A 57,435-nucleotide genomic window follows, 5' to 3' on the forward strand; every position below is an offset into this window, starting at 1 on the left:
CAATGTGATCTCAAAGGAACCTCTAGACGAGGTTACAAGATACAAGCTCTACTGGCTTACATCGGCACACTGTTGAGTTCTCAAAGAACACACGCGCACCGCGCAATCTATCAGCTCTTCGCTGACAGCTTGCTCCGGGGCTTGTTTGCTCTGGAAGCTTTCGGGCGCCCACTCTACCACCTACTGGTGGGAGCTTGGTTCGCGGCCCTTCCGGCGGTCCGCTCCCGGTTATTTCCGGGGCCGTTCCGCGCTGGCAGAGAGAAAGTTACTCAGGGGCGAATGAGAAGTCAAATCGGCTGGTCAAGGGTGGTTTGGTGGATTTGGCGGGGTGGCTGACCAGGGGGTTCTGGGAGCAAAGTCAGGCAGGACGGCCGGCACTGGTTCTTTGTGCGCGGCGAACCGCGGTTGGGGACGGGGTACCGCGTTGTCGCGGTCGGCCCGGGCCCCGGCCGTTAGCATCCGGGGCAGGTTCGGCGAGGGGAAAGCTTCGATGAGCGAGAAGGCGGCGCGGCCGATCGCGTGCACCATCACCACCGTCGCCGGGATGCCCGCAGCGCGGGTGCTCGCCGCTTCCTATCTGGAGTGGAACCCGGGGCACGAGTTCGTCATCGCGGTACTGGACGGTGACCGGGGCGCACGCCAGGTCAACGGGGTGCGGGTGGTCGGCTGGGACGGGTTCGGGCTGACCGAGGAGAGCTACCTGCGGCTGGCGACCGCGTTCCCGGCCGCTGAGCTGCGCACCGCGCTGGTTCCTTTCCTGCTGCGCGCGCTGCTTACTAGGACCGACCTGGTGACCAGCCTGAGCAGGGACAGCAAGGTGTTCGCGCCCTTTGTCCAGCTCGCGGACCTGACCAGGGCGCACGGGGCGGTGCTGCTGCCCAGGCTGCTGGCGCCGCTGCCGGATGACGGGCTGGCCCCGAGCGAGGCCGAGGTGCTGGCCGGCGGGGTGTTCGACCCGGCGTTCCTGAGCGTGACCGGTCGGGCCGGGGCGATGCTGGACTTCCTGTGCGAACGGGTGGCACGCAACGCGCTGAGCGGGGACGACCGGTGGCCGAGGTGGACCGATGAGGTCACCGCGCTGTTCCCGCACGTGGTGCTGCGCGATCCCGGGGTCGGGGTCGGGCACTGGAACGCGGGTCAGCGGCCGGTGACCGCGGATGCCAGTGGCACGCTGCGGGCCGGTGGCGAGCTGCTGCGCACGTTCGTCTTCAGCGGGTACCGGCCGGAGACGCCGTGGCTGCCCGCCGAGCTGCCGGGGCGGCCGAGGGTGCTGTTCTCCGCGCAGCCGGCGCTGCGCGCGGTGTGCGATGACTATCGGGATGAGCTGCTGGCGGCGGGCTACCAGCTGGACACCCCCGAGGTGTGCAAGTTCGACGAGCTGCCGGACGGTACGCCGCTGACGCCGCTGGTCCGGGAGCTGTTCCGGGCCGAGTGTGGCAAGGCGGTGGCGAAGCAGCGGGCGGGCAAGGCCGCGGAGGTCCCGCCGCACGCGTTCGGTCCGGACAAGGGTGGCGCGTTCCGGGACTGGCTGGCCGGGCCGGGCAACCCGACGCAGGCGCACTCCGGGCTGAACCGCTGGGTGACCGCGATCTGGGACAGCCGGGTGGACCTGCGGGTGGTGTTCCCCCGGCCGACCGAGGGCGACAACGAGGCCTACCGGCAGTGGTGCCGGAGTGTGGCCACGACCGAACACGACCTGGCGGAGTGGGCGGTGCCCGAGCCCGCGCTGGCCCGGCCCGCGCCGGTGGCCGAGTTCGGGGTGAACCTGCTCGGGCACCTGACCGCCGAGCTCGGCGTCGGCGAGCTCGGGCGGGCGCTGCACAAGGCGGTGCACGCGGCAGGTGTGCCGACCGCGACCGTGGTCGAGGACTTCCTGGTCAACAACCGGACCGCGATCGAGCGGCCGACCTCGCTCGGCGCGCCGAAGTACCCGCTCAGCGTGCTGTGCATCAACGCCGACACCACCACGCTCGCGGTGGACCTGTACCCGCACCTGTTCCACCAGCGGTACCGGATCGGCGTGTGGTCCTGGGAGCTGGACGAGTTCCCGGCGAGCATGCACAAGGCGTACGAGCTGGTCGACGAGATCTGGACGATCAGCGAGTTCTGCCGGGCGGCGATCGCGGCGCACACCGACAAGCCGGTGAAGGTGTTCCCGATCCCGATCAGCGACCCCGGTCCGCCGAACCGCGCCCGCAGGCTGCCCGGCGCGGCGCCGCGGTTCCTGTTCGCCTTCGACTTCAACAGTGTCGGCGAGCGGAAGAACCCGTGGGGGCTGGTGGAGGCGTTCCGGCTGGCGTTCCCGGACGATCCGGACGTGCGGCTGGTGGTCAAGGCGATCAACGCCGACCTGCACCCCGGTGCGGCGGAGCGGCTGCGCGCGGTGATCGGCACGGATCCGCGGATCGAGCTGCTGGAGCGGTACCTGTCGGTGGCCGAGCTGGCCGCGCTCTACGACGAGAGCGACTGCTACGTCTCCCTGCACCGCTCGGAGGGCTTCGGCTTCACCGTGGCCGAGGCGATGATCCGCGAGCTGCCGGTGATCTCCACCGACTACTCCGGCACCGCCGAGTTCCTGGACGTGGTGACCGGCTTCCCGGTGCCGTTCAAGTTCACCCGGGTGGGCGAGGGCTGGGACCCGTATCCGCCGGATGCTCGCTGGGCCGACCCCGATCTGGCCGCCGCGGCGCGGGCCATGCGGCGGGTCGCGGATGATCCTGAGCACGCCGCTGCGGTGGGCCGGGCGGGTCGCGAGTACATTCTGCGTACCCGCACCGTGTCTGCCGCTGCGAACTGGGTGCGCGAGCAGCTCGAGCAGGCGTACCGGGCTGCCCAGCGACGAGGCGCCTGAACGCGCCGGCAGGCGCAATGGTCACGACTCGGCAGCGGCAGACACCACTGACGATGGCATCGGCACAATATGCCGCGTCTTCTTTACCCAGTGGAAGGGGGTGCCAGGGTGACCTGGCATGACGAGCTACGCAAGCTCGACGAGGGTCTGGCCGCCGGCCTGATCTCCGCCGAGGAGTACCGCGCTCGCCGCGATGAGCTGCTGTCGGCGGCGGCGGGGGCGGGTGGCTCACCCTCCTTCACACCCCCGGGTGGTCAGCAGCAGGGGATCGACAGCACCCAGGTGATGCAGCCGATCCGGGACAACACCCCCAATCCGGCCGGCGCCGAGGCCACCCAGGTGGTGCCCAATGGTGGCGCGGAGGCGACCCAGGTGGTGCGCGGCTGGCAGCCGCAGCCGCCCGCCGGTGACGCCGACCGCACCCAGGTGGTGCCGAACGCGGGCGGGCAGCCGGGTTTCCCGCCGCCGCCCCAGCCGCAGCACCAGCAGCAGCCGTTCCCCGCCTCGCCGCCGAGCGGGTTCCCGCCGCCCCCGTTCCCGCCGCAGCACCACCAGCAGCCGCCCCAGCAGCAGCCGCAGACCCCGTGGGGCGATGAGTCCAACGCCGCCCCGCCGTGGGGCAACGCCGGCGACCTGCCGCCGCTGCCGCCCGCCGGCAACGAGGCGTGGATCCGGCAGGGCCCCGAGGTCTTCGGCGCGTCCTCCGGCAAGTCCTCCAAGGTGCTGCCGATCATCGGCATCGTCGTGGTGGTCGCGCTGATCGGCGCCGCGGTGTGGTTCTTCGGCTTCCGGGACACCGGCGCGGGCCCGGCCGACACCGGCTCGAACACCGCGTCGGCCGCGCCGACCACGACCACCTCGCAGAAGCCGCTGGAGCTGCTCCCGCCCGGCCCCGGCACCCCCGACCCCAAGAGCGGGGTCAAGGACCTCGGCCAGCTGCGCTCCGACGAGCTGCTGCAGAACGGCGAGGTCGCGGTCATCGGCAGCGCCAACCCCGGTGAGATCTCCTACAAGGGCAGCACCGAGGGCAAGTTCCAGTACTCCTCGATCGTGATCGAGACCAAGGACGAGGCCGCGGCCAAGGACCTGCAGAAGAAGATGGTCGAGTTCGCCCGCACCGACGGCATGGTCGACGGCGTGGTCGGCGAGCTGCCCAAGAACGGGACCATCCTGCAGTTCATCGACGACGCGCGGGCGCTGTTCCGCATCGTGTGGGTCTCGGGCAACAAGGTCGTGCGCACCAACGTGAGCCAGAACCCGGTGCCGCCGCAGGGTCCGAACCGGGACTCTGAGCTGGTCCGGGAGTTCCACCGGCTGACGGTGGGTGTGGCCGCCAAGTTCCCCGGCCAGTGAGTGACCAGGTGACGCGGGAGCGCGGTGGGTTCACCCCGATCTCGCAGGTGGAGATGGCGGCGCCGGAATGGTTGCGCCGCATCTCCTGGCCCTCGGTGCTGATCGGTGTCTTCGGGCTGCTGCCGGTGCTCGGCACGGTGCTGGAGATCGCGGGCGCGCCGAGGCTGCACTTCCTGGACTACTGGCACCTGCTCGCCCGGATCACCAACGACGACGGGACGCTGATCCCGAGGGCGATCGTGCAGTACCACAACGAGCACCCGATGTTCGTGCCCGCGCTGCTGTTCTGGCTGGACGCCAAGTTCCTCGGCGGCAGCAACCACGCGCTGGGCGCGCTCACCGCGGTGTTCGCCGCCGGGATCGTGCTGGTGCTCAACCTGATGCTGCCCCGGTCGCTGGACGTGGTGAAGCGGACCGCGCTGACCGCGGCCTTCGCCTTCCTGGTGTTCTCCACCAACGCCACCGAGATGTTCGGCCAGGGCATGAGTGGGATCAGCTGGATGCCGCAGTTCTTCTTCGCGGTGCTGGCGCTGCTGCTGGCCCAGCGCGGGCGTCCGGTGTGGTCGATGGCAGCCGCACTGGCCGCCTGCGTCAGCCACGGCACCGCGTTCGCGGTGTTCCCGGCGCTGGCGCTGGTGTTCTTCCTGCGCGGTGACCGGGCCCGCCGGGTGCTGTGGCCGCTGGTGATCGGGCTGGTCGTGGTGGTGGGCTGGCTGCTCACGGTGAACCAGGCGCCCAAGACCGGTGGCGACCTGCGCGCCGATGACTACCTGGCGATGACCGCGGGCACCATCGGGCAGCTGTGGTCGGCCAAGGCGCCGGACATCGCGGTGGTGCTCGGCGGGCTCACCGCGGCCGGGCTCGTGGCCGCGGTGGTGTTGTTGCTGCGCAAGCGGAGCGGTGGCGGGATCGACGCGCCGCTGGCCGGTTGGGCAGGCGTGGGGCTCTACATCCTGGCCGCGGCGGCGATGATCGGCCTGTCCCGCGCGGCGCTGGGCATCGGGGTGTCGCTGGCCGGGCGGTACGCGGAGATCGCGGCGCTGGCCGCGGCCGCGCTGCTGGCCCTTGCCGTGCTGTGGTTCCCCTCGGTCTCGGTGGCCAGGGTGACCGCGGTGGTGCTCGCGGTGGCCGCGGTCGGCTATGTCGCGGGCAACGGGCAGGCCAACATCCAGCGGCAGATCTACCAGGAGCAGGCGATCACCGCGGTGGCGATGCGGGTGAACGCGCCTGCCGAGATGTCCCGGCTGCGGGTGCCGAAAGAGGTGCTGCCCGCGGCCAAGGCGCTCGGCGTCTACCCGTTCAGCGCCGACTTCACCCTGGGCTGTGGCCGGCCGGGGCTGGAGCTGGGCGAGGCGGTGGACCCGAAGCAGATTCAGGAGCTGGCCGCGCCGGAGCCGGGCCTGCCCAACGTCGGCAACGTGGACAGCGGGCCGGTGCGCGGGGACGCGCCGATCGTGGGCTGGGCGCTGGTGAACCAGCGCGCGGTGGACTGCGTGCTGGTGCTGGACTCGGCGAACCGGATCGTCGGTGGCGGCGGGGTCGCAGTGCGCAGGGCCGACATCGGGCTGGCGCTGCACGTGGACGAGCAGAACAGCGGGTTCACCGCGGTGGCCGCGCCGGGGGCGACCAGCCCCAGGATCGTGGTGGGCGCGCGGGGTTCGCTGTTCCACGTTGGTGCCGTGACCGCGAAGGGCTGAGTTGGTGAGCGGGGACAACGACGAGCTGTGGCGCGGGCTGCTGGCCCCGCTGCGGCCGGCCGCCGGGGCCCGGATGGTGCGGGTCGGTCCGGAGGGACTGGCCGGTGGCGGGCCGTTCGACCTCGCGTTGCTGGACGGCACGGTGGAGCACACCGCGGATCCGGCCGCGCTGCTCGCGCAGGTGACCGGGCAGCTGGCCGAGGACGGCGTGCTGGTGCTCGCGGTGCACAACCAGCTGGGGCTGGGGCAGCTGCTGGGCAAGGCCGATCCGGTGCGGCAGCGGCTGTGGCTGGGCGCGGCGGACTACCCGGGCGTGCGGGGGCCGCGGACCTGGACCCGGTCGGTGCTGGCCGAGCTGCTCGACGGGGCCGGTCTGACCGCGCAGCGCTGGCTGGCCTGCTACCCGGACCAGGCACGGCCCAGGGTGCTGGTGGACAGCTCGGTGTTCGAGCGGGACGACCAGGCCGAGCTGGTGGACAAGCTGGTGCGGGACCCGCTGCTGGGCGCGGCCGACGAGCAGCTGGCCGCGGCGCCGGGCAGGCGGCTGCACCAGCTGGCGCTGGCCGAGGGTTTCGCCGGTGCGGTGGCGCCCGCGTTCCTGGTGGTGGCCGGGCGGACGCCGGAGGCAGTGGCGAACCTGGTCCAGCCTGGGCTGGCCTGGCTGGTCAACAGCAGCAGGCACGCGCGCTGGCAGCGGACCCGGCGGCTGACCGAGGACCTGGTGCTGGAGACGGTCGAGGGCACCGAGGACGCCGAGGGCTGGCTGCGGCAGCGGGTGGCGGCGACCGAGCCGTGGCTGCCGGGGCGGTGCCTGGACGCGGAGCTGCTGGACGCGCTGGCCGAAGGCGATGTGAACCGGGCCGGGGTGGTGCTCGGGCTGTGGTGCCGGGTGTGCCTGACGCCCGCGCGGACGCTGACCGCGGAGGACCAGCGGCATCCGTTCCTGCCGGGGCGGGCCGGGGTGCCGGTGCTGCCGCCGGACTGCCTGGACGTGCACCCGGGCAACGTGGTGCTGGGGCCGGACCGGGAGGCGCGGCGGATCGACCTGGAGTGGGAGGCCGGGTCGGGGGTGGACGCCGAGCTGGCGCTGCTGCGCGGGTTGCGCGAGTTCGCCAGGGAGCTGCGGGACTCGGGCGCGCCACATCCGTGGCCTGCCGAGACGAACCTGCAGAAGCTGCTGTTCCGGCTGGCTGACCTGTGCGGGCTGGGTGGCCCGGCGCGGCAGCGGTGGACCGAGCTGACCTCGGCCGAGGTGGCCTTGCAGCAACTGGTCTCCGGCGCGTCGCGCGAGCAGGTGCTGGCCACGCTGGAAGCGGACGCGGTGCTGCCGGGCAGACCGAGGGTGTGGGAGCTGCCGCCGGGGCTGGGCGAGGTTGGCCGGGCGCTGGCGGCCAAGGAGCAGGCGGAGAAGACCGCGCGCTCGCTGTGGACCGACGTGGAGGCGCTGCGCCAGCAGATCGCGCACCGGCAGGCGGAGCTGACCCAGGCGCGGGCGCAGGCCGAGGAACTGCGGGACGAGCTGAGCAGGGAGCACCAGGCGGCCGAGGCCGCGCTGCGCACCGCGGACGCGGAGCGGGAGGCGCTGCGGCAGGAGCTGGCGCGTACCCAGGACGAGCTGGTGGAGCTGGACAACCGGGTGGGCAGCGCGTTCGCCGGGCTGGCCGAGGCGACCGAGGACTTCGAGCGGATCAGGGCCGAGGCGGACACGGCGCGGACGGAGGCGGCCGGGCACGCCTCGGCCGGTGAGCAGCTGCGGGACCGGCTGGCCAGGACCAGGGCGCGGCTGGACGCGCTGGAAGGGTCCTCGCTGGTCAGGGCAGGGCACCGGTACGTGTGGCCGGCGGCGCGGGCCGCGCGGGGGGTGCGCGACCTGCTGCTGGGCCGCGGCGGGGCGGAGCCGGACAGCGTGCTGCGGCGGGCCAGCCGGTACGCGCCCGCGCTGGCGCCGTTGCTGGCCCGGCGGTTGCGGGTGCGCGAGGGTGGCGCGCGCGAGGCCGGGCTGCGGTTCGTGGTGGACGTGCCTGCGGAGCCGGTGCACATCGGGCGCGGGCAGGTGGTGGACCTGGCCGGTTGGGCGGTGCACGCGGACCTGCCGGTGCGGGCGGTGTGGATCAAGGCGGATGGCCGGATGTGCCCGGCGAACCTGGGCTACCACCGGCCGGTGGTGCGGCGGGAGCTGGGCGCGGCCGGGTGGCACGTGCCCGAGGGCAGTGGGTTCCGGGCGCGGGTTCCGCTGCCCGCCGGGCCGACCAGGCACGACCTGCCGCTGGAGCTGATCGTCGACCTGGCCGACGGGACCCGGCTGCACCGGGCGCTGCCCGCGTTGCGGACCAGGGCCGAGGTGGGCATCCGGCCGGTGCGGGTGGACTGGCCCGGCACCGGTCCCCGGGTGGCGATCTGCCTGGCCACCTACCACCCGGAGCGGCGGTTCCTGGCCGAGCAGCTGGACTCGATCCGCGCGCAGACGCATGACAACTGGGTGTGCGTGATCTCCGATGACGGCACCGATCCGGCCGCGCGCAAGGTGCTGGGCGAGCTGACCGAGGGCGATCCGCGGTTCGTGGTGGTCGAGCACGAGCGCAACGTGGGCTTCTACCGCAACTTCGAGCGGGCGCTGCGGCTGGCGCCGCTGGACGCGGACGCGATCGCGCTCTCCGACCAGGACGACGTGTGGGACGCGGACAAGCTCGCGGTGCAGCTGGCGCGGCTGGCCGATCCGAAGGTGCAGCTCGTCTACTGCGACATGCGGCTGATCGACGACTACGGCAAGTTGATCGCGAAGACCTCGTGGGACAAGCGGCGCAACCAGTGGACCGAGCTGGACGCGCTGCTGATGCTCAACACGGTCACCGGCGCGGCCTCGCTGGTGCGCGCGGACCTGGTGCGGGAGCGGGTGTTGCCGTTCCCGCCGGGCACGCCGACGGCGTACCACGACCAGTGGATCGCGGCGACCGCGCTGTCCATCGGCGAACTGTCCTTTGTGGACCGTCCGTTGCAGTCCTACCGGCAGCACGGGGAGAACGTGACCGGGTGGATGCTGCCGTGGTGGACCTCGGGCCTGCCCGGTCCGGTGGGACTGGCCGAGCTCAGTCTGGGGAACGAGCGGCGGTTGACGCCGCAGCGGCGGGAAGAGCTGGAACACGTCGTGGAGCACGAGCTGCGGCGGATCGCGCAGTTCGCCTCGGTGCTGCTGGCCCGCAACGAGGACCGGCTGGCGCCCGCGGACCGGGCCGAGCTGGTGAAGCTGGCCGGGGTCGAGCGGCAGCTGTCGGTGCTGGTGGAACTGGCCGCGCGGAACGGGAAACGGCCGGAGACCGGCGGGACTGAGCGGTACTTCCTCACCGCGGCGCTGCGCTGGCACGCGTTGCGGCGGGCGCGGCGGCGAATGCCGGAGCGGACCGTGCCACCGCTGGACTGAACCCGTCCGCTCAGCTCGGCTGTGGGGTCCCGCCGGGGCCGATGCCGACCGGCGGGGCTGACCCGATCTTGCTAACCAGCGTCAACGCTGGTTGTCGTCCTGCGGTTGGCGCTGGTTGTGGGCGCGGGCCTCGTGCAGCTGGTCCTCGAGGCTGATGATGCGGCAGGCCGCGTCGACCGGAGTGCCCTGGTCGACCAGTTCCCTGGCACGGGCGGCCAGGCGGAGTTGATAACGGGAGAACCGGCGGTGCCCGCCCGAGGAGCGCTGCGGCTCGATCAGTCCGGCTTCGCCGAGGGAGCGCAGGAATCCCTGCGTGGTGCCGAGCATCTCGGCCGCGCGGCCCATGGTGTAGGCCGGGTAGTGCTCATCATCAAACTTGTCCGCCGCGTTTGGCGCAGCGACGTCGCGCTGGTCTGGGATCACTAAACCTCCGCATCACGAGGGGCCCCGGCGCAGTAGCACCGGGGCCCCAGGGTTTGGGTTTCACCATTATGTCCGCTTCCGCGATAACGGCGGATCAAGCGGGGATCGCTGATTCGTAACCGAAGACCACCTTCTTTCGATGGAACTGCGGTACCCGCCGGCGAGGTACTCAGCCAGGCAGGCGATCCGATGATGTGGCCCGTCCCTTCTTCTCTGGTTCACCGCTTTACTTCGACCTCAGCAGCCGCCGGGACCCCGTTCACTGATCGGCCCCGGCACGCCTGCCGTCTTGCTACCTACTACTTGCGTCTTGCCACTTCGTACTGCTTCTTACTACTGCTTCTTTCTTGCTGTCTCACCTCGTGGGTAGTTCGTTATCTCCCACGCCTGCTCGACACTGTCTCTCTCGGTATGAGTAGAACACTACCCCACGGCACGTACGAATGTCTACCTCGGCCGCGATAGATTTTCTGCCGAGGGCAGGCGTGAGCGGGTCGCGTGCAGGTTGTCGCAGGTGAGACGGTGCAGGAGCCGCTGAACTAGCTGGCTGGTCCGTCGCCGCCGGGGCTCGGCTCGCGGACCAGGAACAGGTGGCCGGTGCGGCGCAGCGAGCGCCAGTCGAGGTACCGGTTGCCGAGGCACCCGGCGGACAGGGCCGCGCCGACCAGGAGGACGGTGACGTCCGGCCAGTCCAGCAGCAGGTGGCTCGCCGCGATGACCAGGGTGGGCAGGATCGGGAAGTAGCAGATCCGCCGCGCCCAGGGGTTGCGGACCAGCCAACGCCAGAAGCCGGTGTTCGCGGCGGTGACGGTCATGGGCCGGCGGTCGCGAAAGTTGTCGCCGGCGGGGCGATGCCGCAGTGGATGAGGACCTCGGCCATCGCGGAGCGGAAGTGGCGCTCGGTGAAGTGGGTGGTGGCCAGGTCGAGCAGGGCGGACTGGATGTGGGTCCACTTGGCGTCGTCGTCGAGCAGGCGCTGGGTGAGCTCGGCGAGCTCGGCCGGGGACTCGGCGACCAGGTGCTCGCGGAGCTCGCCCAGGGGCAGGCCTTCGGCGGCCTGGGGGGTGGTGGTGAACGGTAGGCCGTGGGCCATCGAGTCCAGGAGCTTGGTCTGGGCGCCTGCGGCGGCTGGGGACGGGTTGACCAGGACGCGGGCGGTGCGCAGGTAGGGGGCGGGGTCGGGGACCCAGCCGATGACGTCGACACCGGGGGCACGCAGGGAGTCCGGGGCGTGGGCGCCGATGACGCGCAGGCGGGGGGCGTCCAGCAGCGGGAGGACCTGCTCGATGAGGTGCTGGGCGGCGATCTCGTTGCCGGTGGTGGTGGCGGCGAAGGCGCCGTAGAAGAGCAGGCCGTCGCGGCGGTCCAGGCCGGTGGCGGCCGGGGTGACCGGGACCGGGTACGGGGCCACGCGCAGGGCGGCCTGTGGGGCGTAGCGGGCGGACCAGTCGAGCTCGGCCTGGCTGCCGACGGTGCTGAGCTCGGCCCAGGACAGGGCCTTGCGCTCGGCTTCGCGCCAGGTGGCGGCCTCGGTGGCGCAGTGGCGGCGGGCTTCGGCGTCCGGTAGCACCGAGAAGCGGCGTTCGGCTTCGCGGTGCAGGAAGGTCTGGGTGTCGAACAGGCGGACCGCTTGGGGCTGGGTGCGGGAGACCTGTTCCGCGAGCGGGAAGCCGCGGGCGGAGAGGGCGACGATGACGTCGTAGAGGCCCGCGCGGTCGCGACCCCACGTCCTTGGATCGTCCACAATGGACACTTCGACGCCGGTGGCGCGCAGGGCGGCCGGGTCACCCCTGGTGGCCAGGACGGTGACGGCGGCCTCGGGGCTGGCCTGGCGCCAGTACTGGATGACCGTCCAGGCCCGTTGCGCGCCTTGGCCCTGGGTCGGGTCGGGGACCTGGTCAGTGGTGAGCAGCACGCGGTACGGGGCGAGCTGGTCGCGCAGCCACCACAGCCGGTGCCAGTGCTCGTGCACGTCGGCCACTGGCGGGCGCTTGGCCAGCGCTTCCGGCCAGCGGCGGACGAAGACCTCGTGGTTGATCGCGGACAGCTCGATCGCGCGCGGGGTGGTGCTGCTGCCGTGCCGGATGTGCCGGACCTGCGAGGCGGGCTCGACCCAGATCTGCCAGCCCAGCGAGCGCAGGTGGAACTGGAGGTCGGTGTCCTCGAAGTAGGCGATGTGGAACTCGGGCGAGAACCCGCCGGTCTGCCAGAACGCGCGGCGGCGCATCAGCAGGCAGGCGGCCGAGGAGTAGTCGGCCGAGCGCGGGTACAGCGGGGACAGGTCGGCGTCGCCGTCACCGAGGCCGCGGCTCCAGCCGTCGCCGCCGATGATGCTGCCCGCCTCCTGCAGGCGGCCGTCCGGGAACACCAGCACCGATCCGGCCGCGGCGGCCTCCGGGGTGGAGTCCAGGCGGGCCAGCAGTGGTTCCAGCCAGCCGGGGGTGACCTCGACGTCGGCGTTGAGGAAGCAGACCAGCTCGGTGCGGGCGTGCTGGACGCCCAGGTTGCAGCCCGCGCCGAAGCCCAGGTTCTCCGGCATCCGCAGCACGGTCGCGCCGGTGAGGTTGGCTTCCAGCCACTCGCCGGTGCCGTCGGGTGAGGCGCTGTCCACCACCACGACCTCGTACGGGCCCGGGGTGTGCTCGGCGAGGGTGTCCAGGCAGCGGGTCAGCATCTCCCTGCCGTTGTAGCTGACCAGCACGAAGGTGACCCTGGGGATGGCGGTCACGGCTTGCGGAGCTTTCCGTAGGCGTCCCTGGCCGGCTGGGCCCAGCGCATCAGCTTGGTGTTGCGCAGCGCGGCCAGTTCCTTGCTGTCGGCGGCCAGCCGGTCGATCTCGGCGGCCAGCGCGCGGTGCCGTTCGGCCAGCTCGCCGTGCAGCCTGCGTTCCTCGGCGAGCTCGGCGCGCAGCGCCTCGGCCTCGTCGGTCTGCTCGTCCTCGGGGGTCTGGCTGATCAGCTGTTCGACCAGGCGCTGGCGCTCGATGAACATCCGCTCGCGCAGGGCCGCGTTGGCCGCGCGCAGGGCCCGGTTCTCCGCGGCCAGGTCGCGGGCCGGTGGGCGGCCGGCGGCGGCGCGCTGGGCGGCCTCGGCGATCGCGTCGAAGTGCTCGACGACCGCCTGCCGCCGGGAGGCCGGGGGCTTGAGCGCGGCGTGCACCGCGTCCAGCAGCTTGCCGGCCCGGTCCGCAATCTGCTTGGTGGCGCCGAACTCCAGCACCGGCCAGCGCTGTTCGCCGGTCGGGTCCAGCAGCACCCAGCGGCGGTCCAGTCCGGCGGCGGCCGCGGCGGCGTGCTCGTCGGCGGCGATCACCAGGCCCGCGCCGGCCAGCACCGCGATCCGGTCCTCCAGCACCAGGTCGGCCGGCAGCAGGTGGCCTTCGCAGGCGGGCGCGTCCGGGCCGGTGGGCAGCAGCACGATGTGCTCGATGGCCAGGAAGTCCTGGATCTTGGCCAGCACCGGCGGCAGCGCGGCCAGCTCGCCCGCCAGGTCCGGGGTGAGCTGCACGACCAGGTAGCTGCCCTCGGCCGGCAGGATGCGCAGCTTGCGCAGGTCGCCCTGGCGGGTGGCCAGCGCGCCGGGGCTGACCAGGCTGTCGGCCAGCAGCGCCGGGTGCGGCACCACGGCCACGTCCCACTGCAGGCCCGCGTCGGCCAGCCGGTCCCTGGACCGGATGTCGCGGACCGAGGGATAGGGCTGACCGGCGAACGCGGAGACCAGCTGCGGACTGGGCTTCTCGGCCACCCGCACCGCGCTGACCAGCACCGGGTGCTCGCCGAGCGCGTTGGTGAAGAACTCGGCACCGGGAACTGGCGCACCGTAGAGCGCGGCCAGGTCGGCGCCGAGCTCGAAGGCCGGGGTGATCACGGTGAGGTCGGCTGCGGCCAGCGCGGTGACCCGGCGCGGCCGGTACTCGCCGAGCGGTTCGGCCACCAGCCCGCCGTCGGTGCGCAGCGGACGGGTCCAGCCGAACGGGGCGTGGAAGGAGATCCGCCAGTCGGGCAGCCGGGTGGACAGGTGGTGTTCGGTGAGCCGGGGCAGCAGCTGGTCGCCGAGCCCCGGGAGGTCGGAGCTGCTCCACACCGCAAGCGCACCGACGGTTGGCGACGTGGGCTCCTGCACGTTCCGCACTTTAACCGAGTCGTCTGCGGTGGCGGGGCGCGACGGCTGGATGAAGACTTCTTCATCTGCGGCTCATCTACGCCTGACCCGCACCGGAGAAGGTGGTGGCATGAGGTGGTCGGGGATCGGGGTGGCCGTCGCGGTGGCTGCCGCGGTGGCCGCTGCCGCGCTGGCGGTGTTCACCCTGGTGGGCGGCCCGCGCCCGCCGGAGATCCCGGCCGAGGTGTCGGTGAGCGTGCCCGCGTACGCGCCGACGCCGACCGGGCAGCCCACCACCGGAGCGCCCACCAGCAAGCCGAAGCCGACGCAGACCACTGAGGTGCCGCCGCCACCGCCGGATGACGACGATGACGACGACGATGACGACGGCTAGGCCCGGGGTGCCCGCCCGGGTGCGGATCATGGGCTGGCTGCTCGGCCTGATGCTGCTCGCGCTGACCGTGGTGGCGGTCGGCGGCTGGCGGCTGCTGGTCTCCGACGTGGACGACCGGATCAACCGGGGGCTGGAGCAGGAGGCCAAGGAGTTCGTCGACTTCGCGCAGGTCGGCCGGGACCCCAAGACCGGGCAGCCGGTGGCCGACGCGTACGGGCTGATCAAGGCGCACCTGCACAACAACGCGTACCCGGAGCCGAACGAGATCCACCTGGCGGTGCTGGTGGAGGCGAACGGGACCGTGCACGTGACCAGGCAGGGCGTGCAGCCGGTGGAGGTGAGCGGGGACAAGGAGCTGATCCGGCGGATCGTGTCCGCACCGGACAGTTACGGGACCGCGCCGACCGCGGCCGGGGACCTGCGCTGGGCCAAGGTGGCGCTGAAGGCCACCGGGCAGGGACAGCCGTCCTTCGTGACCGCGTTCTTCGTCACCGGCATGCGGGCCTCGGCCGACCAGGCGATCCGGTTGCTGCTGCTGGTGTCGCTGATCGGGTTCCTGCTGGCGGCCGGGGTGTCCTGGGTGGTGGCCGGGCGGATCCTGGCGCCGATCCGGACCGTGCGGCAGGCCGCGGCGGAGATCACCGAGCGGGACCTGACCCGGCGGATCCCGGTGCACGGCAAGGACGACATCGCGGCGCTGGCCGAGCAGTTCAACCTGATGCTGGACCGGCTGGAGCAGGCGTTCCGGACCCAGCGGCAGTTCCTGGACGACGCCAGCCACGAGCTGCGCACGCCGATCACCATCGTCTCCGGGCACCTCGAACTGATGGGCGACGATCCGGCCGAGCGGGCCGAGGTGGTGCGGCTGTGCACCGACGAGCTGGACCGGATGAACCGGATCGTGCAGGACCTGTTGCTGCTGGCCAAGGCCGAGCGGCCGGACTTCCTGCGCCCGGCCCCGGTGTCGCTGCCGGAGCTGACCAGCGACATCGACGCCAAGGTGCGCGCGCTGGCTCCCCGGCGCTGGGTGCTGGAGTCGATGGCCGAGGGCGAGGTGGTGCTGGACGCGCAGCGGGTCACCCAGGCGATGGTGCAGCTGGCGCAGAACGCGGTGCAGCACACCGGCGCGGGCGAGGAGATCCGGCTGGGTTCGGCGGTGCACGGGGAGAACGTGTCGTTCTGGGTCACCGACCGGGGGCCGGGGATCGCCGAGGAGGAGCGGCAGGCGATCTTCGACCGGTTCTCGCGTGGTTCCTCCGGGCGCGCGGACCGCAGTGGCGCCGGGCTGGGACTGGCGATCGTGAAGGCGATCGCGCAGGCGCACCACGGGGTGGTGCGGGTGGTGTCCGAACCGGGCGCCGGCGCGACTTTTGGCATCGAGCTGCCGCTGGTGGCCGTGGTTGAGGAGGCTTCGTGGGCCGGATCCTGATCGCCGAGGACGAACAGCGGATCGCCTCGTTCGTGGAGAAGGGCCTGCGGGCCAACGGGTTCAGCACCAGCACGGTGGGCGACGGCAACGCCGCGCTGGACTACGCGCTGACCGGGGACTTCGACCTGGTGGTGCTGGACCTCGGGCTGCCGGGCCGGGACGGGTTCGCGGTGCTGCACGCGCTGCGGCAGGCCAGGGTGACCACGCCGGTGATCATCCTGACCGCGCGGGACTCGGTGCACGACACGGTGGCCGGGCTGGAGGGCGGCGCGGACGACTACATGACCAAGCCGTTCCGGTTCGAGGAGCTGCTGGCCAGGGTGCGGCTGCGGCTGCGCACGCCGGAGCGGGCCCCGGAGGTGACCGTGCTGCGGCACGAGGAGCTGTCCCTGGACCTGCGCACCAGGCGGGCGCAGATCCAGGGCCGGACGGTGGACCTCACCGCGCGCGAGTTCTCCCTGCTGGAGCTGTTCCTGCGGCATCCGGGGCAGGTGCTGACCAGGGAGCAGATCCTCTCGCACGTGTGGGGTTACGACTTCGATCCCGGCTCGAACGTGGTGGACGTGTACGTGCGGGCGCTGCGGCGCAAGCTGGGCGCGGAGTGCATCCACACCGTGCGCGGGATGGGTTATCGGCTGGGGGCCTAGCTATTCCGGTTTGTTGCCGGTGGCGGAGCCGACGGTGAACGGGGTGCGGACGCCCTCGTAGCCCAGGTGCAGGGTCATGCCATTGGTGGCGTGCAGCAGGTCGTGGCAGTGGTCCATCCAGATGCCGGGGTTGTCCGCTTTGAACGCCACCTCCCAGGTCTGACCCGGCCGGACCAGCACGGTGTCCAGCCACAGCGGGCTGCCGGTGAACGGGGTGCCGTCGCGACTGAGCGCGAGCACGTGGTGGCCGTGCAGGTGCATCGGGTGGTCGTTGATGCCCTTGTTGCGGAAGGTCATCCGCACCAGGTCGCCCTGGCGGACCATCAGCATCGGCGCGTCCGGGAAGACCCGGCCGTCCACCGTCCACAGGAAGCCGAGCCCGCCGGCGTGGAAGCCGACGCCCTGGTCCAGGTCGACGGTGAAGTGCTTGGTGTAGGCGGAGTCCGGGCCGAACGGGGTGGGCTTGGGCTTGCCGTAGGCGGTCAGGTCCAGTTCCGGCGCGGACTTCGGTTGGTCCACTGTGGACACTCCGTCCGGGCTGAGCACCAGCGCGGTGCGGGTGGCCGGGCCGCCGAGGCGCACCGGGCGGGCCGGCATGGTGAACTCCAGGTCGGCCCGGCCGCCGCCGCCCAGGTTGATCGAGCGCTCGCTGACCTCGGCTGGTTCGTGCAGGTCCTGGCCGTCCACGGCGGCCAGCCGGAACGGGGCGCCGGTGAAGGTGAGGCGTTCGGTGCCAGAGTTCGCGTTCACCACGCGCAGCCGCACCCGGCGGCCCGGCTCGGTCCGGCGCAGGTCCACGCCGGCGTTGAGGTGGTGCACCATCAGGGTTTCGTCCACCTCGGCGACCGGGCCGGTGGCCGGGTCGATCACCAGCGAGCCGAACAGGCCGCGGGTCACCTGCTCGTTGGCCACCTGGTGCGAGTGGTACCAGTAGGTGCCCGGCTTGTCCGCGCGGAAGCGGTAGGTGAACTCGCCGCCGGGCTGGACCGCGTCCTGGGTGACCCCGGCGACGCCGTCCATCGCGTTGGGCACGTCCACGCCGTGCCAGTGGATGGTGGTCGGGGTCCGCGCCAGCCGGTTGACCAGCGTCAGCTCGACCGTCTCGCCCTGCCGCACCCGCAGCGGCGTGCCGGGCACGGTGCCGCCGAAGGTCCAGGCTTCCTCGGCTCGTCCTGGCAGGCGGGCCTCGTCGGCGACCAGGGTGAACCGGCGCACCGGTCCGGAGTACGGCCCGCCGACCAGGTCCGTGACGCTGACCGCCGGACCGCTGGCCGAGCCGTGGTGGCCGTGCGCGTTCATGGACAGCCGGTCGGGGAAGGCGGACATGGTGCTGCCCACCGCGCCGCAGCCCGCGGCCGCGACCACCAGCACCAGCGGCGCGGCCAGCCGGGCCCACGGTGACCAGCGGATCGTGCCCGCCTGCCCGGCCAGCCGCCGGTGCCGCTGGGTCACGTCGAGCACCACCACCAGCGCGACCAGGGCGAACACCAGTCCGCTGAGCCACAAGGTGATCGTCTCCTGCACCACCAGGTTGAGCGCGGCCAGCAGCCCGCCGGCCACCGCGGCCAGCCGGGCGGGCAGCACGACCCTGGGCGCGGCCGCGGCCAGCCGCAGCTCCGGCGTGGGTTCGACCGCGCGGATCGCCCGGTTGAGCAGCGGCAGGGTGTCCCGCGCGGCCAGCGCCAGCGGCACGCCCAGCAGCACCAGGGTGCGCAGCGGGCGGATGCCGAAGACCAGGCCGTGGCCCAGCAGCAACGCCGCGGGCAGCAGTTTCAGTGCCAGCACGGCGAGCACGTAGTAGTAGCGGCGGCGGGCGGCCCGCGCGGCGCGCTGCCAGTTCCGCGCTGCCGGCAGCCGTCGCACGGCGCGGGCCCACAGCAGCAGGGGCAGCAGCACCAGCAGCGAACCCATGAACTCGAGCAAGAATCCCAAGGCGTACACGATGCTCAATAGTGAGCATCTGACCTGCGGAAATCGTCAGCCTGGGCGCGACACTGAGCCGTACGTCCGCGCGCTTACGGGGATTCCCCGGCTCGGCCCCCTAGTGGTCGGTGTGCGCCGCTGCCACGATCAAGTCCCCCTGCCCTTTCAGCGTTGAGAGGTCACCATGCGTCGCTGTGTGCTGCTCATGTGCGTCCTGCTGGGCGCGCTGCTGACCCCGGTCGCCCAGGCCGCGCCGCCGGGCAACCGGGATGTGCTGGTGCAGCTGTTCTCCTGGAACTGGAACTCGGTGGCGCGGGAGTGCCGGGACTTCCTGGGGCCACGCGGGTTCGGCGGGGTGCAGGTCTCGCCGCCGCAGGAACACGTGGTGGTGCCAGGGTTCCCGTGGTGGCAGGACTACCAGCCGGTGAGCTATGGGCTGACCTCCCGGCGCGGCACCGAGTCCGAGTTCAAGGCGATGGTGGACGCCTGCCACGCGGCCGGGGTGAAGGTGTTCGCGGACGCGGTGATCAACCACATGACCGGGCAGGACAACGGTGGCACCGGCAGCGGCGGGTCCCGGTTCGGCCACTACGACTACCCGGGGATCTACCAGCACCAGGACTTCAACCACTGCGGCCGCAACGGCAACGACGACATCCAGAACTACCGGGACGCTTACGAGGTGCAGTTCTGCGAGCTGGTCAACCTGGCCGACCTGAAGACCGGCTCGGACTACGTGCGGGACCGGATCGCCGGCTACCTGAACAAGCTGCTGGCCCTCGGCGTGGACGGGTTCCGGATCGACGCGGCGAAGCACATGCCGCCCGGTGACATCGCCGCGGTCAAGTCCCGGCTGTCCCGGGCCGCCTACCTCTACCAAGAGGTGATCCCCGGGCCAGGCCAGCCGATCACGCCGGAGCAGTACGCGGGCAACGGGGACCTGCTGGAGTTCCACTACGGCGAGGACCTGGCCAAGGTGTTCAACCAGGAGAAGCTGGCCTACCTGCGCACTTTTGGCGCGCCGCTGCCGAGTGCGACCGCGGTGGTGTTCACCGACAACCACGACACCCAGCGCGGTTCCGGGGTGCTGACCTACCGGGACAACGCGCGCTACGCCCTGGCGAACGCGTTCATGCTGGCCTGGCCGTACGGATCGCCGAAGCTGATGAGCGGCTACGAGTTCGCGAACAAGGACGAGGGTCCCGCCGCCGAGCCCAACGGCCGCACCAAGGACACCGTCTGCTTCGCCGACCGGTGGCGGTGTGAGCACCGCTGGCAGGTGATCGCGAACATGGTCGGCTTCCGCAACGCGGTGCGCGGCACCGGGGTGAACCACTGGTGGGACAACGGCAACGACGTGATCGCCTTCGGCCGCGGCGACAAGGGCTACCTGGTGCTCAACGACGAGGGGCCGGTGACCGGGCGCTCGTTCCAGACCGGGCTGGCCGCCGGGCGGTACTGCGATGTGGTGCACGGGAACTTCAGCGGCGGCAAGTGCAGCGGTCCGGTGTACACAGTGGACAGTGGCGGCTGGTTCCGCGCCGACGTGGGCGCGCAGGACGGGATCGCCCTGCACGTCAACGCGAAGCTGCCTTGATCATCCGCTCGATCCGGTCCACGTCACCGCGTTCGGCAGGCGGCAGCGGCACGCCGAGCGCGGCCCTGGTCGCGGCCGCCCGGCCGAGCAGGGTCGCGGCCAGCTCCGGGTCGGTGGCGGCGTGCGCCCCGGCCAGGCCCTCCTCGGCGAGCGCGATCGCCCTCGGGTCGCCGACCTCCTTGGCCAGCTGGTGGCTCTCGGTGTGCAGGGCCAGCGCGGCGGCGGTGTCGCCGCGCTGTTCGGCGATGAAGCCGAGCTCGGTGAGGATCAGCGCGAGGCCGGGGCCGCCGTCGACCTCGCGGCACCAGTCGACCCAGCGGCGCAGGTGTTTCTCGGCCTCGTCCAACCGGCCCTGACGGCGGGCCAGCAGGCCGAGTCCGACCTCGGCGAACTGCTCCCCCGACAGGTTGCCGTGCTGCGCCGCGACCGCCATCGCACGCCGGTGCAGCTCGGCTGACTCGGTCAGCTCGCCGGTGAGCAGCGCGATCCGGCCGAGCCCGGCCAGCTTGGCGGTGACCGCGGTCCACAGGCCCAGCTCCTCGGCCGAGCGCAGGCCCTCGCGGTGCAGCCGGGCGGCGGCCGGGTAGTCGCCGGTGACCTCGGCGACCGCGGCCAGCTCGCTGGTGGCCTGCACCTGGCCCCAGCGGTCGCCGAGCTCGGCGAAGATCTGGGCGCTGCGCTCGGCGTCCCGGCGCATCCCGGTCAGCTCGCCCTGGAGCAGGGCCTGCGCCGCCCTGGTGCTGAGCGCGGCCGCCTCGCCCCACCGGTCACCGGCCACGACGAACTCGGCCAGCGCCTGGTCGTTGAGCCGTTTGCTGATCGCCGGATCGCCCTTGCCGAGCACGGCGTAGCCGAGCAGCCAGGTGGTCCTACTGTCCGAAGTGGACAGATCAGCCAGTGGTTCCCCGGCCAGTGAACGGAACCCGGCGCGCCAGGCCTGGACCCGCGCGCGCAGCGCCGGATCGCCGCCAGTGGTGGCCAGCGCCTGGTCGAAGGCGCGGACCGCCTCGGTGAAGCGGCCGCGCAGGAACCAGTACCAGGCCAGCGCGTCGGCCAGCCGCAGCGCCTGCTCAGCCTCGGCGCCGGTGAGCGCGCGGTGCAGGTTCGGCATCTCCCGGTCCAGGCCGTCCAGCCAGCAGCGCTGGCCCTCGCCGTGCAGCTCGGGCGCGGCCTGCTCGGCCAGCGCGAGGTAGTAGTCGCGGTGCCGCTGCCGGAGCGCGGCCAGCTCACCGGACTCAGCTAACTTGTCCAGGCAGTACGCGGCAACGGACTCCAGCAGCCGGTAGCGCGGGCCGCCGGTGACCAGCGAGCGGTCCACCAGCCGGGACAACAGGTCCAGCACCTCGTCCGGCCGGACCCCGGCACCGGCGCAGACCGCCTCGGCCGCGGCCAGCGTGCAGCCCTCGGCGTGCACGGCCAGGCGGCTCAACACCAGGCGTTCGGCCGCGGTGAGCAGCTCCCAGCTCCAGTCGATCATCGCGCGCAGCGTCTGCTGCCGGGGCGGCGCACCGCGGTGGCCGGTGGTGAGCAGGCCGAACCGGTCGTCCAGCCGGGCGGCCAGCTCGTCAACGCCGAGCACCCGGACCCTGGTGGCGGCCAGCTCCACCGCCAGCGGCAGCCCGTCCAGCCGGGCGCAGATCGCGGCCACCGTCGGCGTGTTCTCCGGCGTGAGCCGGAACCCGGGCGCGCGGGCGGCGAACAGCGCCACCGCGTGCTCGGGAGCCAGCGGCCGCACCACGTACTGGGTCTCCCCGGCCAGCCCGAGCGCTTCCCGGCTGGTGACCAGGATGCGCAGGTCGGGGGCGGCGCGCAGCAGGCGCTGAGCCAGGGCGGCGACCGGTTCGAGCACGTGCTCGCAGTTGTCCAGCACCAGCAGCATCCGCTTGCCGCGCACCGCGTCCAGCAGCCGGTCCGCGCTGGGCACGTCCTCCCGGACACCGAGCGCCGCGCTGACCGCCTGCTCCACCTCGGGCCCGTGCCCGGCCAGCTCGACCAGCCATGCACCGTCCACAAAGGACTCCCGACCGGCGGTGGCCAGCGCCAGGCTGGTCTTGCCGACCCCGCCCGGCCCGGTGAGGGTGACCAGCCGCGCCTCCCGCAGCAGCGCGCCCAGCTCGGCGCGTTCGGCGTCCCGGCCAATCAGCTCGGTGAGCGGGGCGGGCAGGGTGGCGCGGCGGGTCAGCTCCGGGTCCTGGCGCAGGATCGCCTGGTGCACCTCGGCCAGCTCCGGGCTGGGGTCAGCACCCAGTTCCTCGGCCAACTGCTCGCGAAACTCGGCATAACTGGCCAGCGCCTCGGCCTGGCGACCGTCCCGGTAGAGCGCGCGCAGGTGCAGGGCGCGCAGCCGTTCGCGCAGCGGGTACTCGCGGACCAGCGGGGTCAGCTCGGCCAGCACCGGCTCACCGGCGGCCAGCCGGGCCTGCGCCAGCTGCTCGATCGCGTGCAGCCGGGACTCGGTGAGGCGGTCGGCGTAGCCGCGGGCGAACTCGGCGTCCGGGAAGTCGGCCAGCACCGGGCCGCGCCACAGCGCCAGCGCCCCGGCCAGGTCCTGGCGTTGCAGGCAGCCGAGGAACCGGGTCGCATCGACCTCCTCCGGCCGGACCCGCAGCAGGTAGCCCGGTGGCCGGGACTCCACCCGCTCCGCGCCGATCGCCTTCCGCAGCTGCCACACCTTGTGCTGCAAGGCCGCCGCCGGGTTCGCCGGTGGCCGCTCGCCCCACAGGTCCTCGACCAGCCGGTCCGCCGACACCGGGTGGCCGGCGTGCACCAGCAGCACCGCCAGCAGCGCGCGCACCTTGGCCTCCGGCACCCGCACCGGCGTGCCCTCCGCCGTCCACACCACCAGCGGACCCAGCACCCCAAAACGCACAGCTCACGGTAACCCGCGAGACGACCGAGAGAAGACCGAGAGCGGGCCTGGGCACGGTGGTGCCAACACAACGGAGAGGACCACAATGACCAACCCCACCAGCGTCGCGGTGCTCGGCCTCGGCAACATGGGCAGCGCGCTGGCCTCGGCCTTCCTCGGCGCGGGCCACCCCACCACGGTGTGGAACCGCACCCCGGCCAAGGCGCAACCGCTGGCCGCCAAGGGCGCGAGCGTGGCCGCCACCGCGGCCGAGGCGGTCGCCGCCGCCGAGGTCACCGTGATCTGCCTGTCCGTCTACGACACCGTGCTGGCCACCCTGGACGGCGCGGACCTGGACGGCAAGGTGCTCGTCAACCTCACCAACGGCACCCCGAACCAGGCCCGCGAGGCCGCCACGGCGTTCACCAAGCGCGGCGCGAGCTACCTCGACGGCGGGATCATGGCGATCCCGGAGATGATCGCCCAGCCCAGCGCGCTGATCTTCTACAGCGGCGCGCCGGAGTCCTTCCAGGCGCACCAGGAGCTGCTGGCCGTGCTCGGCCCGGCCAAGTTCCTCGCCGCCGACCCCGGCCTGGCCTCGCTGTACGACCTGGCGCTGCTCAGCGGCATGTACGGGATGTTCGCCGGGGCCTACCACGCGATGACGCTGACCGGCACCGAAGGCGTGCCCGCCGTGGAGATCACCGAGCTGCTCATCCCGTGGGTGACCGCGATGACCGGCGCGCTGCCCATGATGGCCGAGGAGATCGACCGGGGTGACTACCTCGGCGAGGAGTCCAGCCTCCAGGTCAACAAGGACGGGCTGGACAACATCCTGACCGCCAGCTGGCAGCAGGGCATCTCCGCCGAGCTGCTGGCCCCGTACCAGGCGCTGATCGCCCGCAAGCTGGCCACCACCGACGCCAGGACCAGCGTGAACTCGATCGTGGAGCTGCTGAAGTGAAGTACGAGGGAAAGAAGGCCGTGGTCACCGGCGGCACGCACGGCATCGGCCTGGCCGTGGTCAAGGCGCTGCTGGACGGCGGCGCGGAGGTGGTGCTGACCGGCCGCAACGAGCGCACCATCGAGGCCGCCAGGACCGAGCTGGCCGGTCGCCCGGCGCACGTGGTCCGCTCGGACGCGGCCAGCCTGGCCGACATCGCCGCCCTCGGCGACCTGGTCGCGGACACCTTCGGCACGGTCGACCTGGTGTTCGTCAACCACGGTTACGCCGAGACCGGCCCGATCGGCTCGGTCACCGAGCAGGTCTACGACCGGATGTTCGACATCAACGCCAAGGGCTCCTTCTTCACCGCGCAGCGGTTGGTGCCACTGGTCGCCGACGGCGGCTCGATGGTGTTCACCAGCGCGGTGCTGGACGGCATGGGCTGGCCGGACGTCACGGTGGCCACCATGGCCAAGGCCGCGGTGCGTGCGCTGGCCCAGGCGCTGGCCGCCGAACTGCTGCCGCGCGGGATCCGGGTGAACACGGTCAGCCCCGGGTTCACCCTCACCCCGACCATGGGTTTCGCCACCATGACCGCGGCGGACCAGGCGGCCAACCTGGAAGCGGGCAACGCGCTGACCCCGATGGGCAGGCACGCCCGGCCCGAGGAGATCGCGGCGGCGGTGCTGTTCCTGGCCTTCGAGGCCACCTTCAGCACCGGCACGGTTTTTGCCGCCGATGGCGGGCTCGGGCACGTCGAGAAGGCGTGACCGGCTCCGACCAGGTGGCATGAACCGAAACCTGAACATCGGCCTGTGGATCGCGCAGGGCCTGATCGCCGCCCTGTTCCTCTTCGGCGCCTACCCCAAGCTCACCGGCGAGCCGATGGTGGTCGCGGGCTTCGCGGCGATGGGACTCGGCGAGGGCATGGTGGTCTTCGTCGGCCTGTGCGAGCTGGCCGGGGCGATCGGCATCCTGGTCCCCGTGCTGACCAGGTGGGCCGCGCTCGGCCTGGTCGCGCTGCTCATCGGCGCCGTGATCCTGGGGGTCGCCGCCGGTGGGCCCGCCGCCGCACTGTTCCCGGGGGCGACGCTGCTGGTGGTGGCGGGGGTGGCCTGGGGCCGCTGGTCAGCGCCCCGGGGTCACCAGGCCTGACTCGTAGGCGACCATGACCAGCTGCGCGCGGTCCCTGGCCCGCAGCTTGGTCATGATCCGGCTGACGTGGGTGCGCGCGGTGGCCGGGCTGATCACCAGCGCGGTGGCCAGCTCCTCGTTGGACAGGCCGGCGGCGACCAGGGTCAGCACCTCGCGTTCCCGGCCGGTCAGCGCCGCCATCACCTTCGGGTCCGGGCGGCGCTGGGCCGGGCGGCGCGCGAACTCGGCGATCAGGCGGCGGGTGACGCTCGGCGCGAGCAGCGCGTCCCCCGCCGCCACCACCCGCAGCGCCTGCAGCAGGTCGGCGGGCTCGGTGTCCTTGAGCAGGAAGCCGCTGGCCCCGGCGCGCAGGGCCTCGAAGACGTACTCGTCGGCGTCGAAGGTGGTCAGCACCAGCACCCTGACCTCGGCCAACGCCGGGTCGACGGTGATCGCCCTGGTCGCCTCGAGCCCGTCCAGGCCGGGCATCCGGATGTCCATCACCACCACGTCCGGCAGCTCGCGCCGGGCCAGTTCGACCGCGGCCGCGCCGTCCGCCGCTTCCCCGCAGACGGTGAAGTCCTCCTCGGTCTCCAGCAGCACCCGGAACCCGGCCCGGACCAGCCGCTGGTCATCGGCCAGCACCACCCTGATCATCTCGGCAGCACCGCCCGCACCAGCCAGCCGCCCTCGGTGGGTCCGGCGGTGAGCGCTCCGCCCAGCGCGGCGGCCCGCTCCCGCATCCCGCGCAGCCCGTTGCCCGGTGGCGCCTGCACCGGGTGCGGGCCGTCGTCCCGCACGGACAGCTCGAAGGCGGTGTCCGAGTGCTCGAAGTGGATGGTCACCGAGCTGGCCTCCGCGTGCCGGACGATGTTGGTCAGGGCTTCCTGGGTGATCCGGAAGGCGGCCGCGTCCACTGGCGAAGGCAGCTCGCCGATCTCTCCGCTGACCTGCACCGACAGCCCGGCGGCGGTGGCCGAGTCGAGCAGTTCGGGCAGCCGGGACAGGCTGGGCGGCGGGGCCCGGTCCGGTTCGCCGCGCACCACCGCCAGGGTGGCCCGCAGGTCGGTCAGCGCGGACCGGCTGGCCTCCTTGATCGCCCGCAGCGCCTTGTGCGCCTCGTCCGGCCGCCGCTGCGCCACGTGCGCGCCCACGCTGGCCTGCACGTTGATCACCGCCAGGCTGTGCGCGACCACGTCGTGCACCTCGCGGGCGATGGCCAGCCGCTGCTCCTCGGCCTCACGCAGGCCGCGTTCGGCGCGGCGCTCCCGGTTGGCCCGCAGCAGCAGGCCCAGCGAGATCACCGCGACCAGCCAGGAGCCCGCGGCCAGTCCGACCCAGCCCCAGGTGACCAGGGGCCGGTCCACCTCCCCCACCGCGAACACCGCCAGCGCGGCCACCCCGCCGAGCAGCGCGCGCGGCAGCCCGGCCTCGGCGGCCACGGTGAACAGCGCCACCGTGGGCAGCAGGATCGCCGGGCCGTCCGGGTAGCCGAACCAGTAGTACGGGAAGACGGTGGCCAGGGTCGCCGCGAGCACGGTCAGCGGGAAGCGGCGGCGGAACACCAGCGCGAGCGTCCCGGCCAGCAGCAGCGCGATGCCACCGAGGTCCAGCCCCCGGTTGCCGGGCTCGTCGAGCAGCGAGTACACCGCGATGACCACCAGCACCAGCGCGGCGATCAGCAGGTCCCACAGGCGAGGCACGCACAGACGGTACGGCAGCCAGATGAAGGTCGTTTCATGAACGACTCACGAACGGCTCAGTTCCGCGGCACAGGCTGGTCCTCATGTCCGCGACCCTCGAACTCGCCCCGCCGCTGGCGGAAGCGCCCACCGAGCCGCTGCCCCGGCGGCCGCGTCGCCGCTGGTGGCCGGTGCTGCTGGTGGCGCTCGCGCTGGCCGGGCTGGCCGCGGCCCTGCGCTTCGGCGGGACCGGGCTGTCGCTGCCGGGCCAGGCCACCCTGCTGGTGTTCACCGCCGCGGTCGCCGCCTGGACGCTGACCAGGATCGACGACACCTACGTCGCGCTGGCCGCCGCGCTGGTGCTGGTGCTGCTCGGCGTGCTCAGTGGCGAGCAGCTGTTCGCCACCCTGGGCGGCGAGACGATCTGGCTGCTCATCGCCGCGTTCGTGCTGGCCGCCGGGATCGGCGCGAGCGGACTGCCGACCAGGGTGGCGGTGGCGCTGATCGGCAGGGCCCGCTCGGTGCGCGGACTGGCGCACCTGGTCACCGCGGCGCTGCTGCTGAGCGCCTTCGCCATCCCGGCCACCTCTGGCCGGGCCGCGCTGGCGGTGCCGGTGTTCCTCGCGCTGGCCGGGACGCTACGCGAGCGGCCGAGGCTGGTGCGGGCGCTGGCGATCCTGTTCCCCACCGTGATCCTGCTGTCCGCGGTGGCCACCCTGATGGGCGCGGGCGCGCACCTGGTCACCACCCAGCTGCTGACCGCGGCCACCGGCAGCGGCATCGGCTTCGGGCAGTGGTTGTTGCTCGGGCTACCGCTGGCCGTGGTCAGCTCGCACCTGGCCGCCGAGCTGGTGCTGTTCCTGTTCACCCGTCGCGCCGACCGCCGAGGCGGCCTCCGCCTGGACCTGGACCAGATCCGGCCGCCCCGGGGCCTGACCGGGCCGGAACGCCGGGCCGCGGTCCTGCTGGCCGGGGTCTCGCTGGCCTGGGCCACCGAACCGCTGCACGGCATCTCGCCCGCGGTGGTCGCGCTGATCGGCGCGCTGCTGATCAGCTCGCCACGCTTCGGCACGGTCCAGCTGAACAAGGCCCTCTCCGGGGTGCCCTGGTCGCTGCTGGTGTTCATGGCCGCCACCGCCGCCCTCGGCGCGGCGCTGATCTCCTCCGGCGCGGCCGCCTGGCTGGCCACCGCGCTGCTCGGACCGGTGCACAGCCCAGTCATATTCCTGGTGGTGGTCGTGCTGGTCAGCACCGCCGCGCACCTGGTGATCCAGTCCCGCTCGGCCCGGTCCTCGGTGCTGGTGCCGCTGGTCATCCCGGCCGCGATCGCGCTCGGCCTCAACCCGGTCGCGGTGGCCTTCGCCTCCACCGCGGCGGCCGGCTTCTGCCACACGCTGTCCTCCTCGGCCAAACCGGTGGCGATGTTCGCGCACCTGGAGGGCGCCCCCACCTACGGCCGCGCGGACCTGCTGCGGCTCTCGGTGCTGCTCGGCCCGCTCACCGCAGGGCTGGTCCTGTTCTTCGCGCTCTCGGTGTGGCCGTTGCTCGGCCTGAACTGGAGGTAGTCATGCGTTTTGTCGTCGCTCCGAGTGGTTTCAAGGAGAGTCTCGACGCCGAAGCCGTCGCCGAGGCCATCACCGCCGGGATCCGCCGCGTGGTGCCGGGCGCGGTCGTCGACCCGGTGCCGCTGGTCGACGGCGGCGAGGGCTCGGCCCGCACGCTGGCCGCCGCCGGTGGCGGCGAGCTGGTCCCGCTCACCGTGACCGGCCCGGTCGGCAAGCCGGTGCGCGCGCACCTGGCCGTGATCGGCGAGACCGCGGTGGTGGAGATGGCCGCCGCGGCCGGACTCCGCCTGGTGCCGCCGGACCTGCGCCAGCCCGGCGCCACCACCACCTACGGCGTCGGCGAGCTGATCAAGGCCGCGCTGGACGCCGGGTGCACGCGCATCCTGATCGGCTGCGGCGACTCCGGCACCTGCGACGGCGGCGCGGGCGCGCTGCAGGCCCTCGGCGCGCGGTTGCTCGACGGCGACGGCGCGGAGCTCGGCCGCGGCGGCGACGCCCTGCTCGCGCTCAAGGACATCGACGTCAGCGGCCTCGACCCGCGACTGGCCGAGGTCGCCATCACCTTGGCCTGCAACCAGCACAACGTCCTCTGCGGCGAACAGGGCGTGGCCCGCGTGTTCGGCCCGCAGAAGGGCGCGCGGCCGCTGGACGTCGAGCGCCTGGCCGCCGCGATGGACCGCTGGGCGGTGGTGCTGCACGAGAAGTTCGGCGTCGACCTGGCCACCGCGCCCGGCAGCGGCGCCTCCGGCGGGCTCGGCGCCGGACTGGCCGCGGTGCTCGGCGCGGACCTGCGGCCGCGCTTCGAGGTGCTGCTGGACCACCTGGACCTGGACCGGCGGCTGGCCGCGGCCGACCTGGTGATCACCGCCGAGGGCGCGATCGACTTCCAGACCCCGCGCGGCAAGATCCCGTCCGAGGTGGCCAGACGGGCCAAGCGGTTCGGCAAGCCGGTGATCGCGCTGGCCGGCACCATCGGCAAGGGCGCCCGCCGCAACTACGACGTGGGCATCGACGCCTACGCGGGCATCCTGGCCGCCCCGGTGCCGCTGGCCGAGGCCATCGACCGGGCAGCCGAACTGCTCACCGACGCCACCGAGCGCACGTTGCGGCTGGTCCTGGTGGGCGCGGCGCTAGCGACCGACCGCGTAACCCTGGGCGCCCCTGGCGTTGGCGGCCCCGCGCAGCAGGCCGGTGTCTGGATCCCGTGACACCGCGGACAACCGGCCGAGCGCCCACGGCCCGGCGTCGAGCACCGAGTGCCCGCGCCGGGCCAGCTCGGCGAAGGTCTCCGCGCCCAGCCGGGACTCCGCGACCAGCTCGCCCGGCTGCCAGCTGCGCGGGTAGAACGAGGACGGGAACGCGGTGGAGTGCCAGGCCGGGGCGTCGATGGCCGCCTGCAGGTTCAGCCCGGCGCGGGTGTGCGCCAGCCAGAAGCACAGCTGCCACTGGTCCTGCTGGTCCCCGCCGGGCGTGCCGAAGGCCAGCACCGCCTCGCCACCACGGCTGGCCAGCGAGGGCGACAGCGTGATGCGCGGCCGCTTGCCGGGAGCCAGCACGTTGGGGTGCCCCTCCTCCAGCCAGAACATCTGCGCCCTGGTGCCCAGGTTGAAGCCCAGCGCCGGGATGTGCGGCGAGGACTGGAGCCAGCCGCCGGAGGGCGTGGCCGAGACCAGGTTGCCCCACCGGTCCACCACGTCCACGTGCACGGTGTCGCCCCTGGTCACCCCGGTGCGGGACACGGTGGGCTCCCCCACCCCCATCGCGGTGTCCATCTCGCCCGCGGTGTTCCCGACCCCGCGTCCTTCCGCGACGAAGGCGGGCAGCCTGCCGTCCAGGCCCGGCCGCAGCTCCAGCGAGGCGGTCGCGCCCAGCAGCTCCCGCCGCCGCGCCGCGTACTCCGCCGAAACCAACTGCTCCAGCGGCACCGCCGGGCTGTCGCCGTACCAGGCCTCCCGGTCGGCGAAGGCCAGCTTGGCCGCCTCGGTGGCCAGGTGCACGGTGTCCGCGCTCGCCACACCGTCCACATAGGACAGATCAACTCCGTCGAGCAGCCGGAGCTGTTGCGCCAGCACGGGTCCCTGGCTCCACCGCCCGAGCTTGTGCAACGTCCAGCCGTCGTCCAGGTCCACGCTGACCGGGATGTCGTAGCTCGCCGACCACCCGGCCAGGTCCGCCGCGGTGAGCACGCCGGCGTGGCTGCGGCCCGAGTCGTCGCGGAACTCCTGCCGCGCGAACCGGTCGATCTCCTCCGCGACGAAGCCCTGGTACCAGGCCCGGCGCGCCGCCTCGATCTGCGCCTCGCGGTCTGATCCGGCCGCCTCCGCCTCGGCGAGCAGACGCTCCAGGGTGTCCGCCAGCGCCGGGTTCCGCAGCCGGGTGCCGGGCTGGGCGGCAGGCAGCCACTGCGCGGCCGAGGTGGGCCAGTACTCGCGGAAGAGCTGTTCGACCACCTCGATGGTCGCGGTGATCCGCTCCACCACCGGGAAGCCGTTGCGCGCGTAGCCGATCGCGTAGTCCAGCACCTGCCGCAACGTGCGGGTGCCGTGGTCCCGCAGCAACAGCAGCCAGCCGTCCCACGCGCCGGGGATGGTCGCGGCCAGCAACCCGGTGCCGGGCACCAGCTCCAGTCCGAGATCGCGGTAGTGCGCCAGCGTCGCTCCCGCGGGCGCGACCCCTTGTCCGCACAGCACCTGTGGCGCCTGACCGGCCGCGGCGAAGATCGCCGGGACCTCGCCGCCGGGACCGTTCAGGTGCGGTTCCACCACCTGGAGGGTGAATCCGGCGGCCACCGCCGCGTCGAAGGCGTTGCCGCCGTCCTCCAGCACCGCCATCCCGGCGGCCGAGGCCAGCCAGTGCGTGGAAGCGACCATGCCGTGGGTGCCGAGGAGCTCCGGCCGCGTGGTGAACACGCTGTCGAACCTAGTAAGTGGGGGCCGAGTGCTTCCAGTAGCCGCAGAAGTAGATCGACTCCTTGGGCACGCCGCGATCGCGCACCAGGTGCCGCCGGACCGCGGTGACCATGCCGGACTCACCGGCCACCCAGGCGTAGACCTCGCCGCCGGGCAGCTCGGCCGCGCGCAGCGTGCGGGCCACGATGTCGCTGGTCCCGGCGTGCTGACCGGCCCGGTGCAGCCAGGTCAGCTCCAGATCAGCCGCGGTGTCGAAGCGCTGCTCCTCGGCGTCGTTGGCGATCTCCACGAAGACCTTCGCCTTGGTGCCCGCCGGCATGGACTCCACGATGGAGCCGATCGCGGGCAGCGCGGTCTCGTCGCCGATGATCAGCTGCCAGTCCGCGCCGGGCGTCGGCCGGTACCCGGCGCGCTCGCTGCGCAGGCCGATCCGCTGACCGGGCTCGGCCCGGTTCGCCCAGCGCGCGGCCGGTCCGGTCTCGCCGTGCAGCACGAAGTCGATGTCCAGCTCGCGGCGTTCCGGGTCGTAGCGGCGCACGGTGTAGTTGCGCACCACCGGCCGGATCTCCTCGGGCATGCTCTGCACCTCGGTCCACCAGTCCGGGCTGCTGGGCAGCACCGGGGCGTCCTGGCCGGAGGCGGGGAAGAAGGCGCGCACCAGGTGATCGGGACCCTCGTAGCCGAAGCGGTCCAGTTCCGGCGCGGCGAGCGTCACCCGAGCCAGCCCTGGGCTGGGGCGACGCACCTGGGAGACCTCCGCCAACAGGGCGGGTCGCTCCTTCTCCTCTGCGAGCATAGGTAAGGCTAACCTGCGCATCCAGAGGTCGCACTTGGGCGTGACACGCGTCACGCCACCGGGCTACGCCCCACCCCGTGCCAGGCCAGGCCTGCCCGCCGCAGCACATCGGCGTCCAGCAGGTTCCTGGTGTCCACCACGGCTTTCCCGGCCAGCAGACCGGCCAGCCTCGGCCAGTCCAGGGTGCGGAACTCCGGCCACTCGGTGAGCAGCACCAGGCCCACCGCGCCGTCCGCCGCCTGGTACGGGTCGCTGACCACGCGCACCGCGTCGGTCACGCCGGGCACCGCGCCCGGGATGCCCGGGTCGAAGGCGACCAGCTCGGCGCCCTCGGCGCGCAGCTTCTCCGCCACCGCCAGCGCGGGCGAGTCCCGCAGGTCGTTGGTGCCGGCCTTGAACGCCAGGCCCAGCACGGCCAGCCGCACCCCGTTCAGCTCGCCGCCGACCGCGGCGCGGATCTTGTCCACCATCCGGTCCCGCTGCCGGGTGTTGGTGTCGATGGAGGCGCGCAGCAGCATGAAGTCGAAGTCCACCGCCTCGGCCACCTGCACCAGCGCGTGCGTGTCCTTGGGCAGGCAGGAGCCGCCCCAGCCGGGGCCGGGTTGCAGGAAGGACTGGCCGATCCGGCGGTCGTAGCCCATGCCCTCGGTGACGTCGCCGACGTCCGCGCCCAGCCGCTCGCACAGCTCGGCCATCGCGTTGACGTAGGACAGCTTCATGGCCAGGAAGCAGTTGGCCGCGTACTTAACCATCTCCGCGCTGGGCGCGTCGGTGAACACGGTGGGCGCGCCGAGCTTGGCGTAGAGCGCGGCCACCCGCTCGGCCGCGTCCTGGGCGCTGGAGCCGACCACGATCCGGTCCGGGTTGAGGAAGTCGTGCACCGCGGTGCCCTCGCGCAGGAACTCCGGGTTGCTGACCACGGCCACGTCGGGCCGGTCCAGCAGCTCGTGCACCCTGGCCGCGGTGCCCACCGGCACGGTCGACTTGTTGACCACCACGCACCCGCTGGGCAACAGCTCGCGCACCTCGGCGATCACCGACTCCACCGCGGCCAGGTCCGCCGCGCCGCCCTCGCCCATCGGCGTGGGCACGCACAGGAACACCACCTCGGCGCCCTCCACCGCGTGCCGCGCGCCGAGGACGAACTCCAGCCGCCCCGCGGCCAGCCCGGACTGCACCAGCTCGGCCAGCCCCGGCTCCAGGATGGTCACCTCACCGGCCTTGAGCCGGGCCACCTTGGCCGCGTCCACGTCGGCGCAGATGACCTTGTGCCCCAGTGAGGCGAGACAGGCGCCGGTGGTCAGGCCCACGTATCCGGATCCGACGACGACGATTCGCCGTGCGAACACACTCCACCCCCGCGTTGGGTTGGTTCTGGTCCTCGGGCGAACTGCCCCGTTCGGGCGCATCCTGACACCGCAGGACGGGGATGGCCAGCCAACCGTTCGGTGGCTCCGGTCACGACTATGAACGGGGAGTGACTGGAATGTCACTCGACACGTAGGGTGCACGCTCGTGGACCAACGACGGTTGGGTGATTCTGGGCTGGTGGTCAGCGCGGTCGGGCTCGGCTGCAACAACCTCGGGCGGCCGGGGACCGCGACCGAGACGCTGGCGGGCGCCAGGTCGGTTGTCGATGCCGCGCTGGAGGCCGGCATCACCTTCTTCGACGTCGCCGACGTCTACGGCGCCCCGCGCGGGCGCAGCGAGGAGCTGCTCGGCCAGGCCCTCTCCGGGCGGCGCGAGCACGCGGTGATCGCGACCAAGTTCGGCATGGACATGCAGGGCACCAACGGCCCCGACTTCGGCGCCCGCGGTTCCCGCCGCTACGTCCGGCGCGCGGTGGAGTCCTCGCTGCGGCGGCTGGGCACCGACTGGATCGACGTCTACCAGCTGCACCGGCCGGACCCGCTGACTCCGCTGGAGGAGACGCTGTCCGTGCTGGACGACCTGGTGCACGAGGGCAAGATCCGTTACGTCGGGCACTGCAACCTGGCGGGCTGGCAGATCGCGGACGCGAGCTGGAGCGCGAGCACCGCGAACCTGACCGCGCCGGTGTCCGCGGAGAACCACTACTCGCTGCTGGAACGCGAGTCCGAGCGCGAGATCATCCCGGCCTGCCTGCGCTTCGGCCTCGGCCTGCTGCCCTACTTCCCGCTGGCCAACGGCCTGCTCACGGGCAAGTACGACCGGGGCGCCAAGCCGCCGGAGGGCAGTCGCCTGGCCGGCCGGGAACGGCTGCTCGCGGACGCGCCGTGGGACCGGATCGACCGGCTGCGCCGCTTCGCCGAGGAACGGGACCTGAGCATGGTGGAGCTGGCCATCGGCTGGCTGGCCGCGCAGCCCGCGGTGGCCTCGGTGATCGCGGGCGCGACCAGCGCGGAGCAGGTCACCCAGAACGCCTCGGCCGCGGAGTGGGCGCCCACTGCGGCGGACCTCACTGAGATCGACGCCATCTGTCCGCCGGGCCGACGTTAACGGCGGCTAACCTCTCCGGCATGCAGATCACCGACACCGCTGCCATCGTCACCGGTGGCGCGTCCGGCCTGGGTGGGGCCACCAGCCGTGCCCTGGTCGCCAAGGGCGCCCGCGTCTTCGCCCTGGACCTGCCGCAGGCCATCGAGAAGGCCGAGCAGGTCGACGGCATCACCTACGTGGCCGCCGACGTCACCGACGCCGAGCAGGTCAAGGCCGCCGTCGAGCAGGCAGCCGCGGCCGCGCCGCTGCGCACCGTGGTCAACTGCGCCGGGGTCGGCTGGGCAGGCCGGATCGTGAACAAGCAGGGCGAGCCGCACGACTACGACCTGTTCCGCAAGGTCGTGGAGATCAACCTGATCGGCAGCTTCAACGTGCTGCGCCTGGCCGCGGCCGCGATGGCCAAGACCGAGGCGGTGGACGGCCAGCGCGGCGTGGTGATCAACACCGCCTCGGTGGCCGCCTTCGACGGGCAGATCGGCCAGGTCGCCTACGCCGCGTCCAAGGGCGGCGTGGTCGGCCTGACCCTGTCCTCGGCCAGGGACCTGGCCACCTTCGGCATCCGGGTGATGACCATCGCGCCCGGCATCATCGACACCCCGATGCTGGCCGGGGTCACCGAGGAGTTCCGCGCGACCCTCTCCGCCGGGGTGCCCTTCCCCAAGCGCCTCGGCACGCCCGCCGAGTACGCGCAGCTCGCGGTCATGATCGTCGAGCACGACTACCTCAACGGCGAGGTCATCCGGATGGACGGCGCGCTGCGGATGGCGCCCCGCTAAGCCTGGCGAACGGTGCGGCCGCTTGGCCGCACCGTCACAGCTCCCCGGCGTAGGGCAGCTCGTAGACCGCCTCGGAGTCCATCCAGCGGCGCAGCGTCCACGTCGCCCGGACATCGTCCTCGTTGTACTCCAGCAGCCGTTCCCGCTGGTCCGGCTGGGGTTCGCCGCCGTCCATGCCGACCGCGTCCCGGTACCAGCGCATCGAGTTCTCGCCACCGGCCTCCGGGTCCCGCCAGGCGAAACCGGCCGCCGGGGCGATCATCTTCAGCCCCTTGCCCTTGGCGCAGAGGAACTGGTCGCGCACGATGCCGAACAGGTCCACCCACTGCGGCGAGCCGATGAAGTCCTGCACGGTCTGGATGGTCGGGATGTCCGGCTTCCCGGCGAAGCGCTCGGCCGAGCCGAGCATCCACCGGTTCTCCGCCAGCTCGTTGTAGCAGTAGGCGCGGAAGCTCAGCCCGCGCGCGCTGGCCCGCAGCCGCACGTGCGTGAGGTAGGACCAGAACTCGCCGAAGGAGCGGGCCTCGTCCTGGCAGGGCAACGGGTCCCAGGTGACAAAAGCCCGGTAGCCCTGGGGCACGCCGATGTCCGCGCCGGAGAGGTGCACGCCCCACATGTAGGCCCCGGCGTCGCCGAAGCTCTCCATGTCCACGTCCAGCTCCACGTCCGCGCGCGGCACGTGCACCCGTTCCTCGCGGCGCACCAGCGAAGCCCCGCGCAGCCAGGCCTTGGCCAGCAGCACCGCGTCGCCGAAGGGCATGCCCACCATCGGCGCCGGCGGTTCGACGGTGACCGGCTGGGCGGCCAGCTGGTCCACAGTGGACACTCCGATGGCGCGCAGGGACACCGCGTCCTCGCCGCGCACCACCAGGCTGACGTCCCGCCGCTCGATCAGCGTGGCCTCGCAGGTCGGCCACCAGGGGCAGCTGCGGCACTCCAGGATCCGGGACGGCCTGGCCAGCGGGTCGCGCTGGTTGAGCGCGGCCGCGGCCACCGCGAGCCGGTCGGCGAAGCGGGCGTCGTACTCCTTGAGCGCGGTCCGGCCGTTCGGCCAGGTCGGCGCCTCCAGGTCGTGCCAGAGCACCACGTCGGCGTCCAGCCCGATCACCCCGCCCATCGCCCGGCCGGGCACGGTCAGGCCCGCGGCCTGCAACAGCCGGTACGCGTGCGCCAGCCGCAGCTGGTCCCGTGGCTGCGGCCGCACCTTGCGGATCGGGTCCACCCTGGCGCTGCCCGGGTAGAGCTGGCCGAACGGGGTGGTGCGCGCACCGGTGCCAGGATCGGTGATCTTGTGCCGGACCACCAGCACCGGCAGGTACCCGCCGCTGGAGTCGCGCACCAGCAGGTCGATGCCGCCGCGGCGCCCGCCGGTGCGGTCCGAGGGCAGCAACCCGCCCCAGACGAACCGCGCACCCGCGCCGAGCACCGCAGTGGTGATCCGTTCCCGGTCGGCAGCCGCCTCGCCAGCGGGCACCTCGGTCCACTCCGCGCCCAGCTGCCGGGACAGCCGGTCCGCCACCACGCGCCGGTGCGCCGCCGCGTCGCTCATCCGCTGCTCGGCAGCCGGGTCCGGCGGCGCCTTGGGCGCGTCGGCCATGGTCGGATCGTGTTCGAGGTGCACGCGGCGCCGGCACCGGGTCACCACCCCGGCATCAAGTAGCACCGCAGACGTCACTCATGCAGGGTAGGTGGCCGGACCGCGCTCCGTGTCGGCAACCCGGTTGATCTCGGCTTCTAGCGCGCCGGAAGCGCCAGAAAACCCCCGAGCGGCCTACTCTGAGGGCATGGCCCGCATCCGGCGAGGAGTGCCCAAGCTGACCCCGGCCCGTGCCAGGCACCTGCTCGGAATCGGCAAGGTGGTGCTCCCCCTGCTCGCCCCGTTCGCGATCAAGGCCGCCTCCGCGGCCAGGGACGGCTACGACCGGATGCGCGCCCGCAAGCTGGGCGTGCCGGTCGAGCACCTGGCCACCTACAGCGGCCGCGGCGGCGCGCTGCACGCGCGGATCGCCGGGCTCGCCAACGCGGTGGCCGAGCTGCGGGTCAACGCCAGTGACGAGGTCACGGCCTTCGCCAAGGACAGTGAGACCAGGCTGGTCGAACTGGCCGCGGTGGTGCGGGCCGCGGAGCGGATGCCTGCGCCGCGACGCAGGACGGCGCACCGCTCGGTCGCCACCGAGCTGGACCGGATCGAGTCACACCTGCTGCATCATCTGGGCGTCTGATCGCGGGTAGCCGCGAAAGGGCAGCGGCAGCGGGCGCAGCAGCAGTGCGAAGGCGACCGCGGCCAGCACCGCCCCGGCGATCGAGGACGCGGACAGCGCGGCCAGCGCCAGGTTCAGCGGGATCAGGATCCCGGTGAACCAGAGCGCGCTGGTGCGCAGCTGCTGGGAGTAGGCGGGCAGCAACAGGGCCAGCACCAGCCCGATCGCGCCGGTCATGATCGTGGCCATGGCGAACGGGAACTCGAAGGCGCTGCGCGCCCACAGCACCCCAGCGGTCAGCCAGGCCACCACCGTGTGACCGAGCAACACGTACCGAACCGAGTCCAAGCCGCGCATGACATCCCCTCCCGGAAAGATCGTCACGACCCATCCTGGCTGGCCGCACCGACAGCGGCCATGGGGCAAACCCCCGAGTCGACCCTGAAGTCAGCTGCCGTAGAACTACTCAGGGCATCCGCACAAAACCCTCGCGGACCAGCCAGTTCCGCGCCACCTCCGCCGGGTCCTTGCCTTCCACGTCGACCTCGGCGTTGAGCTTGAGCATGACCTCGTTGGTCAGCTTCGCCGCCACCGGCCTGAGCACCTCGGTGATCTGCGGGTGGGTGGAGGCGGTCTCCTCGCGCATGGTCACCGAGGCGTTGTAGCGCGGGAAGAAGTTCCGGTCGTCGGTCAGCAGCACCAGGTCCAGCGCCAGCACCCGGCCGTCGGTGGTGAAGATCTCGCCGAAGTTGCAGGTGTCGCCGTTGGCCACGGCCTGGTAGATCGGCCCGTTGGCCAGCAGCTTGGCGTTGCCGGGCGCGGGCTCGAACCCGTAGGTCTTCTGCACCCCCGGCATGCCGTCGTTGCGGCTGGCGAACTCGTTCTCGATGCAGAAGGTGCCCTCCTGCGGCCGCTCCCTGGTCACCTTCGCCATGTCGGACATGGTGCGCACGCCGAGCCGCTCGGCGTTCTTGCGGTTCATCGCGAACGCGTAGGTGTTGTTCAGCGGCGCCATCAGGCTCCACACCACCCGGTTGCGCGCCAGGTCCTCCTTGCGCACCGCCTCGAACTGCCCGGCGTCGTCCGGGATCGGGTCCTCGTGCCCGAGGTAGCTGATCCACCCGGTGCCGGTGTACTCCCACATCAGGTCGACCTGCCCGGTGAGCAGCGCGTCCCGGCCGCTGTTGGACCCGGCGATGTTGGACAGGTCCCGCACCTTGGCCCCGGCCGCGCTCAGCGCGAACTCGGCCAGGTAGGCCAGCACCAACTGCTCGCTGAAGTCCTTCGACCCCACGGTCAGCTCGACATCCGCCAGTTCCGGCACCGGCTGAATCGATCCTGGTTTCACGTGAAGCGGCGTCGATCCACCGGCGGAAAGCCCGCATCCCGCCAGCAAGCTACCAGTCAGTAACAATGCGACTGTCCACAGTGGACGCTTGTTCACCGGAGTCCCTTCGGGCCGAGCTTGCGTTCGGCGATGCCGCCCAGCCAGTCCACCAGCAGCGCCAGCGCGGCGGAGAGCACCGCGCCGACCACCAGGATCGAGGTGCGGCGCAGCTTGTAGCCGGTGTCGATCATCGAGCCGAGGCCGCCGCCGTTGACGAAGGTGGCCAGCGTGGCCACGCCCACCGCGAGCACCAGCGCGGTCCGCATGCCGGCCAGCACGTGCGGGATGGCCAGCGGGAACTCGATCCGGCGCAGCACCGTGAAGGAGGACATGCCGATGCCCCGGCCGGCCTCCACCAGGGTCCGGTCCACCTGTTGCAGGCCGACCAGGGTGTTGCGCAGCACCGGCAGCAGGGCGTAGACCGCCATCGGCAGCACCGCGATCCAGAACCCGGTCTGGCCGGTGAGCAGGAAGAACAGCACCAGCACGCCGACCGCGGGGGCGGCCTGGCCGATGGTGGCCAGGCCGAGCACCACCGGCGCGATCGGCCGGGCCCAGCGGCGGCTCACCAGCACGCCCAGCGGCACCCCTGCCGCCAGCACGATGGCCGAGATGGCCACGGTCAGCTGGAGGTGCTCCCAGGTCAGGCTGAGGATGTTGGCGAAGGTGATGTTGCGCCGCTCGATCGAGTCGAGCTCGCCGGTGAACGCCCAGACCAGCACCGCGCCCACGATGAGCAGCACCGCGACCGGCTCGGCGAACAGCCGCAGGCGGTCCGCCCGCGAGGTGCTCACGCCGTCTCCAGCTCTTCGCGCATGGCCCGCACCGCGGCCATCAGCGTGTCCATGGTGACCACGCCGACGTACTCGCCGCGCCCGCCGGTGACCACGGCCAGGCCGTCGTCGTCGGTGAGCACCGCCTCCAGCGCGTCGTGCAGGGTGGAGGCCATCGCCACCGTGTCCTCCACCGCCCGCCCGGCCCGGTCCAGGCTGACCCCGGTGGACAGGTCCGGCGGGGTCACCCAGCGCAGCGGCCGCCGCCGGGTGTCCAGCACCAGGCCGACCGCCCCGCGCCGCCGCCCGAGCCGTTCGGCCAGCTCGGCCACGGAGTCACCGACGCCCGCGGTGGGCACCTCGGACAGCTCGACCTCGCGCACCCGGCGCAGGGTCAGCTGCTTGAGCGAGGCGCCCGCGCCGACGAACCCGGCCACCGTGTCGTCGGCCGGGTTGGCCAGGATCGCCTCCGGGGTGTCGTACTGCAGGATCCGGGACCGGTCGCCGAGCACCGCGATCCGGTCGCCGAGCTTGACCGCCTCGTCGAAGTCGTGCGTGACGAACACGATCGTCTTGCCCAGCTCCGCCTGTAACCGCAGCAGCTCGTCCTGCAGGTTGCCCCTGGTGATCGGGTCCACCGCGCCGAAGGGTTCGTCCATCAGCAGCACCGGCGGGTCCGCGGCCAGCGCCCTGGCCACGCCGACCCGCTGCTGCTGCCCGCCGGAGAGCTGGCGCGGGTAGCGCCCGGCGAACTCACCGGGGTCCAGCCCGACCAGGTCCAGCATCTCCTCGACCCGGTCCGCGACCCGCTTCTTGTCCCATTTCAGCAGGCCGGGCACCATGCCGACGTTCTGCGCCACGGTCAGGTGCGGGAACAGCCCCGCCTGCTGGATGGCGTAGCCGATCCCCCGCCGCAGCTCGTCCGGGTCCAGCCCGAGCGCGTCCTGCCCGCCGATGGTGATCCGCCCGCTGGTCGGCTCGATCAGCCGGTTGATCATCTTCATGGTGGTGGTCTTGCCGCAGCCGGAGGGCCCGACGAAGACCACCGTCTCCCCGGCCGGGATGGTCATCGAGACCGACTCCACCGCGGCCACCTTCTGCCCGGGGTAGCGCTTGGTGACCTCGGTCAGCTCGATCTCCACACCGCTGACCTGGCTGTGCTCAGACACGGATCCCCCTGGAAGTGGTCATCCTGCCGATGATCAGGAACACGCCGTCCAGCAGCAGCGCCAGCACGATGACGCCGAGCGTGCCGGCCAGCGCCGAGTTGACCGCGTTCGCGCTGCCCACCCTGGACAGCCCGCTGAAGATGAGGTTGCCTAGGCCAGGACCCTTGGCGTAGGCGGCGATCGCGGCGATGCCCATCAGCAGCTGGGCGCTGACCCGCATGCCGGTGAGGATGGTCGGCCAGGCCAGCCGCAGCTCCACCGAGGTGAGCACCCGCCACCTGGCCATCCCGATGCCGCGCGCCGCGTCCACCACCGCCGGGTCCACGCCGCAGAGGCCGACGATGGTGTTGCGCACGATCGGCAGCAGCGCGTACAGCACCAGCGCGGTCACCGTCGGTGCCACTCCCAGACCGAGCACCGGGATCAGCAGGCCCAGCAGCGCGAAGGACGGGATGGTGAGGATCGCGCTGGTCAGCGCGGTGGCGATGGCCGAGCCCAGCGAGCTGCGGTACACCGCCACCCCGAGCAGCACGCCGAGCGCGGTGGCGATCAGCGTGCACTGCACCACCGCGCTCGCGTGCAGCGAGGAGTCCAGCAGCAGCTGCTGCCACCGCGATCCGATGAACTCCCACAGGTTCACGGCTTGGCGCTCGCCTGGGTTTCATCGTTGCCGTTGCCGTTGCCCGCGCTGACCTCCAGCTGGAAGTCGTGCCCGTACTGCTCGGTGCCGCTGATCACCGCGGCCTCGACCACTTCGGCGCCCTTGTTCTCCCGGCGGATCAGCGGGTCCTGCCGCAGGTCCTTGGCCAGCGAGACGCACATCAGCACCATCACCGCGGTGAACGGCACCGCCGCGATGATGGTCAGCCGTTGCAGCCCGCTGAGCGCGTTCTCCCCGCCCACGGTGAGCATCACCGCGGCCACCGCGCCGGTCAGCGCGCCCCAGAAGATCACCACGCCCTTCTTCGGCGCGATCGAGCCGCGCTGGGACAGCGTGCCCATCACGATGGAGGCCGCGTCCGCGCCGGAGACGAAGAAGATCGCCACCAGCAGCATCACGATCACACTGGCCACCTCGGCCAGCGGGAACTGTTTGAGCATGCCGAACAGCTGGGCTTCCTGACCGGCCGCGCCGGCCAGGTCGACCCCGCTGCGTTGCAGGCTCAGCGCGGTGCCGCCGAGCACGGCGAACCAGAGCAGGCTCACCAGGCTGGGCACCAGGATCACCCCGGAGATGAACTGCCGGATGGTGCGGCCCCGGCTGATCCTGGCCACGAACATGCCGACGAACGGCGTCCAGGAGATCCACCAGGCCCAGTAGAAGATGGTCCACCCGGTCAGCCAGGTGTTCATCGCGTCGCCGCCGGTCGCGGCGGTGCGCGCGGACATCTCGGCCAGGTCGGAGAAGTAGTGGCCGATCGAGGTGGGCACCAGGTTCAGGATCAGCACGGTCGGGCCGACCACGAACAGGAACAGCGCGAGCACGCCTGCCAGCACCATGTTGATGTTGGACAGCCACTGGATGCCCTTGGCCACGCCGGAGACGGCCGAGCCGATGAACGCGATGGTCAGCACCACGATGATCACCACCAGCAGGGTGGTGGTGGCCTTGTCCAGCCAGCCCACCTCGTGCAGCCCGCGCCCGATCTGCAGCGCGCCGAGGCCGAGCGAGGTGGCCGAGCCGAACAGGGTGGCGAAGATGGCCAGGATGTCGATGGTCTTGCCCAGCGGCCCCTCGGCCCGGCGACGACCGAACAGCGGCGCGAACACCGCGCTGATCAGCTGGCGGCGGCCGCGGCGGAAGCTGCCGTAGGCGATGGCCAGGCCGACCACCGCGTAGATCGCCCACGGGTGCACGGTCCAGTGGAACAGCGTGGTGGCCATCGCGGTCTCCAGCGCCTCCTCGCTGCCCGCGGCGACCGTGCCCGGCGGCGGTTTGACGAAGTGCGCCAGCGGCTCGCTGACCCCGTAGAACATCAGGCCGATGCCCATGCCGGCGGAGAACATCATGGCCACCCAGGAGGAGGTCCGGAACTCCGGTTCCTCGCCGTCCTGGCCGAGCGGGATCTTGCCGTAGCGGCTGGCCGCCAGCCACAGCGCGAACACCACGAAGCCGGAGGCGGCCAGCACGAAGGCCCAGCCGACGTTGGCGATCAGCCAGGTCAGCGCCGCCTTGGCGGCCGCGCCGAGCCCGGCGCTGTCCACCACGCCCCAGCCGATGAAGGCCAGCGCGATGACCGCGGCGACGCCGAAGACCACCGGGTCCAGCCGGGCCGGGCGCTCGGCGAGTGGTTCGCCGGGAAGTTGGGTGGGTTGATCCGGGTGAGCTGGGGTACCACCAGTAGCGGGACCCGAGGTGAGGTGGTCGTCAGTCGTCACGGTGTTCGGCGCCCGGGGGCGCCTCCTCCTTCACGAACGGGCACGGCTACCGATTCTTGCTTTTCACCGTTACCCGTTCGGAGTAACGCGGTAAACCTGGCCTGCATTCTGTAGCGAACTAGTGACATTGCGCTGCGCCGTACGCTCTCCCCGTGCGCACAACCCTGGACCCGGTACGCGGAACCCTCCGCGTCCTCCGAGGTAGTGTGCTCGCCCTCTGCAGTTCCGCGCTCAGCGGAGCCGCGCACGCCCTGGCCGGTGGCCAGGTGGACGACGGCGTGCTGACCGTGCTGCTCACCCTGCTGATCGCCGCCGCGGGCACCGCGCTGGCCGGTCGCCGCCGCGGGCTGACCGGCATCCTGCTCGTGCTCGGCCTGGCCCAGTGCGTGCAGCACCTGCTCTTCGACCTAGCCGACCACGGACACCTCGCGGGCGGCTTGATCGACCCGGCGCTGATGGTCCTCGCGCACACCCTTGCCGCCATCGGCACGGCGTTCTTGCTGGTCAACGCCGAGTCCGCGCTGTTCGCGCTGTTCGCCGCGCTCGGCCTGCGCCCACGCCGCCGCCCGGTCTCGCGGCCGGTTCCGGTCACGCCCCGGCTCGCCGTGCTGGGCGGACCGGCCCCCCTCCTGCTCGACCTGCTGCTGAGCCGCCTCCGAACCCGGCGTGGACCGCCCGCGTTCTCCAGTTAAGGCAGCCCACCCTCCCCACAGCAGGAAAGAAATCAGGAGATATGTCGACTTCTCGACACCGCGCTCTGCTGCGCGCAGGCGCCATCGTGACCATGACCTCCGCCGCGGCCCTGTTCACCGCGGGCCTGGCCGCCGCGCACGTCACCGTCCAGCCCGGCGAAGCGGCCAAGGGCAGCTACACCAAGGTCGCCTTCCGGGTGCCCAACGAGTCCTCGACCGCCGGCACGGTGAAGGTCGAGGTCACCCTGCCCAAGGACTACCCGCTGACCTCGGTGCGGACCAAGGCCGTGCCCGGCTGGAAGGCCTCGGTGACCAAGGTCAAGAGCGCCGAGAAGGAGGTGGTCAGCACGATCACCTGGCAGGCCGACTCCGGCGTGCGGATCAACCCGGACGAGTTCGCCGAGTTCGAGGTCTCCCTCGGCAAGCTGCCCACCAACACCGACCAGCTGGTGCTGCCCGCGACCCAGACCTACGACGACGGCAAGGTGGTCAAGTGGGACGCCCCGCCCGCGGCCAATGGCGAGGAGCCGGAGCACCCGGCCCCGGTGCTGAAGCTGACCGCGGCGGCCGGTGACGCCCACGGGCACGGCGCGGCCACCACGGCCGCAGGCGCCAAGACCGACGGGCACAAGGACGCGACCGCCTCCGGCACCGACACCTCGGCTCGCTGGCTCGGCGGCGCGGGCCTGGCCGTGGGCGCGCTCGGCCTCGGTTTTGGGGTCGGCGCGATCCTGCGGGGCAGGCGGTCGGCGGCATGAGGCGACTGCTCGCCACCCTGGTGATCGCCGGAGCCGCCCTGCTCGGCTCCGCCGCGCCCGCGTTCGCGCACAACGTGCTCTCCGACAGCAACCCCAAGGCCAAGTCCGAGGTGGAGGCCGGTCCGGCGGAGGTGATGCTGAAGTTCGACCAGGAGGTCCAGGACGGCTTCAACACCGTCACCGTGACCGGGCCGAACGGCACCCGCTGGGAGGGCGGCACGCCCAAGGTCAACGGAGCCGTGGTCACCGCGCCGCTGCTCCCGCTGGGCCCGGCCGGGGAGTACACGATCGGCTACCGGATCCTGTCCGCGGACGGGCACCCGGTGACCGGCGCGGTTCCGTTCACCCTGACCAAGGCCGGTACCGGCACCCCGACCACGAACACCCTCAGCCCCTCGGCCGAGGGCAACACCAACGCGCAGTCCGAGGGCTCGTCGGGCACGCCGGTGTGGCTGTGGATCATCGGCGCGGCCGTGCTGCTCATCGCCGGAGTCGCGGTGGCCCTGGTGCTGGCGAAACCTTCGAAGAAGGCATGACCACAAGCCGGACCACCCTCCCCCTGCTGCTCGGGCTGGTGGCGACCGCGGCGGCCGGAACCACCCTCGGTTCCGTGCTCACCGCGGCCGCCCCCGCACCGGGGCTGCCGGAACCGGGAGTGGTGGTCCGGCTGGGCGTGCCCGCGTTGCGGCTGGCCGTGGACATCGGCGCGGTGGCCGCGGTCGGCCTGGCCATGCTGCCGCTGCTGCTGCGCACCAGCCGCCCGGCCAGGACCAGGCCGCTGCTGGTCACCGCGCACCGGATCGGCCTGGTGCTCGGCGCGGGCTGGGCGATGGCCGCGGTGCTGCTGCTGTGGTGGCAGGCCGCCGAGCTGGCCCCGGCCGGACTCGGCCTGGACGTGGGGTCGCTGGCTGACTACGCGGCCACCGTCGGTGCGGGCCGGGCGCTGCTGGTCGCGGCGGCCTGCGCGCTGGGCTACGCGGTGCTGCACGGCCTCGGCCTGCGCGCGGGCGCCCGCCCACCGGCTGAGCTGCCGGTGCTGGTGGCCATGCTCGGCCAGATCCCGCTCGCGCTCACCGGGCACTCCGCGGCCGCGGCCAACCACGAGCTGGCACTGCTGTCGATGAGCGTGCACGTGATGGCCGCCGCGGGCTGGGTCGGCGGCCTCGGCGCGATGCTGTTCCTGATCACCCCGCACCGCGGCCTGCTGGCCGAGGCGCTGCCCCGGTTCGCCGCGGTGGGCACGGTGTGCCTGGCCGCGGTCGCGGTCAGCGGCGTGGTCAACGCCGTGGTGCAGCTGACCGGCCGCCCCGGGCTGGGCTGGGCGGCCGCCTTGTTCGGCACCGGTTACGGCTGGGTGGTGCTGACCAAGACGGCCGCGCTGCTGGTGCTGGCCGGCCTCGGCGGCTGGCTGCGGTTCCGGCTGATGCCCGCGATCGTTCGCCACCGAACGACTTCGGTGACCCTGTGGATCTCGCTTGAACTGCTGGTGATGGCGCTGGCGATCGGCCTGGCCGCGGCCTTGGCCAGGGCCTCGCTCAGCTAAGAAGTCATTCCAGTTCGGTGAGCGCGGCGGCCCTGCGCTCCTGGCTCAGCTGCTCCAGCCTGGCCACCGCGGCGTTGCCCCGGCGCTGGAGCTCCTCGTGGTCGATCCAGCCCGCCGCGTAGTGGCGGTAGTCCTGCGCGAGCATCACCAGCTCGGACAGGTAGTCGGCCGAGCGCCGACGGCTGGTCTCGGAAAGCTCGGTCACCAACGGAAGCTGGTTGTCGACGACCTCGTCCAACATCTCCGCGGCTCGCAGGGCCTTACGCCCGCGCAGCCGTGCCTTGCCCTTTGTGGAGAAGCTCAACACGTTTCTCCGCCCTTCGCGCTCGCACCCAGCAAGAAGTTCGCTATACGAACATCGCTGCCACCCAGAGTGACCACACTGAGAGTCTTGACGTTCCGTTGACGTCCCTTTGTCGTCCTAGAGAAGGATTGCGTTACCGATCAACTCATTCTGAAGGAGGATACGGGTCTGCTGTATACGCCAGCGGGGGCCAGGTTCGGCCGCCGGACGGGTTAACGGTGCGGAGTCCAGCGGGCCCGGGTGTCACCCGAACGGAAGGACTGCATCCGTTTGGCCAACTCGGTTCGTACATCCGGGTTACTGCGCAAGATCGACAGCACGCCGGTGGTCAGCTTCAGCTCGCGCACCTGGCGCAGCACCGGGAAACCTGGCCACTTCGTGACATCGAAGCCGTAGGCCCTGGAGAGTTGCCGATACCGGTCACCGGTGTGCCGGAAGCGCAGTTTGCCGACCGCCAGCGGGGTCAGGTCCCACTCGCGCGGGCCGAGGCAGACCGAGTCCAGGTCGCACAGCAGCGGGCCGATCGGCGTGCTGATCACGTTGCCCACGTGCGCGTCGCCGTGGATCACGCCCTGCGGCAGGTGGTACTCCATCGCGGCCAGCTCGGCCTCGAGCTCCGCGCACCGGGTCTCCAGGAACTCCCGGTCCCCGGCGTCCAGCTCCTCGGCGTCGACCAGCCTGCGCCGGACGTCGGCCAGCGGATCCCAGCGCGGCAGCTCCCCCGGCGGCGCGGGCAGCGCGTGCAATCGTTTGAGCAGCTGAGCAAGCTCCAAGCCGGTGGCCTGGCCCACCTCGGGCACCGCCTGCCAGAGCGTGGCCACGTGCCCGTTGACGTGCAGCGGCTGCGGCAGGCCCGGCAGTAACCGGACCGCGGGCACCTCGTGCTCGGCCAGCCAGTTGGCCGCCCGCACCACGTTGTCCGCCCGGTAGCGCAGCGAGGGCGAGAGCACGATGCGCACCACCACCGGATGCGCCAGCAGCTGGAACACCGCGTTGTTGACGAAGCGGATCAGCCGCGCGCCGCCCGGGTCCAGCCCGGCGGCGTCGCAGATCTCCCCGAGGGCGGTCCGGAGCTTGGCACGGCTGTACCGCCCGTCCGCGTCGGGGCGAACCCGAACGTTCACGTCATGGTCGTTTCTGCGGGGATCCGGTGCGAATCCGAAACTGGCGGACCTCCTCGGCGAGGTCCTTGGCCTCGGCGATGTGCTTGTACCGCTCCGACTCTTCCTGGATGTCGATCATGCGGTCGGCCACCCGGACCGAGTTGACCCCCTCGCCCATGGAGTAGGCGACCCGGCCGACCCGCAGCCCCTCGCTCACGTCGCCGGAGCGGATGTGGTTGGCCGCCAGCATGCTCAGCCCGAACACGTGCGTGCGCTTCATGTCCGACTCGTAGCCCTGGGTGCACTTGACCAGCTCGGCCACGGCCAGCGGAGCGTGCTTGGCGCGGAAGTCGTCGTTGGCGGCCAGCGAGTGGTGCACCGAGCCGATCATCCCGTGCAGGTCGTTGACGGTGAAGAAGCGCACCCACTCCGGCGCGTGCTCGAAGTCGGCGCGGGCGAACTCGTCCTTGGTCCGGCCGACCATCTTCATCGCCTGCTCGCGCATGCCCATCATCGCGTAGGCCCAGGCCTCGTTCGCGCACAGCACGGCCACCGTCAGCGCGGAACCGGAGTCCTGCGCGGCCAGCTGGCCCAGCTGGAACAGCTTCAGCGCGTCGTTGGGCTCGTCGTAGTGCAGGTAGACCCGGCCCATCCGGTACAGGATGTTGGCCACCAGGTCGTTCTTCTCGCACTGCTTGGCGTACTCCAGCGCCTTGCCGAAGTGGTTGCGCGCCGGGTCCAGCATGCCGGTGTCGAACGAAGTCCAGCCGGCCAGGCTGTGCAGGTCGGCCAGGGCCAGCCGCAGCCGCCTGCGCACCGGGTCGATCGCGTCGGCCCGCAGCAGCTGCTCGGCCCAGGACAGCTGGGCGATCACCGCGTCCCGGCAGGTGCCGCCGCCGTACTGGTAGTCCAGCGCGCGCAGGGCCTTGGTCGCGGCCTCGACCTGCATGACGTCGGTCTTGCCGATCTTCTCCCTGGCCGGGGTCTGTGCCACGGAAGTGATCCACTGGCCGGGGTCGCCCGGCATGGTCACCACACCCATGGTCACGGAAGCGGCGTGCTGAAGGAACCTCCTCCGCTTCACCGACTCATCCTCCTCGGACAGGGGGTCATCGGCGACGCCGACCACCCGGACTGCGGTGGCTCCGTCGTAGGCGAGACCCATGTAGCCGCGCGGTACCTGGAGCCCGTCGGCGATCCGGGCCAGCACGTCATACGCCATGACCTGGCGACCCTTGAGGATCTCCGACACCTCGGACTGTGACTGCCCGGTGCTGGCCGCGATCTGGCGCTGTGACACCCCCACGCGCCGAAGTAGCCGGTACACCGTGCTGATGTCCCGGGCGGCCAAGGCGTCCCGCATCTCCCGTTGCTCCCAGGTGTCTGGGGTAACGAGCGGTGGCTGGGATCCGATGGTGTCCATTGCGCCCCCTTACGGTCCGCTGGGCGTCAAGCGCAGAGTAAGGGCAGTTCGCGGCGGTGGTGAAGTCCCCATCGGTGAGGCTGATCGGCCCGACTGAACTTGGCCTACCGCTCACCGTGTCACTCACACCGATCGGCGCTGAAACTCCCCGTTCTGGTTCGACTCGGCCCAATCTTAGTTTCGGTAAGGGATCGAGCACGGAGGGAAGTCGGAACCGTGGCGTTGACCGAGTCACCAAGCGTTGCCTCAGGCGACGGAGCAGGCCCCATGGGTCAGCTCCCGGCGCTGTGGCAGAGCGCGGGCGGCCGGCGGCGCTGGTGGCGGGTGAGTTGCCGCGACTCGGTCAACCGGCGTCGATTCCTGACCGTGCTCGTTGACCGAGACAGGGTTCTCCTCGTCGGGCCTCCCGGCGAGACCGCAGTGCTGTCGGCTGGACAGGTTGGCCAGCTCAAGACAGCTCTGCGCGAGGCCGCCGACCAGGCGGGAAGGTGACGGTGACGTCAGGTGGACGAGATTCTGGGTCAGGTGCTGCGCAACGCGGTCTGGGAACGGCTCGACATGCTTACCGAGCTGGCCAACCGCGCTGACGCCCCGTCCCTGCTGTCCGTCGCGCGTTCCGAGCTGCCCAGGCTCACTGAGGGCTGGCGCGCGATGCTCGCTGTTCACGAACCCGATGACCGCGGCAACTGCCCCGAGTGCTCGACCCGCTGGCGCCAGCAGAAGGCACCGTGTTCGGTGTGGCGCGCGGCGTACGAGCACCTCGTGGCCGGCGGCCTCGCCCCACGTCCTGCCCGGCACCTCCGCTCAGCGAAGGTGTCCTGACCAGGGACTGACGTCTCTCGCGGCCCTCGGGCTCTTCCCCGAACCGGGTCAGCCGCGGCAGCCGTCATGTGGCCGGTGGTCCGGGCCGGGCGAACCCCCGACCGCTCCGGGCCGGACCGCCGTGCCAGTTCTGGTTGAAATGCAAAACAAAATAGCGACTTCCGCGGGCCGGTGCTGAAGCACTCCCCTCCCCCCGACCGGCACCGGTCCGCGGATTCCAAGCCACCCCTCGGGTGGTCTGCCCCTCCCGCGCAGACCACTCGAGGGGTTTCGAATTTCCGGGCAACCACTCGTCGGAGTGAAATTCCTCAGGGCACCCGGCGGATTTTGAAGATCACGAATGCGCCGACGAGTGACAGCACCGCGGACACCGCGAACAAACCTGGGTAACCGCCGAAACCGGCCAGGATCGGCGTGGCCAGCAGCGGGGCGACCACCTGCGGCAGGCCGTGCGCCAGGTTGACGATGCCGAGGTCCTTCGCCCGGTGCTCGGCCGCCGGCAGCACCTCGGTGAGCAGGGCGGTGTCCACCGCGATGAATGCGCCGTAGGAAGCGGCCAGCACCGCCGCGCTGATCACCAGCACCGGCCAGCTGATGGTCACCACCAGCATCGCCGAGGACAGCGTGACCACCAGTGCGGCCACGAAGATGAAGACCCGCCGCTTGCCCGCCTGGTCCGACAAGCCGCCCGCGATCACCGCGGCCGGCACCATGATCGCCGCGTTGAGCAGGTTGAGCAGCAGCAGGTCCGCGTGCGGATCGGCCCGGTGCAGCACGTCCTGCAGCAGGTAGAGCGTGTAGAGGGTGCCCAGCACGAAGCCGAGGGTGACCAGCAGCCGGTTGAGCAGCGCCCAGGCGAAGTCCGGGTGCCGCCGCGGCGAGATGGCGAACCCGCGCAGCACCTCGGCCAGCCCGCGGGGCGGCCGCTGGTCCGGTCGCAGCACCGACTCGGCGGTGCGCAGGGTGAACGGCAGCGCGCAGGCCAGCAGCAGCACGGCGAGCGCGAGGTAGCCGCTGAACGCGGGCTTGACCGTGGTGGCCACCAGGGCGCCGGCCAGCGCGCCGACGGTCTGGCCGAGCCCGACCCAGCCGCCGACCAGCCCGCGCTGGGCCACCGGCACCCGGTCCGGGATCGCGGCCAGCAGCGCGGCCAGCATGCCGCCGAAGGCGGTCTGCACCCCGCACCAGGCCAGGATCATCACCGCCGCGCTGCCCGCACCGGCCAGCGCCAGCAGGCTGACCGCGCCGAGCACCGCTGAGGCCAGCACCCACGGCCGTCGCCTGCCGAACCGGGAGGTGGTCCGGTCGGAGGCGAAGCCGACCAGGATGGTGGCGACCATGCCGAACAGTCCGCCAACGGCGGTGGTCAGCCCGAACAGGCCCTCCTTGTGCGCAGGCGCGAACTGCTCGGCCTGGACCAGCAGCAACACCTGCACCGGGCCGGAGTGCACCGCCCACACCCCGACCATGCCCACGGCGAGCGCGGCGATCCAGCCCGTGCGGACCCGCTGGACCGGCTCGGCGAGCGCGTCCGGAATCGTCGAGGTCACCGGACCCCGCGGATCTTGAGCGCGAGCAGACCCCCGGCCAGCGCGGTGACCGCGGACAGCAGGAAGATCATCGAGTAGCCGGAGCCGTCCGCGCCGGACAGCAGCGGGGCGGCCAGCACCGGCGCGATGAACTGCGGCAGCGACTTGCTGATGTTGTTCACGCCCAGGTCCTTGGCCCGGTCGTTCGGGCTGGGCAGCACCTCGCTGGTGATGGCCAGGTCCACCGAGTTGGCCACGCCGAGACCGGCCCCGAGCAGCACCGAGCTGAGCACGAACAGCTCCCAGGTCGGGTTGACCACCAGGATCGCCGAGGACGCCGCCATCAGCACGCCCGCCAGCACCGCGAACAGCTTGCGCCTGCCCAGCCGGTCGGAGAGGTGGCCGAAGATCGCCGCGGAGACCACCACGCCCACCGTGGTGATGGTCGAGGCCAGCGCGGTGCCGCCCTCCGGGTCCTCGTGCTTGAGCACGTCGGCCAGGAAGAACAGCGTGTACAGGCTGCCCAGCACGTAGCTGATGGTGATCAGCGACTGGCTGGCGATCGCCCACAGGAAGTCGCCGTGCCTGCGCGGGGAGATCCACAGCGAGCGCAGCACCGGACGGCGTCCCGGCGGCAGCACCGGATCCCGGTTGATCAGCAGGAACGGCAGCACCAGCAGGATCAGCAGCAGCGCGCACAGGCCGTAGCCGCTGAGCGGGTCCGGGGTGGAGACGATCACCAGGTTGCCCACCAGCGAACCGCCTGCCTGGGCCAGGCCGATCAGCCCGCTCATCATGCCGCGCTGAGTGGTGGGCACGTGGTCGGGCAGCGCGGCGAGCAGTCCGGCGAAGGCCGCGGCCGAGCCCAGCTGCACCAGGCACCAGCCCAGCAACAGGCCGGTGACCGTGTCCTGCTGGCTGAGCAGCAGCATGCTGGCCGCCGAGATGGCCACCCCGGTCACGATCCACGGCTTGCGCGGGCCGAACTTCGAGGTGGTCCGGTCGGAGAGCAGCCCGAAGAAGATGTGCGCGGCCATCAGCACCAGCGAGCCGACGCCGGTGATCAGCCCGAGGCTGTTCTCCTTGTCCTCCGGCGCGGCGTGCGCGGCCTGCATCGGCAGCAACAGCACGGTCGGTCCGAAGTAGACGATCCAGACCCCGAGCGTGGCCGCGGTGAGCGCGCCGATCCAGGCCGGTCCGACCTTGCGCTCGGGTTCGACCAAGGACTCCGGTGCGATCGTTGTCATGGGTGGCCCCCCAGTTGCAACTGCGCCGACCGCTGCACCCTAGGAAGACGAGGGGCCTGTGAACAGGCAGAACAAGGAATCTGTAGTGCGATTGCCAGAACGGTTACCTGGCCGTCACGCGACCCCGCGGATCCGGCTGACCAGCACGCCGCCGAGCAGGGTGACCCCGGCGGCCAGCGCGTAGAGGGCGGGGTAGCCGCCGATGTAGGCCAGCACCGGCGCGGCCACCGCGGGCGCGAGCACCTGGGGCAGCGCCGAGGCAATGTTGATCACGCCCAGGTCCTTGGCCCGGTCCTGTTCGGTCGGCAGCACCTCGGTGAGCAGCGCGAAGTCCACCGAGGTGTAGACGCCGAAGCCGAGCCCGAGCACCACGGTGGCCGCCAGCACCGCGGGCCACACCGGCCAGAGCGCCAGCACCGCCAGCGCGGCCGCCATCACCACCGAGGCCCAGGTGACGAAGACCTTTCGTCGCCCCACCCGGTCCGACCACCGGCCGGCCAGCACCGTGGTGGCCAGCATGCTCACCGCGTAGACCGAGGTCAGGATCAGCACGCCGGTGCCGGGATCGGCGTGCCGCACCCCGTCGGTGAGGAAGAACAGCAGGTAGAGGGTGCCGAAGGCGTTGCCGAGGTTGAGCAGGAACCGGGTCAGCCAGGCCCAGCCGAAGTCGGGGTGCTGCCGGGGCGAGATCCAGAACCTGGCCAGAGTTCGGCCCGGCTGAACTGGCGGCTTGGCGAGCAGCACCTCGTCCCGGCTACGCACGACGAACGGCAGCACACCGGCGACGAGCAACGTCGCACATCCGAGGTAACCCCATTGGATTCCGCCCAGCGCGGTGGCCAGCGCGGTGCCACCGAGCACGCCCACCATCTGGGCCAGCCCGACCCAGCCGCCGACCACTCCGCGCTGGCGCACCGGCACGTGGTCGGGCACCTCGGCGGTCAGCGCGGCCAGCGCCGCGTTCACCGATGCCTGCACCAGGCACCAGCCGATCGCCATGACCAGCACGTTCGGCGCCGCGGCGAGCAGGAGCAGCGCGGCGGCGCCGAGCAGCGCGCCACCCACGGTCCACGGGTGCCGCCGCCCGAACCGCCCCCTGGTGCGGTCGGACAGGGCCCCGGCCAGTGGGTTGGCCACCACCGACACCGCCGCGCCGAGGCCGGTGACCAGCGCGAGCACGGCTTCCTTCTGCCCTGGCGCGAAGGTGGCCGCCTGCTGGCCGAGCAGCAGGTTGAGCGGTCCGAAGAAGGCCGCCCACACCCCGAGGTTGGCCAGCGTGAGCAGGCCGATCCAGCCGCCGCCGACCCGCTGCCGGGGCGTCACCGCGGTCATCCGCGCTGCTTCGCGATGTGCTCCCGCAGCCAGTGGAAGGAGTCCTTCGGCGTGCGCCGCTGGGTGGCGAAGTCCACGTGCACCAGCCCGAACGGCTGGCCGTAGCCCTCGGCCCACTCGAAGTTGTCCAGCAGGCTCCACACGAAGTACCCGCGCACGTCGACCCCGGCCTCGACCGCGGCCCGCAGCGCGTCCAGGTGCGCGGCCAGGAAGTCGATCCGCGGCTGGTCACGCACCCTGCCGTCGGTCAGGTCCTCGGCGAAGCTGGCCCCGTTCTCGGTGATGTACACCGGCGGCAGCGCCTCGCCGTAGCTTTCCCGCATTCGGACGAGCAGCTCGCGCAGCCCGTCCGGCACGATCGGCGAGCCCATCAGCGTGGCCGGGTGCTCGGCGATCTCACCCAGCTCGAACGGCAGCGGGTTGCCCTCGGCCGGCGCGCCGATCCGGGTCGGGTTGTAGTAGTTGACCCCGTAGAAGTCGATCGGCTCGCTGATCACCCGCAGGTCCTCGGCCGGGATCTCGAAGCCGGGCAGGTGTTCCGGCGAGGTGCCGAGCAGGATCGGGTCGGCGAAGAGCCGGTTGTGCAGCGCGTCGTAGGCGGCGGCCGCGGCCAGCGTCTCCGGCCGGTCGTCGGCGGCCCAGACCGGGGTGTGGTTGTTGGCGGTGCCGATGAGCCCCGCCCCGCCCGCCCGCAGCGCCCGGACCGCGAGGCCGTGCGCGAGCAGCTGGTGGTGCGCGGTGGGCAGCGCGTCGAAGAGCAGGGCCTGGCCCGGCGCGTGCTGGCCGAGGCCGTAGCCGAGCAGCGTGATCATCGCGGGCTCGTTGAGCGGCACCCACATCGCCACCCGGTCGGCGAAGGCCTCGGCCAGCACGGCGGCGTAGTCGGCGAAGCGGGCCGCGGTGTCCCGGTTGAGCCAGCCGCCCTCGTCCTCCACCGCCTGCGGGGTGTCCCAGTGGTAGAGCGTGACCATCGGCGCGATGCCGGCCGCGCACAGGGTGTCGATCAGCCGGTCGTAGAAGCCGAGGCCGGCTCGGTTGAGCGTGCGGCCGTCCGGCTGGATCCGCGGCCAGGCCACGGAGAACCGGTAGCTGTCCACGCCGAGCTCGCGCATGAGCGCGACGTCCTCGGGATAGCGGTGGTAGTGGTCGCAGGCCTGCGCGCCGGTCTCACCTGAACGGGTCTTTCCCGGAGTGGCACTGAAGGTGTCCCAGGTGGACCTCCCCCGGCCACCCGCGGTTACGGCACCCTCGATCTGGTACGCGGAGGTGGCCACCCCCCACACGAAGTCGTTCACCGTTGCCTCCGCCCAGTAATGTGAAAACGATTCGCATCTTAGGCGTGTCGTGGTTCACACGAAAGAGCTTCTTAGTCGATCACGCCAGAATGGACGCCTGTCCGCCGCCGCAAGCTCCAGGGAGCCGCCCGTGTCAGCTGATCTCACCCCCCTCCGGCGCCGACCGGTCCAGCAGCGCAGCGCGCAGCGGGTCGAACGGATGCTGGACGCGTGCGCCGAACTGGTCGCCGAGCTGGGCTACGACGGCGTCACCACCACGCTCATCGCGGAACGGGCCGGTGTCGCGGTCGGCTCGCTCTACCAGTTCTTCCCGGACAAGCGCGCCGTGGTGCAGGCGCTGACCATGCGCAACCTGGACCGCTTCCTCAGCCAGGTGCTGGAGCGGCTGGCCGAGGTGGAGCTGGCGCACTGGTGGGACGTGGTGGACCGGGCCTTCGACGTCTACATCGCCATGCACCGCGAGGTGCCCGGCTTCCGCAAGGTGCACTTCGGCGACGCGGTGGACGTGCGGCTGCTCGACGACGGCAAGGACAACAACACGGTCATCGCCGACCGCCTGGCGCAGCTGATCGCCGAGCGGTTCGGCCTGCCGCTGAACGAGGTCCAGCTGCCCATGGCGGTGGCCATCGAGGCCGCCGACGCCGTGCTGCACCTGGCCTTCCGGCACGACCCCGACGGCGACCCGAAGGTGGTCGCCGAGGCCAAGGCCCTGGTCAGGGACTACCTGGGCAGCCGGATCCGCTAGCCGAAGACCCGGCCCTCGCCGCGGTAGGTCGGCGCGCTCAGGCTGACCTGGTCGCCGTCGATGAAGTGGAACTCGGTGAAGCGCTCGGCCAGCTCACCGGCCTTGGCGTGCCGGAACCAGACCCGGTCGCCGATGGCGAGGCTGTCCGCGGCCTTGCCGGTCAACGGCGTCTGCACCTCGCCCGCGCCCTCGGTCGGCACCAGCTTGAGCCCCCTCGGCAGGTACGGCACCGGCACCCGGTCCTGCCCCACCGGCCCGGAGGCGAGGTAGCCCCCGGCGAAGACGGTGGCGGTGCCCCTGGCCGGCCTGCGCACCACGGGCAACGCGAACAGCGCGGCCGGGCGCAGGTGCAGGTGCAGGTAGTTGTCGAACAGGGTCGGCGCGAGCAGGCCGGAGCCCGCGGTCAGCTCGGTGACCGCGTCCTCGGCCGCGGTCCGCTCCAGGCTGCCGGTGCCGCCGCCGTTGACGAACTCCAGCTCGGCCACCGAGCGCACCGCGGCCACCGCGACCGCCCGCCGCTCGGCCAGCTCCACCAGCGAACGCTTCTGCATCCAGCGCACCGCGGCGCCGCGCACCGGCCTGCCGGCCGGCTTGTCGCCGAGCCCGGCCACCTGCGCCTCGTAGGACATCACCCCGACCAGCGTGAACCCCGGCCTGCGGACCACCTCCACGGCCAGCGAGCGGGCCTGGGCCGGGGTGTGCACCGGCGAGCGCCGCACCCCCACGTGCACCAGCCCGGACAGCGGCCGCCAGGAGGCGTCCAGCTCAAGGCAGATCCGGATCTCCGGGTGGCCCGGCCCGAGCACCTCGGTGATCAGGTCCAGGTGCGCGGGATCATCGATCATCAGCGTGATCGCGGCCCGTGCGCCGTCGTCGGCGGCCAGCTTCTGCAGCGCGGCCCGGTCCACGGTCGGGTAGCCGATCAGCAGGTCGTCGCTGACGCCCGCACCGTGCAGCCACAGCGCCTCGTTGAGGGAGTAGCACATGAGGCCGGCGAAACCCGGGTTCGTCAGCGCGAGCTTGAGCAGCTCACGTACCCGGACCGACTTGCTGGCCAGCCGGATCGGCCTGCCGTGTGCACGGCGGACCAGCTCGAGGGCGTTGCTGTGGAACGCCGCGAGGTCGACCGCGGCCAGTGGCGGGTCGAGATGCGCGGTCGCGGCGTCGAAGCGGGACCTGGTCTGCGTGGCTAGCACACTGCAACGGTAAGCCGAAAACCTTGAAAGGTGAAACCTCTTCACGTACGTTCACCAACATCCGCCCCGAGGATTGCGGAGGGTTGCCTTGCCGCGACAGAGTGCCACCGGCGCCTGGACCAACTGGGCCCGCACCGCCACCGCGCGGCCGGCCCGCACCGCCCGCCCCCGGGACGTCGAGGAGATCGCCACCGCGGTGAAGGCCGCGACCAGGGACGAGCTCACGGTGCGCGCACTGGGCAGCGGCCACTCGTTCAGCGCGGTCGGTTCACCCGAAGGCGGCCTGGCCCTTGACCTGTCCGACTGGCGCGGCGTGATCGCGGCCGACCACCAGACCGGCCTGGTCACGGTCCGCTCCGGCACCCCGCTGCACCAGCTCAACCACGAGCTGGACCAGCTTGGCCTGGCCATGACCAACCTCGGCGACATCGACCGCCAGACCCTGGCAGGCGCGATCTCCACCGGCACCCACGGCACCGGCGCGACCTTCGGCGGCCTGGCCACCCAGGTCAAGGCGCTGGAGCTGGTGCTGGCCGACGGCTCACTCCTGCGCTGTTCGGCAACGGAGAA

At 72.1% G+C, this 57,435-nt stretch carries 49 protein-coding genes (1 of these 49 only partly in view); 23 read left to right on the forward strand and 26 right to left on the reverse strand.

What is annotated here, in order from left to right; translation table 11 throughout:
• The first annotated feature begins 490 nt into the window (after nt 1-490).
• The 4 genes from ACWDY5_RS28705 (at nt 491) to ACWDY5_RS28720 (ending at nt 9,319) form a co-directional block, all read left to right on the forward strand.
• A complete protein-coding gene (locus ACWDY5_RS28705) occupies nt 491-2,851 on the forward strand; it encodes a glycosyltransferase family 4 protein (protein ID WP_449725277.1) in 2,361 nt (786 codons plus the stop codon).
• Between the two features lie 108 nt (nt 2,852-2,959).
• Entirely contained in the window at nt 2,960-4,204 is a 1,245-nt protein-coding gene (locus ACWDY5_RS28710; RefSeq protein WP_449725278.1) for a hypothetical protein, read from the forward strand.
• Between the two features lie 8 nt (nt 4,205-4,212).
• Nucleotides 4,213-5,901, forward strand: a complete 1,689-nt coding sequence (locus ACWDY5_RS28715; RefSeq protein WP_449725279.1) for a DUF2079 domain-containing protein — start codon at nt 4,213-4,215, stop codon at nt 5,899-5,901.
• Between the two features lie 4 nt (nt 5,902-5,905).
• Nucleotides 5,906-9,319, forward strand: coding sequence for a glycosyltransferase (locus ACWDY5_RS28720; protein WP_449725280.1), 3,414 nt, complete (start codon nt 5,906-5,908; stop codon nt 9,317-9,319).
• Nucleotides 9,320-9,400: 81 nt separating this feature from the next.
• Here ACWDY5_RS28720 and ACWDY5_RS28725 read toward each other — a convergent pair whose 3' ends face one another.
• The 4 genes from ACWDY5_RS28725 to ACWDY5_RS28740 all read right to left on the reverse strand — a co-directional run bounded on the left by ACWDY5_RS28725 (nt 9,401) and on the right by ACWDY5_RS28740 (nt 13,864).
• Nucleotides 9,401-9,742 (reverse strand): helix-turn-helix domain-containing protein, encoded by a 342-nt coding sequence (locus tag ACWDY5_RS28725; RefSeq protein ID WP_449725281.1) that lies wholly within the window; start codon nt 9,740-9,742, stop codon nt 9,401-9,403.
• 539 nt (nt 9,743-10,281) lie between these two features.
• The gene (locus tag ACWDY5_RS28730) at nt 10,282-10,557 is read right to left on the reverse strand and encodes a hypothetical protein (protein ID WP_449725282.1); all 276 of its coding nucleotides are present in this window, start codon (nt 10,555-10,557) and stop codon (nt 10,282-10,284) included.
• Nucleotides 10,554-12,470, reverse strand: a complete 1,917-nt coding sequence (locus ACWDY5_RS28735; protein ID WP_449725283.1) for a glycosyltransferase — start codon at nt 12,468-12,470, stop codon at nt 10,554-10,556. The genes ACWDY5_RS28730 and ACWDY5_RS28735 overlap by 4 nt, the downstream gene beginning before the upstream one ends.
• Nucleotides 12,467-13,864, reverse strand: coding sequence for a hypothetical protein (locus ACWDY5_RS28740; protein WP_449725284.1), 1,398 nt, complete (start codon nt 13,862-13,864; stop codon nt 12,467-12,469). The genes ACWDY5_RS28735 and ACWDY5_RS28740 overlap by 4 nt, the downstream gene beginning before the upstream one ends.
• Before the next feature lie 109 nt (nt 13,865-13,973).
• Between ACWDY5_RS28740 and ACWDY5_RS28745 the strand changes: the two genes are divergently transcribed.
• Genes ACWDY5_RS28745 through ACWDY5_RS28755 form a run of 3 tightly spaced genes read left to right on the forward strand, consistent with a single transcriptional unit; the run spans nt 13,974 to nt 16,313 of the window.
• Nucleotides 13,974-14,237, forward strand: coding sequence for a hypothetical protein (locus ACWDY5_RS28745; protein ID WP_449725285.1), 264 nt, complete (start codon nt 13,974-13,976; stop codon nt 14,235-14,237).
• Nucleotides 14,224-15,666 carry a sensor histidine kinase gene (locus ACWDY5_RS28750; protein ID WP_449725286.1) on the forward strand — a complete coding sequence of 481 codons (1,443 nt, stop codon included), beginning with the start codon at nt 14,224-14,226 and terminating at the stop codon, nt 15,664-15,666. Before ACWDY5_RS28745 ends, ACWDY5_RS28750 begins: the two co-directional genes overlap by 14 nt.
• Entirely contained in the window at nt 15,651-16,313 is a 663-nt protein-coding gene (locus ACWDY5_RS28755) for a response regulator transcription factor (protein WP_283662397.1), read from the forward strand. The genes ACWDY5_RS28750 and ACWDY5_RS28755 overlap by 16 nt, the downstream gene beginning before the upstream one ends.
• Here the strand turns inward: ACWDY5_RS28755 and ACWDY5_RS28760 are convergent, their stop codons facing one another.
• Nucleotides 16,314-18,245 (reverse strand): multicopper oxidase family protein, encoded by a 1,932-nt coding sequence (locus tag ACWDY5_RS28760; protein WP_449725287.1) that lies wholly within the window; start codon nt 18,243-18,245, stop codon nt 16,314-16,316.
• Nucleotides 18,246-18,420: 175 nt separating this feature from the next.
• On the opposite strand from ACWDY5_RS28760, the gene ACWDY5_RS28765 reads away from it, so the two are divergent.
• Nucleotides 18,421-19,833 (forward strand): alpha-amylase, encoded by a 1,413-nt coding sequence (locus ACWDY5_RS28765; RefSeq protein ID WP_449725288.1) that lies wholly within the window; start codon nt 18,421-18,423, stop codon nt 19,831-19,833.
• On the opposite strand, the gene ACWDY5_RS28770 is transcribed toward ACWDY5_RS28765, so the two are convergent.
• Nucleotides 19,814-22,702 (reverse strand): BTAD domain-containing putative transcriptional regulator, encoded by a 2,889-nt coding sequence (locus ACWDY5_RS28770; RefSeq protein WP_449725289.1) that lies wholly within the window; start codon nt 22,700-22,702, stop codon nt 19,814-19,816. The two genes, ACWDY5_RS28765 and ACWDY5_RS28770, sit on opposite strands and share 20 nt — an antisense overlap.
• Before the next feature lie 85 nt (nt 22,703-22,787).
• Between ACWDY5_RS28770 and ACWDY5_RS28775 the strand changes: the two genes are divergently transcribed.
• From ACWDY5_RS28775 to ACWDY5_RS28785, 3 genes are read left to right on the forward strand one after another with little or no spacing between them, the layout of a single operon-like run.
• The gene (locus ACWDY5_RS28775) at nt 22,788-23,645 is read left to right on the forward strand and encodes an NAD(P)-dependent oxidoreductase (RefSeq protein WP_449725290.1); all 858 of its coding nucleotides are present in this window, start codon (nt 22,788-22,790) and stop codon (nt 23,643-23,645) included.
• Complete coding sequence (locus ACWDY5_RS28780; protein ID WP_449725291.1) at nt 23,642-24,397, forward strand: SDR family oxidoreductase; 756 nt, start codon at nt 23,642-23,644, stop codon at nt 24,395-24,397. Before ACWDY5_RS28775 ends, ACWDY5_RS28780 begins: the two co-directional genes overlap by 4 nt.
• 19 nt (nt 24,398-24,416) lie before the next feature.
• The gene (locus ACWDY5_RS28785) at nt 24,417-24,782 is read left to right on the forward strand and encodes a DoxX family protein (RefSeq protein ID WP_449725292.1); all 366 of its coding nucleotides are present in this window, start codon (nt 24,417-24,419) and stop codon (nt 24,780-24,782) included.
• Here ACWDY5_RS28785 and ACWDY5_RS28790 read toward each other — a convergent pair.
• Together ACWDY5_RS28790 and ACWDY5_RS28795 are read right to left on the reverse strand one after the other, a co-directional pair.
• Complete coding sequence (locus ACWDY5_RS28790; RefSeq protein WP_449725293.1) at nt 24,756-25,418, reverse strand: response regulator; 663 nt, start codon at nt 25,416-25,418, stop codon at nt 24,756-24,758. The two genes, ACWDY5_RS28785 and ACWDY5_RS28790, sit on opposite strands and share 27 nt — an antisense overlap.
• Nucleotides 25,415-26,464 carry a sensor histidine kinase gene (locus tag ACWDY5_RS28795; RefSeq protein WP_449725294.1) on the reverse strand — a complete coding sequence of 350 codons (1,050 nt, stop codon included), beginning with the start codon at nt 26,462-26,464 and terminating at the stop codon, nt 25,415-25,417. Before ACWDY5_RS28795 ends, ACWDY5_RS28790 begins: the two co-directional genes overlap by 4 nt.
• Nucleotides 26,465-26,547: 83 nt before the next feature.
• Between ACWDY5_RS28795 and ACWDY5_RS28800 the strand changes: the two genes are divergently transcribed.
• Together ACWDY5_RS28800 and ACWDY5_RS28805 are read left to right on the forward strand one after the other, a co-directional pair.
• A complete protein-coding gene (locus ACWDY5_RS28800) occupies nt 26,548-28,008 on the forward strand; it encodes an SLC13 family permease (protein WP_449725295.1) in 1,461 nt (486 codons plus the stop codon).
• Nucleotides 28,009-28,010: 2 nt separating this feature from the next.
• On the forward strand, nt 28,011-29,216 hold the full coding sequence (locus ACWDY5_RS28805; RefSeq protein WP_449725296.1) for a glycerate kinase family protein: 1,206 nt from the start codon (nt 28,011-28,013) through the stop codon (nt 29,214-29,216).
• Here ACWDY5_RS28805 and ACWDY5_RS28810 read toward each other — a convergent pair.
• From ACWDY5_RS28810 to ACWDY5_RS28820, 3 genes are read right to left on the reverse strand one after another with little or no spacing between them, the layout of a single operon-like run.
• Entirely contained in the window at nt 29,139-30,917 is a 1,779-nt protein-coding gene (locus ACWDY5_RS28810) for a gamma-glutamyltransferase family protein (RefSeq protein WP_449725297.1), read from the reverse strand. The genes ACWDY5_RS28805 and ACWDY5_RS28810 overlap by 78 nt on opposite strands.
• A 10-nt stretch (nt 30,918-30,927) precedes the next feature.
• Nucleotides 30,928-31,713, reverse strand: a complete 786-nt coding sequence (locus ACWDY5_RS28815) for a siderophore-interacting protein (RefSeq protein WP_449725298.1) — start codon at nt 31,711-31,713, stop codon at nt 30,928-30,930.
• 50 nt (nt 31,714-31,763) lie between these two features.
• On the reverse strand, nt 31,764-33,062 hold the full coding sequence (locus tag ACWDY5_RS28820) for a UDP-glucose dehydrogenase family protein (RefSeq protein WP_449725299.1): 1,299 nt from the start codon (nt 33,060-33,062) through the stop codon (nt 31,764-31,766).
• Nucleotides 33,063-33,228: 166 nt separating this feature from the next.
• On the opposite strand from ACWDY5_RS28820, the gene ACWDY5_RS28825 reads away from it, so the two are divergent.
• Nucleotides 33,229-34,191, forward strand: a complete 963-nt coding sequence (locus ACWDY5_RS28825) for an aldo/keto reductase (protein ID WP_449725300.1) — start codon at nt 33,229-33,231, stop codon at nt 34,189-34,191.
• Between the two features lie 20 nt (nt 34,192-34,211).
• A complete protein-coding gene (locus tag ACWDY5_RS28830) occupies nt 34,212-34,967 on the forward strand; it encodes an SDR family NAD(P)-dependent oxidoreductase (RefSeq protein WP_283662382.1) in 756 nt (251 codons plus the stop codon).
• 34 nt (nt 34,968-35,001) lie between these two features.
• Here the strand turns inward: ACWDY5_RS28830 and ACWDY5_RS28835 are convergent, their stop codons facing one another.
• Complete coding sequence (locus ACWDY5_RS28835) at nt 35,002-36,642, reverse strand: TM0106 family RecB-like putative nuclease (protein ID WP_449725301.1); 1,641 nt, start codon at nt 36,640-36,642, stop codon at nt 35,002-35,004.
• Between the two features lie 109 nt (nt 36,643-36,751).
• Between ACWDY5_RS28835 and ACWDY5_RS28840 the strand changes: the two genes are divergently transcribed.
• Nucleotides 36,752-37,189, forward strand: a complete 438-nt coding sequence (locus tag ACWDY5_RS28840) for a DUF6474 family protein (protein ID WP_449725302.1) — start codon at nt 36,752-36,754, stop codon at nt 37,187-37,189.
• Here ACWDY5_RS28840 and ACWDY5_RS28845 read toward each other — a convergent pair.
• The 6 genes from ACWDY5_RS28845 to ACWDY5_RS28870 form a co-directional block, all read right to left on the reverse strand.
• A complete protein-coding gene (locus tag ACWDY5_RS28845; RefSeq protein WP_283662379.1) occupies nt 37,160-37,525 on the reverse strand; it encodes a hypothetical protein in 366 nt (121 codons plus the stop codon). The two genes, ACWDY5_RS28840 and ACWDY5_RS28845, sit on opposite strands and share 30 nt — an antisense overlap.
• Before the next feature lie 109 nt (nt 37,526-37,634).
• Complete coding sequence (locus tag ACWDY5_RS28850) at nt 37,635-38,492, reverse strand: glycine betaine ABC transporter substrate-binding protein (RefSeq protein ID WP_449725303.1); 858 nt, start codon at nt 38,490-38,492, stop codon at nt 37,635-37,637.
• A 116-nt stretch (nt 38,493-38,608) separates the two neighbouring features.
• Nucleotides 38,609-39,349 carry an ABC transporter permease gene (locus ACWDY5_RS28855; RefSeq protein WP_449725304.1) on the reverse strand — a complete coding sequence of 247 codons (741 nt, stop codon included), beginning with the start codon at nt 39,347-39,349 and terminating at the stop codon, nt 38,609-38,611.
• Entirely contained in the window at nt 39,346-40,497 is a 1,152-nt protein-coding gene (locus ACWDY5_RS28860) for an ABC transporter ATP-binding protein (RefSeq protein ID WP_449725305.1), read from the reverse strand. The genes ACWDY5_RS28855 and ACWDY5_RS28860 overlap by 4 nt, the downstream gene beginning before the upstream one ends.
• Nucleotides 40,490-41,137: an ABC transporter permease gene (locus ACWDY5_RS28865; protein ID WP_449725306.1), complete on the reverse strand. Its 648-nt coding sequence runs from the start codon at nt 41,135-41,137 to the stop codon at nt 40,490-40,492. Before ACWDY5_RS28865 ends, ACWDY5_RS28860 begins: the two co-directional genes overlap by 8 nt.
• Nucleotides 41,134-42,876 carry a BCCT family transporter gene (locus tag ACWDY5_RS28870; RefSeq protein ID WP_449725307.1) on the reverse strand — a complete coding sequence of 581 codons (1,743 nt, stop codon included), beginning with the start codon at nt 42,874-42,876 and terminating at the stop codon, nt 41,134-41,136. Before ACWDY5_RS28870 ends, ACWDY5_RS28865 begins: the two co-directional genes overlap by 4 nt.
• Nucleotides 42,877-43,028: 152 nt before the next feature.
• Here ACWDY5_RS28870 and ACWDY5_RS28875 point away from each other — a divergent pair, with 152 nt between their 5' ends.
• The 4 genes from ACWDY5_RS28875 to ACWDY5_RS28890 are packed head-to-tail and all read left to right on the forward strand — an operon-like array spanning nt 43,029 to nt 45,869.
• Complete coding sequence (locus ACWDY5_RS28875) at nt 43,029-43,568, forward strand: hypothetical protein (RefSeq protein WP_449725308.1); 540 nt, start codon at nt 43,029-43,031, stop codon at nt 43,566-43,568.
• 41 nt (nt 43,569-43,609) lie between these two features.
• Nucleotides 43,610-44,326, forward strand: coding sequence for a YcnI family copper-binding membrane protein (locus ACWDY5_RS28880; protein WP_449725309.1), 717 nt, complete (start codon nt 43,610-43,612; stop codon nt 44,324-44,326).
• Entirely contained in the window at nt 44,323-44,862 is a 540-nt protein-coding gene (locus tag ACWDY5_RS28885; protein WP_449725310.1) for a copper resistance CopC family protein, read from the forward strand. The genes ACWDY5_RS28880 and ACWDY5_RS28885 overlap by 4 nt, the downstream gene beginning before the upstream one ends.
• Nucleotides 44,859-45,869 carry a CopD family protein gene (locus ACWDY5_RS28890; protein ID WP_449725311.1) on the forward strand — a complete coding sequence of 337 codons (1,011 nt, stop codon included), beginning with the start codon at nt 44,859-44,861 and terminating at the stop codon, nt 45,867-45,869. The genes ACWDY5_RS28885 and ACWDY5_RS28890 overlap by 4 nt, the downstream gene beginning before the upstream one ends.
• Before the next feature lie 4 nt (nt 45,870-45,873).
• Here the strand turns inward: ACWDY5_RS28890 and ACWDY5_RS28895 are convergent, their stop codons facing one another.
• The 3 genes from ACWDY5_RS28895 to ACWDY5_RS28905 all read right to left on the reverse strand — a co-directional run bounded on the left by ACWDY5_RS28895 (nt 45,874) and on the right by ACWDY5_RS28905 (nt 48,699).
• The gene (locus ACWDY5_RS28895; RefSeq protein ID WP_252485493.1) at nt 45,874-46,173 is read right to left on the reverse strand and encodes a hypothetical protein; all 300 of its coding nucleotides are present in this window, start codon (nt 46,171-46,173) and stop codon (nt 45,874-45,876) included.
• A 212-nt stretch (nt 46,174-46,385) separates the two neighbouring features.
• The gene (locus ACWDY5_RS28900) at nt 46,386-47,297 is read right to left on the reverse strand and encodes a phosphotransferase enzyme family protein (protein WP_449725312.1); all 912 of its coding nucleotides are present in this window, start codon (nt 47,295-47,297) and stop codon (nt 46,386-46,388) included.
• Between the two features lies 1 nt (nt 47,298).
• Complete coding sequence (locus ACWDY5_RS28905; RefSeq protein ID WP_283662370.1) at nt 47,299-48,699, reverse strand: helix-turn-helix domain-containing protein; 1,401 nt, start codon at nt 48,697-48,699, stop codon at nt 47,299-47,301.
• 504 nt (nt 48,700-49,203) lie between these two features.
• Here ACWDY5_RS28905 and ACWDY5_RS28910 point away from each other — a divergent pair.
• A complete protein-coding gene (locus ACWDY5_RS28910) occupies nt 49,204-49,521 on the forward strand; it encodes a hypothetical protein (protein WP_449725313.1) in 318 nt (105 codons plus the stop codon).
• Between the two features lie 308 nt (nt 49,522-49,829).
• Here the strand turns inward: ACWDY5_RS28910 and ACWDY5_RS28915 are convergent, their stop codons facing one another.
• From ACWDY5_RS28915 to ACWDY5_RS28930, 4 genes are all read right to left on the reverse strand, one after another.
• Nucleotides 49,830-51,071 (reverse strand): MFS transporter, encoded by a 1,242-nt coding sequence (locus ACWDY5_RS28915; protein ID WP_449725314.1) that lies wholly within the window; start codon nt 51,069-51,071, stop codon nt 49,830-49,832.
• Nucleotides 51,068-52,297, reverse strand: a complete 1,230-nt coding sequence (locus ACWDY5_RS28920) for an MFS transporter (protein ID WP_449725315.1) — start codon at nt 52,295-52,297, stop codon at nt 51,068-51,070. The genes ACWDY5_RS28915 and ACWDY5_RS28920 overlap by 4 nt, the downstream gene beginning before the upstream one ends.
• Nucleotides 52,298-52,411: 114 nt before the next feature.
• The gene (locus tag ACWDY5_RS28925; RefSeq protein ID WP_449725316.1) at nt 52,412-53,629 is read right to left on the reverse strand and encodes an MFS transporter; all 1,218 of its coding nucleotides are present in this window, start codon (nt 53,627-53,629) and stop codon (nt 52,412-52,414) included.
• Nucleotides 53,626-54,924, reverse strand: coding sequence for a GH1 family beta-glucosidase (locus ACWDY5_RS28930; RefSeq protein WP_449725317.1), 1,299 nt, complete (start codon nt 54,922-54,924; stop codon nt 53,626-53,628). The genes ACWDY5_RS28925 and ACWDY5_RS28930 overlap by 4 nt, the downstream gene beginning before the upstream one ends.
• A gap of 130 nt (nt 54,925-55,054) precedes the next feature.
• Here ACWDY5_RS28930 and ACWDY5_RS28935 point away from each other — a divergent pair, with 130 nt between their 5' ends.
• Entirely contained in the window at nt 55,055-55,669 is a 615-nt protein-coding gene (locus ACWDY5_RS28935) for a TetR family transcriptional regulator (RefSeq protein ID WP_449725318.1), read from the forward strand.
• Here ACWDY5_RS28935 and ACWDY5_RS28940 read toward each other — a convergent pair.
• Nucleotides 55,666-56,865, reverse strand: a complete 1,200-nt coding sequence (locus tag ACWDY5_RS28940) for an amino acid deaminase/aldolase (protein WP_449725319.1) — start codon at nt 56,863-56,865, stop codon at nt 55,666-55,668. The two genes, ACWDY5_RS28935 and ACWDY5_RS28940, sit on opposite strands and share 4 nt — an antisense overlap.
• 88 nt (nt 56,866-56,953) lie before the next feature.
• Here ACWDY5_RS28940 and ACWDY5_RS28945 point away from each other — a divergent pair, with 88 nt between their 5' ends.
• On the forward strand, nt 56,954-57,435 hold the start of the coding sequence (locus ACWDY5_RS28945) for a D-arabinono-1,4-lactone oxidase (RefSeq protein WP_449725320.1). It continues 841 nt past the right edge of the window; 482 of the gene's 1,323 nt are visible here — the first part of the coding sequence; it begins with the start codon at nt 56,954-56,956; the stop codon falls past the right edge of the window.

Source organism: Crossiella sp. NPDC003009 (assembly GCF_053591555.1).

What these genes read in the sequence shown, in the direction of transcription:
- ACWDY5_RS28750 (WP_449725286.1), top strand. Translation starts at nt 14,224, where the DNA reads ATGACGACGGCTAGGCCCGGGGTGCCCGCCCGGGTGCGGATCATGGGC.
- ACWDY5_RS28890 (WP_449725311.1), top strand. Translation starts at nt 44,859, where the DNA reads ATGACCACAAGCCGGACCACCCTCCCCCTGCTGCTCGGGCTGGTGGCG.
- ACWDY5_RS28840 (WP_449725302.1), top strand. Translation starts at nt 36,752, where the DNA reads ATGGCCCGCATCCGGCGAGGAGTGCCCAAGCTGACCCCGGCCCGTGCC.
- ACWDY5_RS28705 (WP_449725277.1), top strand. Translation starts at nt 491, where the DNA reads ATGAGCGAGAAGGCGGCGCGGCCGATCGCGTGCACCATCACCACCGTC.
- ACWDY5_RS28845 (WP_283662379.1), bottom strand. Translation starts at nt 37,525, where the DNA reads ATGCGCGGCTTGGACTCGGTTCGGTACGTGTTGCTCGGTCACACGGTG.
- ACWDY5_RS28925 (WP_449725316.1), bottom strand. Translation starts at nt 53,629, where the DNA reads ATGACCGCGGTGACGCCCCGGCAGCGGGTCGGCGGCGGCTGGATCGGC.
- ACWDY5_RS28815 (WP_449725298.1), bottom strand. Translation starts at nt 31,713, where the DNA reads ATGCTCGCAGAGGAGAAGGAGCGACCCGCCCTGTTGGCGGAGGTCTCC.
- ACWDY5_RS28730 (WP_449725282.1), bottom strand. Translation starts at nt 10,557, where the DNA reads ATGACCGTCACCGCCGCGAACACCGGCTTCTGGCGTTGGCTGGTCCGC.
- ACWDY5_RS28785 (WP_449725292.1), top strand. Translation starts at nt 24,417, where the DNA reads ATGAACCGAAACCTGAACATCGGCCTGTGGATCGCGCAGGGCCTGATC.
- ACWDY5_RS28765 (WP_449725288.1), top strand. Translation starts at nt 18,421, where the DNA reads ATGCGTCGCTGTGTGCTGCTCATGTGCGTCCTGCTGGGCGCGCTGCTG.
- ACWDY5_RS28805 (WP_449725296.1), top strand. Translation starts at nt 28,011, where the DNA reads ATGCGTTTTGTCGTCGCTCCGAGTGGTTTCAAGGAGAGTCTCGACGCC.
- ACWDY5_RS28905 (WP_283662370.1), bottom strand. Translation starts at nt 48,699, where the DNA reads ATGGACACCATCGGATCCCAGCCACCGCTCGTTACCCCAGACACCTGG.
- ACWDY5_RS28920 (WP_449725315.1), bottom strand. Translation starts at nt 52,297, where the DNA reads ATGACAACGATCGCACCGGAGTCCTTGGTCGAACCCGAGCGCAAGGTC.
- ACWDY5_RS28775 (WP_449725290.1), top strand. Translation starts at nt 22,788, where the DNA reads ATGACCAACCCCACCAGCGTCGCGGTGCTCGGCCTCGGCAACATGGGC.
- ACWDY5_RS28830 (WP_283662382.1), top strand. Translation starts at nt 34,212, where the DNA reads ATGCAGATCACCGACACCGCTGCCATCGTCACCGGTGGCGCGTCCGGC.
- ACWDY5_RS28880 (WP_449725309.1), top strand. Translation starts at nt 43,610, where the DNA reads ATGTCGACTTCTCGACACCGCGCTCTGCTGCGCGCAGGCGCCATCGTG.
- ACWDY5_RS28790 (WP_449725293.1), bottom strand. Translation starts at nt 25,418, where the DNA reads ATGATCAGGGTGGTGCTGGCCGATGACCAGCGGCTGGTCCGGGCCGGG.
- ACWDY5_RS28800 (WP_449725295.1), top strand. Translation starts at nt 26,548, where the DNA reads ATGTCCGCGACCCTCGAACTCGCCCCGCCGCTGGCGGAAGCGCCCACC.
- ACWDY5_RS28885 (WP_449725310.1), top strand. Translation starts at nt 44,323, where the DNA reads ATGAGGCGACTGCTCGCCACCCTGGTGATCGCCGGAGCCGCCCTGCTC.
- ACWDY5_RS28745 (WP_449725285.1), top strand. Translation starts at nt 13,974, where the DNA reads ATGAGGTGGTCGGGGATCGGGGTGGCCGTCGCGGTGGCTGCCGCGGTG.